Source organism: Lewinellaceae bacterium (genome assembly GCA_020636135.1).
In the GTDB taxonomy this organism is placed as follows: domain Bacteria; phylum Bacteroidota; class Bacteroidia; order Chitinophagales; family Saprospiraceae; genus JAGQXC01.
In genome coordinates this window covers 1-57671 of sequence record JACJYK010000004.1, presented here as the reverse complement: position 1 = coordinate 57671, position 57671 = coordinate 1, and the positions used below count along the sequence as shown (strand labels likewise).

50 protein-coding genes (1 of these 50 running past the window's edge) are annotated in these 57671 nt (G+C 48.8%); 26 read left to right on the top strand and 24 right to left on the bottom strand.

The features are described from left to right. The 7 genes from H6570_22185 to H6570_22155 all read right to left on the bottom strand — a co-directional run. Positions 1–45, bottom strand: the 5' end (the start) of a protein-coding gene (locus H6570_22185; GenBank protein MCB9322007.1) for a hypothetical protein. The gene continues 729 nt to the left of window position 1, outside the view; 45 of the gene's 774 nt are visible here — the first part of the coding sequence; its start codon is at positions 43–45; the stop codon falls past the left edge of the window. 142 nt (positions 46–187) lie between these two features. Next, positions 188–808: a class I SAM-dependent methyltransferase gene (locus tag H6570_22180; protein ID MCB9322006.1), complete on the bottom strand. Its 621-nt coding sequence runs from the start codon at positions 806–808 to the stop codon at positions 188–190. Positions 809–908: 100 nt separating this feature from the next. Then, on the bottom strand, positions 909–1115 hold the full coding sequence (locus H6570_22175; protein ID MCB9322005.1) for a helix-turn-helix transcriptional regulator: 207 nt from the start codon (positions 1113–1115) through the stop codon (positions 909–911). A 1-nt stretch (position 1116) separates the two neighbouring features. Next, positions 1117–1509: a hypothetical protein gene (locus tag H6570_22170; protein MCB9322004.1), complete on the bottom strand. Its 393-nt coding sequence runs from the start codon at positions 1507–1509 to the stop codon at positions 1117–1119. A 103-nt stretch (positions 1510–1612) separates the two neighbouring features. Next, positions 1613–2998, bottom strand: coding sequence for a glycoside hydrolase family 27 protein (locus H6570_22165; protein ID MCB9322003.1), 1386 nt, complete (start codon positions 2996–2998; stop codon positions 1613–1615). A 75-nt stretch (positions 2999–3073) separates the two neighbouring features. Next, positions 3074–3544 (bottom strand): RDD family protein, encoded by a 471-nt coding sequence (locus H6570_22160; protein ID MCB9322002.1) that lies wholly within the window; start codon positions 3542–3544, stop codon positions 3074–3076. A 215-nt stretch (positions 3545–3759) separates the two neighbouring features. After that, entirely contained in the window at positions 3760–8790 is a 5031-nt protein-coding gene (locus H6570_22155; protein ID MCB9322001.1) for an AAA family ATPase, read from the bottom strand. Between the two features lie 403 nt (positions 8791–9193). On the opposite strand from H6570_22155, the gene H6570_22150 reads away from it, so the two are divergent. From H6570_22150 to H6570_22120, 7 genes are all read left to right on the top strand, one after another. Next, entirely contained in the window at positions 9194–9454 is a 261-nt protein-coding gene (locus tag H6570_22150) for a hypothetical protein (GenBank protein MCB9322000.1), read from the top strand. Between the two features lie 20 nt (positions 9455–9474). Then, positions 9475–10506 carry a hypothetical protein gene (locus H6570_22145; protein MCB9321999.1) on the top strand — a complete coding sequence of 344 codons (1032 nt, stop codon included), beginning with the start codon at positions 9475–9477 and terminating at the stop codon, positions 10504–10506. An 11-nt stretch (positions 10507–10517) separates the two neighbouring features. Continuing rightward, positions 10518–11951, top strand: coding sequence for a hypothetical protein (locus H6570_22140; protein ID MCB9321998.1), 1434 nt, complete (start codon positions 10518–10520; stop codon positions 11949–11951). A gap of 67 nt (positions 11952–12018) precedes the next feature. Then, on the top strand, positions 12019–12651 hold the full coding sequence (locus H6570_22135; GenBank protein MCB9321997.1) for a hypothetical protein: 633 nt from the start codon (positions 12019–12021) through the stop codon (positions 12649–12651). An 8-nt stretch (positions 12652–12659) separates the two neighbouring features. Then, the gene (locus tag H6570_22130; GenBank protein ID MCB9321996.1) at positions 12660–13679 is read left to right on the top strand and encodes an alpha/beta hydrolase; all 1020 of its coding nucleotides are present in this window, start codon (positions 12660–12662) and stop codon (positions 13677–13679) included. A 180-nt stretch (positions 13680–13859) separates the two neighbouring features. Next, entirely contained in the window at positions 13860–14258 is a 399-nt protein-coding gene (locus tag H6570_22125) for a hypothetical protein (protein ID MCB9321995.1), read from the top strand. Continuing rightward, positions 14255–15079 carry an MBL fold metallo-hydrolase gene (locus tag H6570_22120; protein ID MCB9321994.1) on the top strand — a complete coding sequence of 275 codons (825 nt, stop codon included), beginning with the start codon at positions 14255–14257 and terminating at the stop codon, positions 15077–15079. The genes H6570_22125 and H6570_22120 overlap by 4 nt, the downstream gene beginning before the upstream one ends. 87 nt (positions 15080–15166) lie before the next feature. Here the strand turns inward: H6570_22120 and H6570_22115 are convergent, their stop codons facing one another. The 9 genes from H6570_22115 to H6570_22075 form a co-directional block, all read right to left on the bottom strand. Further along, positions 15167–17305 (bottom strand): redoxin family protein, encoded by a 2139-nt coding sequence (locus H6570_22115; GenBank protein ID MCB9321993.1) that lies wholly within the window; start codon positions 17303–17305, stop codon positions 15167–15169. Positions 17306–17560: 255 nt separating this feature from the next. Then, positions 17561–18439 carry a pirin family protein gene (locus tag H6570_22110; GenBank protein MCB9321992.1) on the bottom strand — a complete coding sequence of 293 codons (879 nt, stop codon included), beginning with the start codon at positions 18437–18439 and terminating at the stop codon, positions 17561–17563. 56 nt (positions 18440–18495) lie between these two features. Beyond that, a complete protein-coding gene (locus tag H6570_22105) occupies positions 18496–19095 on the bottom strand; it encodes a Crp/Fnr family transcriptional regulator (GenBank protein MCB9321991.1) in 600 nt (199 codons plus the stop codon). 118 nt (positions 19096–19213) lie between these two features. Continuing rightward, positions 19214–20005: a class I SAM-dependent methyltransferase gene (locus tag H6570_22100; protein ID MCB9321990.1), complete on the bottom strand. Its 792-nt coding sequence runs from the start codon at positions 20003–20005 to the stop codon at positions 19214–19216. Beyond that, a complete protein-coding gene (locus H6570_22095) occupies positions 20002–20523 on the bottom strand; it encodes a dihydrofolate reductase (protein MCB9321989.1) in 522 nt (173 codons plus the stop codon). Before H6570_22095 ends, H6570_22100 begins: the two co-directional genes overlap by 4 nt. A 127-nt stretch (positions 20524–20650) precedes the next feature. Continuing rightward, entirely contained in the window at positions 20651–21856 is a 1206-nt protein-coding gene (locus tag H6570_22090; protein MCB9321988.1) for a cytochrome C554 and C-prime, read from the bottom strand. 115 nt (positions 21857–21971) lie between these two features. Then, positions 21972–24392: a polysaccharide deacetylase family protein gene (locus tag H6570_22085; protein MCB9321987.1), complete on the bottom strand. Its 2421-nt coding sequence runs from the start codon at positions 24390–24392 to the stop codon at positions 21972–21974. A 51-nt stretch (positions 24393–24443) separates the two neighbouring features. Beyond that, positions 24444–24758: an L-rhamnose mutarotase gene (gene rhaM, locus H6570_22080; protein MCB9321986.1), complete on the bottom strand. Its 315-nt coding sequence runs from the start codon at positions 24756–24758 to the stop codon at positions 24444–24446. Further along, complete coding sequence (locus tag H6570_22075) at positions 24759–26684, bottom strand: glycoside hydrolase family 28 protein (GenBank protein ID MCB9321985.1); 1926 nt, start codon at positions 26682–26684, stop codon at positions 24759–24761. Between the two features lie 132 nt (positions 26685–26816). Here H6570_22075 and H6570_22070 point away from each other — a divergent pair, with 132 nt between their 5' ends. From H6570_22070 to H6570_22055, 4 genes are all read left to right on the top strand, one after another. Then, on the top strand, positions 26817–27608 hold the full coding sequence (locus H6570_22070; GenBank protein MCB9321984.1) for an SDR family oxidoreductase: 792 nt from the start codon (positions 26817–26819) through the stop codon (positions 27606–27608). After that, positions 27605–28648, top strand: a complete 1044-nt coding sequence (locus tag H6570_22065) for a carbohydrate-binding family 9-like protein (GenBank protein MCB9321983.1) — start codon at positions 27605–27607, stop codon at positions 28646–28648. Before H6570_22070 ends, H6570_22065 begins: the two co-directional genes overlap by 4 nt. A gap of 102 nt (positions 28649–28750) precedes the next feature. Then, positions 28751–29812, top strand: coding sequence for a VOC family protein (locus H6570_22060; GenBank protein ID MCB9321982.1), 1062 nt, complete (start codon positions 28751–28753; stop codon positions 29810–29812). Between the two features lie 103 nt (positions 29813–29915). Continuing rightward, positions 29916–31268 (top strand): alkaline phosphatase family protein, encoded by a 1353-nt coding sequence (locus H6570_22055; protein MCB9321981.1) that lies wholly within the window; start codon positions 29916–29918, stop codon positions 31266–31268. 75 nt (positions 31269–31343) lie between these two features. Here H6570_22055 and H6570_22050 read toward each other — a convergent pair whose 3' ends face one another. Continuing rightward, positions 31344–34001 (bottom strand): glucosidase, encoded by a 2658-nt coding sequence (locus H6570_22050; protein MCB9321980.1) that lies wholly within the window; start codon positions 33999–34001, stop codon positions 31344–31346. A gap of 38 nt (positions 34002–34039) precedes the next feature. Here H6570_22050 and H6570_22045 point away from each other — a divergent pair, with 38 nt between their 5' ends. Both H6570_22045 and H6570_22040 read left to right on the top strand, forming a co-directional pair. Beyond that, a complete protein-coding gene (locus H6570_22045; GenBank protein MCB9321979.1) occupies positions 34040–34666 on the top strand; it encodes a hypothetical protein in 627 nt (208 codons plus the stop codon). Between the two features lie 91 nt (positions 34667–34757). Next, entirely contained in the window at positions 34758–35414 is a 657-nt protein-coding gene (locus H6570_22040; protein MCB9321978.1) for a hypothetical protein, read from the top strand. Positions 35415–35498: 84 nt separating this feature from the next. Here H6570_22040 and H6570_22035 read toward each other — a convergent pair whose 3' ends face one another. Continuing rightward, positions 35499–35822: a Dabb family protein gene (locus H6570_22035; GenBank protein ID MCB9321977.1), complete on the bottom strand. Its 324-nt coding sequence runs from the start codon at positions 35820–35822 to the stop codon at positions 35499–35501. 390 nt (positions 35823–36212) lie between these two features. On the opposite strand from H6570_22035, the gene H6570_22030 reads away from it, so the two are divergent. From H6570_22030 to H6570_22020, 3 genes are all read left to right on the top strand, one after another. Beyond that, entirely contained in the window at positions 36213–39512 is a 3300-nt protein-coding gene (locus H6570_22030) for a SusC/RagA family TonB-linked outer membrane protein (protein MCB9321976.1), read from the top strand. 22 nt (positions 39513–39534) lie between these two features. Next, positions 39535–41121 (top strand): SusD/RagB family nutrient-binding outer membrane lipoprotein, encoded by a 1587-nt coding sequence (locus H6570_22025; GenBank protein MCB9321975.1) that lies wholly within the window; start codon positions 39535–39537, stop codon positions 41119–41121. Between the two features lie 69 nt (positions 41122–41190). Then, positions 41191–42801: a VCBS repeat-containing protein gene (locus H6570_22020; protein ID MCB9321974.1), complete on the top strand. Its 1611-nt coding sequence runs from the start codon at positions 41191–41193 to the stop codon at positions 42799–42801. 6 nt (positions 42802–42807) lie between these two features. Here H6570_22020 and H6570_22015 read toward each other — a convergent pair whose 3' ends face one another. The 6 genes from H6570_22015 to H6570_21990 all read right to left on the bottom strand — a co-directional run bounded on the left by H6570_22015 (position 42808) and on the right by H6570_21990 (position 47237). Beyond that, on the bottom strand, positions 42808–43686 hold the full coding sequence (locus H6570_22015; GenBank protein MCB9321973.1) for an ATP-binding cassette domain-containing protein: 879 nt from the start codon (positions 43684–43686) through the stop codon (positions 42808–42810). Further along, complete coding sequence (modB, locus tag H6570_22010; GenBank protein ID MCB9321972.1) at positions 43683–44354, bottom strand: molybdate ABC transporter permease subunit; 672 nt, start codon at positions 44352–44354, stop codon at positions 43683–43685. The genes H6570_22015 and modB overlap by 4 nt, the downstream gene beginning before the upstream one ends. Beyond that, positions 44354–44752: a TOBE domain-containing protein gene (locus tag H6570_22005; GenBank protein ID MCB9321971.1), complete on the bottom strand. Its 399-nt coding sequence runs from the start codon at positions 44750–44752 to the stop codon at positions 44354–44356. Before H6570_22005 ends, modB begins: the two co-directional genes overlap by 1 nt. Then, positions 44745–45452 (bottom strand): molybdate ABC transporter substrate-binding protein, encoded by a 708-nt coding sequence (gene modA / locus H6570_22000; protein ID MCB9321970.1) that lies wholly within the window; start codon positions 45450–45452, stop codon positions 44745–44747. Before modA ends, H6570_22005 begins: the two co-directional genes overlap by 8 nt. 71 nt (positions 45453–45523) lie before the next feature. Beyond that, positions 45524–45994 carry an effector binding domain-containing protein gene (locus H6570_21995; protein MCB9321969.1) on the bottom strand — a complete coding sequence of 157 codons (471 nt, stop codon included), beginning with the start codon at positions 45992–45994 and terminating at the stop codon, positions 45524–45526. A 466-nt stretch (positions 45995–46460) separates the two neighbouring features. Continuing rightward, entirely contained in the window at positions 46461–47237 is a 777-nt protein-coding gene (locus tag H6570_21990; protein ID MCB9321968.1) for a DUF2490 domain-containing protein, read from the bottom strand. A 290-nt stretch (positions 47238–47527) separates the two neighbouring features. Here H6570_21990 and H6570_21985 point away from each other — a divergent pair, with 290 nt between their 5' ends. The 10 genes from H6570_21985 (at position 47528) to H6570_21940 (ending at position 57205) form a co-directional block, all read left to right on the top strand. Continuing rightward, positions 47528–48154 (top strand): TetR/AcrR family transcriptional regulator, encoded by a 627-nt coding sequence (locus H6570_21985; GenBank protein MCB9321967.1) that lies wholly within the window; start codon positions 47528–47530, stop codon positions 48152–48154. Positions 48155–48169: 15 nt separating this feature from the next. Next, positions 48170–49432: a TolC family protein gene (locus H6570_21980; GenBank protein MCB9321966.1), complete on the top strand. Its 1263-nt coding sequence runs from the start codon at positions 48170–48172 to the stop codon at positions 49430–49432. Positions 49433–49507: 75 nt separating this feature from the next. Further along, positions 49508–50503, top strand: a complete 996-nt coding sequence (locus H6570_21975) for an HlyD family efflux transporter periplasmic adaptor subunit (GenBank protein ID MCB9321965.1) — start codon at positions 49508–49510, stop codon at positions 50501–50503. After that, the gene (locus H6570_21970) at positions 50469–51401 is read left to right on the top strand and encodes an ABC transporter ATP-binding protein (GenBank protein ID MCB9321964.1); all 933 of its coding nucleotides are present in this window, start codon (positions 50469–50471) and stop codon (positions 51399–51401) included. Before H6570_21975 ends, H6570_21970 begins: the two co-directional genes overlap by 35 nt. A gap of 2 nt (positions 51402–51403) precedes the next feature. Further along, positions 51404–52144 carry an ABC transporter ATP-binding protein gene (locus tag H6570_21965; GenBank protein MCB9321963.1) on the top strand — a complete coding sequence of 247 codons (741 nt, stop codon included), beginning with the start codon at positions 51404–51406 and terminating at the stop codon, positions 52142–52144. A gap of 6 nt (positions 52145–52150) precedes the next feature. Continuing rightward, positions 52151–53257: an ABC transporter permease gene (locus H6570_21960; protein ID MCB9321962.1), complete on the top strand. Its 1107-nt coding sequence runs from the start codon at positions 52151–52153 to the stop codon at positions 53255–53257. Between the two features lie 9 nt (positions 53258–53266). Further along, positions 53267–54385, top strand: coding sequence for an ABC transporter permease (locus H6570_21955; protein MCB9321961.1), 1119 nt, complete (start codon positions 53267–53269; stop codon positions 54383–54385). A 190-nt stretch (positions 54386–54575) separates the two neighbouring features. Further along, positions 54576–54854: a hypothetical protein gene (locus H6570_21950; protein MCB9321960.1), complete on the top strand. Its 279-nt coding sequence runs from the start codon at positions 54576–54578 to the stop codon at positions 54852–54854. 110 nt (positions 54855–54964) lie between these two features. Beyond that, the gene (locus tag H6570_21945) at positions 54965–55609 is read left to right on the top strand and encodes a hypothetical protein (protein ID MCB9321959.1); all 645 of its coding nucleotides are present in this window, start codon (positions 54965–54967) and stop codon (positions 55607–55609) included. Between the two features lie 72 nt (positions 55610–55681). Continuing rightward, positions 55682–57205, top strand: a complete 1524-nt coding sequence (locus H6570_21940) for a serine hydrolase (GenBank protein MCB9321958.1) — start codon at positions 55682–55684, stop codon at positions 57203–57205. Positions 57206–57671: the final 466 nt, after the last annotated feature.

Here is a 57671-nt window from a genome sequence, read left to right as displayed (position 1 = left end):
GAATACTGTTGTTGCCAGGGCGGCAACGAAATTGGCGTTTTTCATACGATTGCGTTTATCTATTATGCCCTGGCGTGAAAAAGGTAACCTTACTGGATTTTAAAATTGTGTTACTCCTGGAGTAATTTAAGACTTGCCCTTCCGTAGTTAATAATAATTGATTCCCATGATGTGCCGGAAAATTGAATTATTTCAGGGGTATAGCTTTGCCCCAGAAATTGTAGGTGGCAGGTTTCCAGCCGGGTAAATAATTTGTTTCCAGCTGCACGATGCGGAAACCATTTTGAGTGAGTAATCCGGGAATGTCGCGATTGATCTGGCATCCACCGCTGAAAGTTTGCCACACGGGATTCAGCCGTTGCTGCCATTGGTATACCGGTGGGTCCGGGGATAATCCATGTTCTGAAAAGTAAAAAGCACCGGTTGGCTTTAAGACCCGTACCATTTCCCGGAGTGCCCGGTCGATGTCCGGAATGGAGCATAAGGAGAAGGTAGATACGATGGAATCAAAGGTATCCGATTCGAAGGGGAGGGTTTCTGCACTGCATTGGAGGTATTCCACCGGAAACCCCAGTTGGTCCAGTTCGACTGTACACCTGTTCCAGATTTCGATGGCCGGATCCAGAGCGATCACTTTATGGACTTTATCCGGGTTATAGTGCAGTAGATTCAAACCGGACCCCGCCCCAACTTCAAGCACCTGACCACTGGCATAAGGGACAACCTTCAGGCGCTGGGAGGTCACGATCTGGTGGCGACAGATGGAATCTACCAGATAGGGAAGCAGATATTTGTTGTACAATCCCATCTACAGGCGCTATGTTATTCCAGTTGCATTGAATAAGGATAGTAACGTTTCAGGGTGAAGAAAGGATTTTAATTATTCCGGAAAACAACTTCAGTCGCCATTATTTCCAGTCATCGGTCTCCAGTTTGAAGACAGACTCCACCGGTGTCCCGAAGACGTGGGCCATTTTCAGAGCAAGCAGGGTAGATGGTACAAATTTACCCGATTCAATTGCATTTACAGCCTGCCTGGAAATCCCGATACGCACCGCAAGTTCTGCCTGGGTCCAGTTTTTCCTGGCTCGTTCTACCTTGATACTGTTCTGCATATTAACTGTATTTACGATGGGCTCTCCACCAACCAATGGCATAGAATAATCCCATAAAAGGAACCATATCCAGATAACCCCAATGCTTCTGGTCCAAAGGTATGACCTGGTCCAGCATGCCTAATGTCATCAGGAGCAATAAGCCCAGCAGAAAGGCGACGATCACGGCCTCAGTCTGAATCTTCCGTTGTAATTCATCCATCGAAGCGACTTCACGGATGATGGTGATGAGGAAAATAAAAAAGAAAATGACGGGTACCAGGGATATTCCAATGCCTGCCTTGGTTGGCAGCTCGACCTGTCTGATAACCAGCAAACAAATAAGGTAAATTGCTCCCCAGAGCAGTGCGGTTGCCCTGGTTTGTTTCTTTCGCAATCTGGTTTTGCCATACATACTGGTTTTGTTTTGTTTAGGCAAAGATATCTGATCATGACAAAATGTAAAGAATAATAGACTAAATGATAAGAATATACGACCTTGTTTGATTTAATTGGTATCAGTGATCGGAGGGTGTCAGCTGATAGAGCCCACTCGCATGGGGTGCCAGAGATTCCTCGTATGTGGTTGCCCACATCCCAATGTCCTCGCCGGTCCACAGATTGGTGATGTGGCATGAATCAGCCATTCCTGCAAGGGACAGATCGGCCTGGACCACATTTTCGGTTCCGCTTAAGTTGAAAAGAGCCAGATAGTAAGTGTTATCGTTGGGATTACGTGCGGAGATCACCAGGGTGCTATCCTGCCCGGAGAGTTTACGGACCCCGGTACATTCCCGGTGCATTTTAAGAACGGCTTCGTTGGTCAAAAGGGATATGGTAAACGGGTCGTTGGAGGGAAGGTCTCCTCCAAAGAACAGGGGAGATTTGGATATGGTGAACAATGTCATCAGAGTGTTCTGCTCGTCGGGAGTCAGGCGGGTCTGCCGGTCCGGTCCCCGCTCACCACGGATGGATATCCTGCCTAATGGGATCATATCACAATCCGGCCAGGTCCCTGGCTCGATATACGGGTACCATGGTGGAGCAACGTCCATCAGGTGAAGAATGTGAGGCCAGGTGTCCCAGACGTCGTCGACCATGCGCCACATATTGGCATGATTCCGTACATGTTCTGCTGCTGTGAGCGGTGTTGCACCCGGTGACAGGCTGAGTACGATGGGGCGGCCACACTGATCGATGGCATGACGGATCAGTTCAATTTCCTCCTGGTGGTAAGGTCGGGCAATATCATCCACTTTTACAAAATCGACACCCCACTGGGCGTAAAGGTTAAAAATGGAGTTATAATATTCCTGGGCTCCGGGCTGGCTGGCCACGATGGTATAATTGTCACGGAGCCACTCGCATTGCATTTCCGGTGAATAGATCTGATCGGCAGTGATCCCTTCGGTCCCCAGGATGGGCATTTTCTTTTCAACGTCAATTTTCGGGACACCTCGCATGATGTGGATCCCGAACTTTAATCCCTTATCGTGAATGTATCCAGCCAGATTGGTGAAGCCCTGCCCGTCTGCGGCCGTTGGAAACCGGTTCACGGCAGGAAGGTAGCGTCCATACATATCAATGACATAGCGGGGATCCGTCTGATTGTAGCCACCGGCTTTGGTATTCTCCACAAACCACCGGATATCCACAACGATGTATTGCCACCCAAAGGAGGCTAGATTTGCCGCCATATAATCGGCATTGGCTTTAACCTCCTCTTCACGTACGGTAGGCCCATAGCATTCCCAGCTGTTCCAGCCCATTGGTGGAGTAGGAGCCCAGGATTTGAAAGTCCCGCCAGCAACAGTAATTTGATCCTTATCCGGAGTCGAGCAGCTAACACTCCAAAAGATAAATCCGATCAGTATGGATACCCATGGAAAATAACGCCTTTTCATCCGGTTAAGATAACCAATTGCGCCCAAAAGTGCTTTACAGGCAACCGGAGTCAATATGCGAATGGATCCACCAAATTACCAGGAATCCTCGGACGGGTAACGGTCATCAACCACCAAAATCCGCGGGATGGAATCGTGCCAGCCCCTGGGAAAATCACTGAATAACACTGAAAAGGGCTCGAATGGGATGTAACGGCAAAGTGACCGCCCCAAAATGGTCATTAATTCCGGCCGCTTGCCGGAGGTGGTGACTATTTTAGTCCGGGTCAGCATTTTGCCAACTGATTTTCCCCAGACGGCTTCAGTGATGCTGTAATAAAAAAAAGTAGAGAAGTAAAAACTGATCCACAGTATTCCCAGCAGCATAGAATTGTCCTCCTGGAAAAGATTTTCACGTGCAAATAAAATAGAGAACAGGATAACATAAATGCCAAAAATGACCATGCGGTCGATCAGGAAATTCAGGAATCGTGTTCCTTTATTTGCCACATATCTTTCGGGATTCTCCCAGTCAGTAGCTTGCTGGTCTAAAATAAGGTTGTCCATGTTACGGTATTTAGAAGATAAGTAATAAGTGAAGTAATTGAATGTGACTAAAGTAATCAATCTGATAGAGAGTAAACTGGTTAGGGTTGGTTTACCTATGCCAATGGTGAATATATTCACGAAGTAACGACCAAAGTGAAATGGCTTAGCAGCAAAAAATTATTCCAGTGTACATTCTATTGTAATCGTATGCCGTAAAGGTGATGATGATAGGATCAGGTCGTTTTTTCATCGATCACAAAATACATGGGTATGGCACCTTTGTTTTTTGCTTCTACCATGCCGCGGTATTCGCAATTAAAGTGATCCCTGATCAATGCATGGGTTTCTTCAGATACATTCACCCGCCCAGCCGTTGCGGTTTCCTGTAGGCGGGCAGCCATATTTACCGTATCGCCCCAAATGTCGTACTGGAACTTACTTAGCCCCACCACGCCGGCAACGACAGGTCCGGTATGAACACCAATGCGCATCTCGTAAAAATTCCGCTGTTCCTTCTGCCGCGATTCTTTTAATTGCAGTACCAGTTGCTGCATTTCCAGAGCGGCCCGCACAACTTCGATGGCACCCGCGCGGTTGCTTTCCGGAATGCCGCCGGCAGCCAGGTAAGCATCCCCGATGGTTTTTATCTTTTCCAAACCGTTCCGGAGGCAGATCTCATCAAATTGCTTGAAATAATAATCCAGGTCAGATACCAGCTCTGAAGGACTTAATGTTTCCGAGATCTTGGTGAAATTCATGATATCCGAAAACAGCACAGACACATTTGGAAAGCGTTTCGCTGTCGTTTGACCGAACCGGCGCAATTCGTCAGCGGTTTCCTGGGGGAGTATATTACGCAACAGTTGGTCGGTTTCATCTTTTGCGCTTTGTAATTCACGGTTGACGCGATCCAGGTCTCGTGTGCGCTCCTGCACTTTGTCTTCCAGATGGGTATAAACCAGGATATTGTCCAGGGAAACTTCCAGCTGGGCGCAGATGGTGCTGAAAAATTCTACCCGCTCGTGATTAAAAAGGTTTTCCTGCAGATTATTTTCCAGATACACGACCCCTTCCGGTTGATTATTCACGATCAGAGGGATGCACAAAGTAGACAGTGGCCGGTATTTCCGGATATAGGGATCTGAAGTAAATTGTTGGGCCAGGGATAGGTTCGCTGCCGCATATTTTTTTTTGGTCCGGGCAACATAAAGGATCACTTTTTGGGGTAGTGTTTCCCATTGTGCAGTGGAATTTTCCTTAGGCGAGAGCAAATCCTCGTCGCGTATGGATGCGCGAAGCTCGAATACTCCCGCGTCGTTCCTGAGGCAAATGGCCGCATAGGTGGTACTGGCATTTTCACGTATGATTCGTATCATCACATTCAATAAACCCTCAACCGAATTTTCGGATGCGAGTGCTTTATTGCTGGCAATGATGGTATTCATATCGCGCACATTCTGGTAACTGAATGCGTCATTTTGTTGCACTACACTGGATTCATCCCTCAGGATAGCCGGGTGTTTATGGATCAGGTCATTTAATTTCGCTCGGGCACCCCAGGTTTTATAACATGAAAATGATTTTTTAAGCATCATTTCGCCAAACTCCATTTTACCGGTTTGTATATAATAGAGCGCCAGTTGCTCTCGGAATAAGGCTTCCAGATGAATAAACTGTTCTTTTTTGGCGTGTTCAATCGAGGCCAGATATTGCTTTATGGCTGCATCTTGTTTTCCATGATACTGTAACCGGCAAGCCTGAATGAAATACAACATGCCCTGAAAATTGTTAGGCGCGTTTATGGCAAATAGCTGCATGGTTTTCTCCAGGCTTTTAAGATCCTTCAGTCTTTTATTTACCTCATCAGGTACTTTGGATAATGGTAAGTGTTGGTAACTGGCGAGGGTGTTGACGAGTACAAAGGTCGGATAGGTGATTTGGCGTGAGCTGGCTTCATCACAGTATTTATTTGCCAGGTCAATAAATTTGATGCCTTCCGAATAATTGTTGAATATGCAGGCCAGTAATAATTTGCCGTGGTAATAATCGAACTTACTTGCCTGGTCCTGGATTTCATCCAGTTTCTCAAACATCTTTTCCTGATCAAAACCATTGTATCGGTATGTTAAAGGGTCATCCTGGACCTCGATCAGATTGTGTACCATTTGATTTTCTATGGCACTTATCAGGTAGACCAGATCCTGATTCATTTCCCGGATCTCTTTTAGGATGTTGGATTGATTTTCAAATACCTGAGGTAAATATTGCCCGGTGTAGAACCGCAGTGCAGAATTGTAATAAAGACCAAAACTGGCATAAAGCAAATCACCCATTTTTTTAGCGAACTGATAGGCCTCTAGTAAAGGCTCAAGTGAATTTCTCAGCGGTTCACGCCAATAGGATAAGAAGCCATGGAAAATGACCATGACTCTGGCTCTTACTTCGTCTGCTTTTAATTTATTGACCAGTTCTAAAGCCATTTTCCCAAATTCATACCCTTTTTTAATTTGCTTCATGAATGTGCTGAGGGCAAATCCAAACGAAGTGTAAACGTAGGGTGAATATTTACAGTTACCATATCTTAGGGATAATTGCATTTCCCGGAAAGAAACGACTGGAAGGATGTCCGGAGCAGAGCCAAACACACTGGTTGCAGATTTGACCATGAGTTTTGTGAACGAATAGGCATGAGGGTTTTCCATGGGAGGCAGATCCAGCAAATCAGTAATTTTTTTACCGCGCAATAACCACAATACGCGGGCAAACTCCTTCATAATGGTTGCCTTGCCAGGGTTCCTTTTGATCGGATAGCCCAATTCTTCAACTACTTCAAGCAACAGGTTGATGGTCTCGTCAAATTGATGTTTTTGGGAAAAATAGTCGAGCTTGATATCATAAGCAGGTATTCGGTCAATAACATTCTTGGCTCTGTCGAGCGATGTTTGCAGCCATTCATCTCCCTGCGTATGTTGGTTGGCCACCATGGCAACCTCTCCGCCAGAGTGAAATAATTTCAAGGTTTCTTCGTAATTATTTTGCCAATCATCCTCATCAATCAGGGCAATCACTTTATTAAAGTGATCGCAGGACAAGGTAAAAAATGACGCTTTCCGGGCCAGGTCGGCAGCTTCGTAATTAGCATTTTTTACACTGGATTTATTTTGTTGTAAAACATCCGGAGCAATTTTGTTGTAGTGGTATGCTTTAGCCAGTGATTTTTCCAAAGTAAGATTTTGTGGACCGTTGAGCTCCAGAAAACTGGCAATTTTATGGTGGATTTTTGCTTTATCAGTTGCCGGGATGGACTCCAGTACGTATTTGTAGATATGCGGACTGGTGAAAGAATAATAACCATGTTTATTGGTTTCCAGGATCGCCTCCGCTACAAGTATTTCCAGGTGGGAAGTGACTTCAGCAGGCGACTCTTGAAGGAGGTGTTCAAGAATTGAAACTTCAAAATCACGACCAATGCATGCGGCATAGGAAAGTACCGATTGAAGCTTACTCGTATATCCTTCTATTTTTCGTTGTTGATCTTTATTGACATTTTGACTTACTTCAATCGCTGAAATTTCGTCCCATTTAAATTCCCATTGGTCTTTGCGATAATTGAATGAAACGAGTTTTCTTTTTTGGATGGTTTGCAATAGCTGGAAAATAAAATAGGGATGCCCCAGTGTCTTGCGGTACATCAGATTGGCAAAGTCAGCGGAAGGACGTTGGTGAAACAGACTCGTGGTAAGCTCCTGTACATCATTCGCGGTCCAGGCTTCCAGCGTAATAGCCGCCAGGATCAGGTCTTTCATTTCGGATTCCTGCCAAAACTGTTCCTGGTAAGCAGTTTGCTCATGCCCGGGTTCAAAGGAGACGATAAAAGTCAGATCATGAATTTGAGGGGAAGATGCCAGCGCTCTTAAGGTGTCGCAGGTCGCTTTATCTGTTTCGTGAAAGCCACTAAGATGAATCAGGAGTGGGATGCCGGCGATGGAAATACCCTCGAATATTTTTACCAGGATTTCAGTGCTGTCGAGGTCCAGATTATTTTGATCCGGCGGATTTTCATTGCCTGTAAATATCCATTCGAAAGAAGCAATGTTGGTAAAAAAAGAGGTGCCGATCTTATCGGTGATGGAAAGGAAAATGGCTTTCCAGGATTCCAGATTTTCACGTGATTCCGTTAAAAGGAATTCGCCCAGCTGACTTAATGCCTCAATGAGTCCGGCTTGCGGTTGTCTGAATGTAGAGCGATTACTTGCTCCTTCTATCAGTATGATCTGCTCCTGATTCAGGAACGATTTAAAATGGTTAACAAAGGATTGTTTGCCAATCCCCGCTTCGCCTTTCAGACTGATGATATTGAGATTCGCCCGGTCTGCGTGGAGAAAATCGGTGCAAAGCTGGTCTAATTTTGACTGATGTCCATAGAGACGGTCGGGTATGTGAAAAATGCTTTTTCCGTCCTGCGTGCCCAGGATAATTGAGTGATCAGATCCCGCCTTTCCATTTTTTTGGATCAAATCCAGGTCATACCATAAACTGTAGCAGGATTGATAACGTTTATGGGGATCCCTGTGGAGTAATCGCCCGACCATTTCAATGAGGGGCTGCGAGATATCTGATTTAGGGAAATGGATAGGCTTGGATAGGATTTCATCGATGAGATCAACCGGATTGGTGGCTGAATAAGCATAATCTCCGGTTAACAGGGAGTAGAAGACCATACCAAGTGAATAAAGATCAGCACGATGATCGGGTACCGCGGATAACGCATTCAGACGCTCCGGTGCGATGAATCGGATCTCGTCGCGTTTAGAGGTGACCTCCAGCTCGGATGCCATTGTGGGCGGACCGGCAAAACTAAGGTCGATGAATCGGACCTGCCCTGAGTCCGGGTCGAAGATGAGATTCCCGGGGGCTATGGATTGATGGCAAATGCCCTGCTCATGGAGTCTTTCCAGGAGTGCAACCATCTGCAGGGCCAGGGGGATAAAATCTTCTTCTGCAATTTTACTGACCGCTAATGGCTCACCGTGGAAGTACGTATAACAATACCCATCCCTCCCCTGAAATACACCTTTGCGGATAGGAGTGCGTACACCGCTGAAGTTAATGCGGGAGGCAATATCGTATTCGTTGGCCAGCAGGGCATGCACGCCGGGATCCAGTTGGGGAACTTTCCAAACAAGCGGGTTCGAGTTCGAATGATCGAATTCAAAGAATACCTGTGACCTGGCACTTTGATGTATGAATTCAATCTTGCTCACCGTTCCCATTTTGCAGTTCAATCAGGTTCTGATCCTTTCGGGATAAATCGGTTGTGCACTGTTGGCCTGGAAATGCCAAATTGTTGAGAATGTATAATTTGTATCTGAGTTCCAGATTGTACATGCCGTATATTCCAAGGTCATTCAAACCCGGGCGTTCATCTGTGCCGGTAACAACGGCTTCGGCATTTTCTGGTTTCGCCCGCTTCTAACAAAGCAGGATAGAGGTAAACCAAGATACTATAATTTAACGTAAATCCTGTGCAACATTTCCCCATGCTGGTCCGAAGGATATTTCGGGAAGTTGGCACGGATGATCCTGCCTGCGAATAATTTGGTGTCTCCAGCCTGATTTATGTTAATAAAATTGTATATTGATAGATCATCATTAAACCAAAGAACCATGGCGGATCTATCTAATATGACCATTGGGGATGTAGTCCCTGCGGATCTTAAAGGCCAGTTCAGTGCCAATGTGCTGAACACCACTATAAAAGTGGCCCGGGATATTGTGAAATTCGATATGCCCCCTCCGAGTAATCTTTCAGCTTCTGATGTTGCGGAATTGGAGAAATTATATTCGATGTACCAGGATAACCAAAACAAAGCATACTGGCACAAATCGGAAGCGGAAAATGAGGCATACTGGAATAAGAATTCCTAGGTCAATTTTTATTCCCCACCATGCTCATCATACCCGACAAGCAACTGGGTGTTAACGCCTTTGCTGACGTAATAGACTATTATACGAGGAAATATTGCAGTGAGCTGGTCTCTGATCAAACCATTGAGAATCTGGTGCGTGTGACCAGACACCTGCCTGCTTTGTTCTCCTCCAACTGGGGGTTTGAATTAAGGCCCTTTAATACCATCCACGGGGTTGATTTTTTAGCTTGTGTCCACGAGCCTGAGCAGCTGGTAGCTCGTCCAGGAGTAGAAGGACAGGTCTCCTTCCCGGAGACATTTCGTCCGGTAATCGATGCCTGGCAGGATAAGCGGTCCATTCTTCATGAAGGGGTCAAAAACATCTGGTTTGAGATCGATCAGGAACACCTGAGCTTGCCGGACACTCCGTTTAATTTTTTCATCGGACCGGTGGAGAATGCCTCTCCGCTAGCTTTGGCAGATCTACTGGCCCATCTGGTGTCGCTCACTTCCGATGGGCAGCTATCGAAGTTTAAGCCTGCTTTACAGCAGTTGTTCCGGGCGAAGTATCTCCTTCAGGACCCATCCTGGATAGCCCAGGTGGGTATCATGCAGGCGCGCCAACAATCCGGATTTCGCGTCTTTATTCAGGATATTTCCAGACAGGCAGCGACCGGGTTTTTACAAGGGATGTCGTATCAGGCTCTGGACAGGGAGGATTTGTGGAAATGCTGGGACGCATTGGAGAATGCAGGAGCCAGGATGGCTTTAAATGTCGACCTGGGACGAACGATCGGACCAAAACTGGGCTTGGAAGCGTATTTCAAAACAGTCGATGCCGCCAAGGATTACCTGCAGGAATGGGCTGAGGAGAACCATGCTGAGACCAGCCAGTACGATGCCTTGATGCGCTTTATGTCACAACTGGACGGACAGCAGGATGGTCCGTTACAACCGATATTTTCACACCTTAAATTGGTCTATGTACCGGATGTATTCCCGGAATTGAAAGCTTACTTTGGATTTGCCAAACGTAAAACCCTGCACCTCATCACCTATTCCAAACCATAAAACTATTGACTGTGTTACGATTACCGGATATCCTGTGGATCAGCTTACTGATCCTGCTCATGGGCTGCCAACCAGGGCAAACTCCTAATGGGGATATGGTCACCCCGGACAGTTGTCCCCTTGGCGTACGCCCCTATGCCATTCGGGGTAGTATAGACCTGCCCCAGGTCAGCCAGATCCCACATTCGGACAATCCCGACAGCCTTATCGTTTATCTGCAACGCAGAGCGGATCACTATGCCTGGGAGACATTTATCGCTATGAACTGGCCGGCACTTCCTGATGGTAGTCCAGATAGCCTGCATTGTCTTGGCAATGGAGAGGCTACTACCGTCTGGGAACACTGGATCCCGGGTCCTCATATTTACCGACCAAATGGTGAAGAGCCCTTGCCCTGGCCTGATTCCGTAGATAAGAATGGCGTTCCTGTGCATCTCCGTGACCCGCATTTATTGCATTACAGTGGTAAGGATCCGGATTTTACCCGTGTTGATGCGGATGACATCCCATTAATTGATCAGGATAGTATTTTAACACAATATCAGATCACGTACAACCGGGTAGCCTACGACTATATTCGAAGCTCCGGACTGTATTCAGAAGCGGGCCAGCAGAATTTTGTGAAGAATTATCCGGATTTTACGAAAGGGCTGTATATGGTCATCAAAGGGGATACCGCCAATATTGAGCGCACCTTCGAGCGTGCCTATTTCCCGGTTGGGAATGTCAAAGATTCGATCCAAACTAACAAAACCAGGGATACGGTCTTCTATTTTGAGAAAGGGGAGGGAGCTATTATCATCAAGTCCGCATGGAAGCGTTTGGCAGCATCCGATGATGCATCGACCTTCCATACCCGGGAGTTGACCCTTGAAAACGGGACCATGGTGAAGATTGGCCTGGTAGGGCTGCATTTTATGCATAAAATTGCCGAAGCGACGCAATGGGGATGGGCTACTTTTGAACACATCAACAATGTGCCAGAGCTGGACAGCAACGGGATGGCTATCCTGGACCATGAAGTGGATTATACCTATTTCAATGAGTTGGAACCTGATTCGGCCAGATACAATACACCGAGTCCCTATAATCTGATTACCCATCTATATGAGAAGATTCCTATCCAGGTCGTTCGGTCCAGGCCGATCTATGCGAGTGCTTTGAAAACCAATCAACTCTTTCATGAGCGTATCCGCAAGGCCGATCCTAATTCCGTCTGGCTTAATTACCAGCTGGTCGGTGCCCAATGGCCCCTGGTCACCGATTTTTTTACCCATGGAGCAGACTATCAGCCTGCCAAATTGGGAAATCCGGTGATGGAAACGTATTTCCAAAATACAGCCTCCTGTATGGATTGCCACAAGAGTGCACGTTTTTATCCTTATGGCCGCGACAGTACGGCGTTCAATTCCGACTTTATATTCAGCCTGAGCCGGGCCAGGTAATTCCTGGTACCTTATTTGCAAGGGATAATTCGTTGTATAACGCCCTAAAACGATCAAATGGCAGAAGTTGAAGGGAATCATTCATATCCATAGGGCAAAGAAATATCAACTTGCAGGTTCATTACCTCTGATAGGTGTCTTGTTTGTTATCCTCATGTTGTTCCTACCCGGTATTGGCAAGGCACAGGGCTTCCCGCACCCCTGGTCTCTCCATGCCGGATATTATAGTAATAATTTATGGAATCCGGGTATCCAGGTAGGAGCCGACCGCCAGTGTGTGACCATGGACAAGAGCCGCAATGACCATGATTTTACCGTAGAAAAATGGTTTACCGGTGACCTGGGTTATTATCTGGATCCCGGCAGTCACGGAGCCTCCTTTTTACAGGTAGGGACAACGCGCAGAAAGTATAAAGACAAAATGTTTTATACCCAGACCGGATTTAATCCATTGGGCATTTACCGGTCGATCTTACCGGAGACATATTCGGTCACCGATGCAGGTAACGTGGAGCAGGTGAAATTCCCCGGAAACTGGTATTACGCGCCTTCGGTATCATGGGGGGTGGGACAGTATTACCGCAAGCTACCGGGCAGTGGATGGTATGCCAGACTGGAATTGATGGCTTTATTGCCCTACAATACCTATGTACAGTTTTTATTCAATGTAAATCTGGGGTATCGTTTACCCTTACGCTAATGAATGGTATGATTCACAAACTGGTCTTTTTGTATTTCGTGGTTATTTTCTTTTCGTGTGGAAAGACTGAGGATGGCCGGGTGGATGAAACCATTTATGTGCGCCATCAGGGAGCCGACATGCCGGCGTATGTCCATGGGAATCTGTCAAGTGATGCCGTCCTGGTCATTGTTCACGGTGCTGGCAGTTTCGGGCTTTCATTCCGGGAAGATTTGTTTAAATCTGTGCTCGAAAAACTGTTCACCGTCGTTTATTTTGACCAGCGCGGTCAAAGCATGTCCGAAGGGCATTATCCCAAACCGGACGATGTCATCCGGCTGATGGGTGATGATGTGGCAGCACTGATCCGGGTGTTGAAGCATCAATATGGTACCGATAAATCCTATTTCCTGATGGGCCACAGCCTGGGTGGGATGATAACCCTTTCCAGCATGGTGAATAGTGGATTGCAATCCGAACTGGCAGGCTGGATCTGTGTCGACGGAGCCCTTGATTTTCCATTCATCAAACAGACCAGAAAAGAATCGACGTTACTGATATGCGATGAGCAGATCAATGCCGGAAATGACCCGGGCAGCTGGAATAATCTGATCAACCGGCTGATACCATTGGATCCCGACCAGGATTATGATGAGATCCTCAAGATAGCAGGAGAGGCCATGGATCTGCTGACTTCCACGGGTGTTATCACCGCAGATCGCCCAAAGGACCGGCTTCGCAACGCAATCGTGATCAACAATCCGGTTAACTGGCTGGTATCCAACTACTTCAATCAACCGGTGCGGGCTGCCATAGCGGAGGATCTGTCGTTGTCCAATCGCCTGAATTCCATCACGATTCCAGCTTTATTTATTTATGGAAAATACGATCTGAGTGTGCCAGCCGGGATGGGTGTATGGGCTGCACTTAACATTGGATCATCTTCGAAAGAATTGGAGATATTTAATCGTTCAATGCATCATCCCTTTTATACAGAGCCTGAACATTTCGTTGAGCAGGTGGCACAGTTTATGGAGAACCATAAATAATCAAGTGGTATTCAAGTAACCGGGAAGGTTTTGTTGTCCTGATAATTCCAACTTACATCATATAATTTTAGTATCTTTTCTGATAGTGAGAGCTAACGTCTGGTGATGCGGAGTACCTTTGGACCAGATTGTCATTAGTTTCGGCACCAAGAATAAGTTATCCAACAATACCTCATTGCAATGAATGGATATGGAGTTGAGATCATTTTGAGCAGGCAACTAGCCGATTGTTTGGATACCCCGGTCTTCATTGTAGATCCGAAAGGAACCTTGTTGTTTTACAATCATCCGGCAGAGTCCATCCTGGGCCGACGCTTTGAGGACACCGGAGTTATGCCGGTAGAAGAGTGGTCCACCATCTTCAAACCATGTGATGATCACGGACGGGACCTGCCTCCGGACCAGCTGCCTCTGGTGGAAACACTGACCACCCAAAAGGCAGCCCACGGCTCATTCTGGATCAATGGACTGGATCACAAGCTCCACAATATTTCGGTTACTTCCGTACCGATCATCGGTCGTTCCAATGAATTTTCCGGCGCTCTGGCCATTTTCTGGACCCATCCCCAGGACGTATGAAAGTCCTGGTGCACGGAGCCCGCGGATCCTATCCTACCTCACAGGAGGATACGCTCAAATACGGAGGCCAAACGCCCTGTGTAGAGGTGGCTTATGGTGAGGAACGGATCATTCTCGATGCCGGCACCGGAATCCTGGAGGTTGATGCGGACCGGATAAGTGCAGATAAACGCATCCATATACTGCTTACCCACCTGCACATGGATCACATCCTTGGACTCGGTTTTTTCAGACCGCTCTTCAATGCTGAAAATGAAGTACATATCTGGGGCCCTTACAGCCGCGATGCCCCGCTGCGGGAACGGATTAACCGGTATTTGTCACCACCATTTTTTCCATTGCCGTTGCGGGATATTTCCTGCAAAATGGTGCTCCATGAAATAAAACAGAGCTCATTTACCATTGGTGATTTTTCGATTGATTGCGAATATGTGGTTCATCCGGGACCCACACTTGGCTTTAGGGTTACCGCCGGGGGGAAAGCCCTTACCTATCTGCCGGACCACGAACCGATGCTGGGGCAAGAGAAACTTCCGGACAACAGATGGTTGTCAGGCTACAATCTGTTATTGGATTCTGACCTACTTATCCATGATGCCCAATACACCAGTGAGGAATATGAGCAGCGTATCGGTTGGGGGCATAGCTCCTTCCAGCAGGCATGCGCGGTGGCTCAGATCGGCCGTGTGAAAAAGATGCTCCTCTTTCATCACGATCCGGAACACAGTGATGATTTCCTGGATGCCCAGGTCGAAAAGATGAGCGCATCGGCAGCAATCTCGCTGGACATTGCCCGCGGCGGAATGACTTATCCTGTTTAAGATTGCGTTCAGCGCAGCTTTACGGGATGATTGTAATGGATTTATGTTTTAGTACCAGCTCGTACAGGAATTTGAAGGTCAAAGGACTCAGCGTTTCATTAACTGCTCCAGTTCCGCCAATAAACTTTCTTTTTGGGAGGGCCTGGGTGCATTCCAGTTGACGATCTGTCCGTCCGGGTTGATAATCAGATATGTTGGATAACCTTTTGTATGCAGCAAGTTGGATAAGGTTCTGGATAGAGGTTCTTCCAGAAAATAATGATCCCCGGAGAGTTGGTACTGCTTGATCAGGCTTTCCATGGCTGGTTTATCACCAGACATACAGAGGTAGATGAATGTAAGTGGATAATCCTGCAGGAATTCTTTAGTGTCGGCGGCAAAGGGCATTTCACCCCGACAGGGAGCACACCAGGTAGCCCATACATCGAGGTAGAGATATTGTCCGGGATGTTTCTTCGATAAAGATTGGATGAATGCTTCAGGACTGCCTTCCTTCAGGTCGGTAAGGTGGGCATAGGCAGGTAGTGGTTGTTCCATCTGGGACAACAATTGATCATAGCGGTATTGGTAAAGCTGCAGGATAGCAGGATCAGATATTCGGGAACGCAAAACGTTTAAAAAAACTTGCGCTTGAACGCTATTTGCACCTTCAATAGCATCACTGAATGCGTTGCCGAAAACCATAGTTGCAAGTAATTGACCATCTGTACCCATGCGATCCAGATTTTCAGTTCTTTTTTCATAAAAGCGAAGGTTTGCCAGATAGCTGTATTTTTTTCTGAACGCTCCTGTCTTTATACTTTGTTCTTTTAAATGTTGGATTCCTTGCTCCAGTTGCAGTATATCTTGAGGAGTGAGGCCAGATTCATTGCTCCTGATTAAGGAAAAAGTGGAATCGAAGCGGGTAGTACTATTCTTGATGCCGAAATGTTTTTGAATTTCAGGTGCATACTTTTTCCATAATTCATTCCAGAAAACAACTGAAGCGGGCGGATTCTTAAGATCGGTGATCACTTGATTGATTAATGTCCTATTGTAATCCGCCTGTTCCTGGTCCAAAACCATTCTCCAGAAGCCGATATCCAGGGCATAATCGGTGTATTTGCCGAACTTTTGTGCGTAAAACATACCCATTTCGCGCATACAATTGCCATAGTAACTGGAAATCCGGTATCCGGAATCAGAAAAATGAAAGTCATCGATAAAATGGTCATAAAAAGGATCATCCGTTTCCCAATACAAGGATTTTCCTTGCATTGTACGAGGAATCCAGGAATAACGGATCAGATCTTCGAAATACCAAACTTCTTGATGGATAGGTAGCCAGGTTTGGAAAGCTGCTGAAACAGGATGTTTTACCGCGTAATCATGCAGGCCATTGATAGAATGGTCCATGATGGCCTTTCGTGCCGATTGATGAGCGTTAATATCCAAAGTCAGTTTGTCTTCGTAAGCCGGCCAATAATATCGGTCAGGGACACCATCGCGGTTAAAAAGCTGATAATCCAGGGAAGCATCAGCCGTAGGGCCCATAAAAAACCACTTTGTCGGATCGATATCTGCAATTTGAAGAAACAAGTTTTCTCCCGGAGCTAAGAATAGGGTTGTCGCGCTATCTCCGCAAATCAAATAAACATCCTGAAAGCCAGCCAGGGGAATTTGCAATGAAAACCGCCGTTGTGGGTCAAGGAAAGCCTCCACAGTGATTTGTGTTTGCCATAAATAATTTTGGTAGCGTACACGAATGGAATAGATATCCTCCAATCCATTATTGGTTGTAGCTTTTAATTCGCCTTTAAAAGTAGCCATGCCTGGTTTGCTATCCGGAATGTCCTGCGTCGGTTGATACATTGGTTTATTGTCAGCAGTAAAGAGTTTTCCTGCAGGAATGCCATCCCGGATGCATTGAAAGCCCTGACCGTTGGACCGTAGATCAAGGGATGTGGAGCGAGGTTTTAACTCACAGATGTACTGGCCTTGCGGATTAAAATAACATATAGTATCCGTGCGAGCCAGTGAAATCTTTAAGTGACCCGAAGACGCTTCGATGGATATGTACTTCCAGTAATCGGCTTCCAGAACAGCATAATCCTGATCCAGAGTCAGTGTCCATTGTCCATGCTCATTGAAATAATCCTGGCACCAGGATGCTGGAATATTCGACTGGCTTATCAGCTTTAAGATCAATAGGACAAATGCGAAAGAAATGTAATAGCGTTTATTCATAAGTGGATGAAATTGGGTGGCCAAAAAGAAAACACGGTCTTGCTTATTTCGACAATCCGTGTGAAAGGATATTTATTTAAAATTAATCCTTTAATTATTTAGATGCAATTAAGCTAGAAAATGGTGCCTTTTGGCGTTGTATACGGAGATCGATTTTAGGGGATTAAAAGGTAACTGTGCCCTGAATTTTCTAAATAAATACCCGTTCTGAAAAACATCAGAATGGGTATTTATGCATTACAATCAAGGGATCCGTCAATCTTCCAGATAACCGAATTTACCCTGGTTGAAGTCCTCAAAGGCCTCAATCAGTTCCTGCCTTGTATTCATCACGAATGGTCCGTGTGCTGCGATCGGCTCGTGGATGGGCTCTCCACTCATGACCAGCACGACGGCATCATCGGTCGCTTCCACCGTAAAGGATTCTCCATCATTGGACAGCAATACAAAGTGATCGGTAGGGGCCTGTTCCTTTTCGTTGATCAGGATGCTGCCTTCAATCACGACCAGGGCCGTATTATACGAAGCCGGGAATGAAAATCCGGCAGAACTTCCTTTTTTCAGTCGTGCATTCAGCAAATTAACTGGTGTGAACGTACTGGCCGCTCCCCGGGTGTCCTGATACGATCCGGCAATAACTTCAACCGTACTTCCGGCATCATCCAAATTGACCCTGGGAATCGCCTTATTTTGGAGGGCCTGGTATTTCGGCGTACTCATTTTGTCCCTGGCCGGTAAATTGACCCACAACTGGACCATCTGAAATTCACCACCTTTCTTCGCCCATTCTTTCTCGTGATATTCTTTATGCAATACCCCACTGGCGGCCGTCATCCACTGGACATCGCCCTGTGCAATTACTCCGCCACCGCCACCGCTGTCGTGATGTGCTACCTTCCCCTGGTAAGCAATGGTCACGGTTTCAAAACCCCGGTGAGGGTGTACACCGACTCCGCGTGGTTTATCGGTGCCGGCAAACCGGTATTTCGAATTGTAATCGAGCATGATAAATGGATTCATGCGTTGCATGCTGGCACCCTGATTTCCGGGTATGAAGTTATGGACCCGGAATCCGTCACCCACATAATGGGCCGATCCTGGTCGGATGATTGCTTCTACGCTTCTCGTTGCCATAAATGAACTCCTTTTTGATGCAAATGTAGGGCAGGGCACTGCTGGTGTGCATTGATCTATGATAAGATCGTTCGATTTTGTTGTGCCAGCTCCCGGCGGACCCGGCTAAGACTTTCCGGAGTAATGCCCAGATAAGAAGCGATCTGCACCTGGGGGACACGCAGGAGCAGGTCCGGATAAACCTTGACGAAATGCTGATAACGTTCGCTGGCGGTTGCGCTCTGTAATTGCAGAATACGGCGTTGCAGTTGGCGGATGTGACTGTGGAGCAGCCGGTGGTTGAATTCCAGGAACGAGGCATTGGTTTTCGCTAGCTGCAGGATGAACGCCTCATCGAAAAGCACCACCTGACTGTCTTCTATGGCCTGAATGAAATATTCCGATGGCTGATGAAAATAAGTGCTGGCCCGGTCAGAAACAATCCAGTTTTCCGGAGCGAATTGAAGAATATGTTCTTTGCCCTGGTCATCGATGGCAAATTGCTTCAGTAACCCTTTTTCGACGTAGACCGAATATTCGCAGGTCTCACCCTGGCGTAATAAATAAGTCCCCTTTACCACTGATTTTTTCATGCACTGATTGACCAGTTCACGGATCATCGCTTCATCCAGATCCGTGTTTGTAGTCAGATAGGTGGAGAAGGGAAATCGGTTCATAGTCGATGGTTTGAGCCAACGTTCCGGCAAGATAGTGATGGTAACAGCTTAAAATGTTGGTCGTTTCTTTTTTTTAATATCAAGACCTGTATTCGATTGTAGGGAATCTGATTGAGGGCTACAAGTTGCCCCGGATGGCTATTGCACGTGCTATGAGCTGAATGGAGCCGTCGGATTCCACCGGTAATTTTTCCCGGATTGCCTCCCGCAGACGCGTTTGTTGCACCGGGCTGAGCGAGCCAAGGTAGCTTGGTGCCGGGCCCTGGCCTCCCAGGAATGGATTCCAATAATCATCAAAATGCATAAACCGGGTGGTCATGACCAGATAACCGGATTGGATCTGGTGCAAGGCTGCGGCATGAAAGGCTTCTTCCAGCCGGGTCGGATTGCAGATTGGAAATCGATTGCCTTCATCCAGAGGCGCAGCTGCAGGATCCAGTTCGACGACCGTATCCCAAAAAATGCGCAGAAACTCCATTTCGCCCGCATAGTCCCAAACGTAGGCGGCAATGGTGCCTTCTGGTTTCAGGACCCGCTTCATCTCTTCCAAGGCAGCGGCCAGATCATCAAAAAAATTGAACGCCAGGGCCGATACCACGAGATCGTAACTTTGGTCCTGCACAGGTATTTGTTGAGCGATGCCCACCAGATAATCCGTGTCTGGCCATGCCTTTTTTGCCACCTGATCGATGAACGCCGGTGACGCATCCAGGCAAGTCAGCCAGCTGGGGCGTTGCAGAAGATGGATTGCCTCACTCAGAGCGCCAGTGCCGCAGCCCAGGTCCAACCATGATTCGTCAGGTTGAGCATTCAGCCAATCTAGAAATAGGGGAGCAAGCTGTTTGCTCCACCTCCCCATGAAATATTCATAAGGATCGCCACTGTTCCAATTGTCATTAACGAGGCTCATCTTAACTGAAAACTATAGGTCAATTCCACCATGCCATTGGTATAAGCTCTTACATTTTTTAGATGAAGTGGCTGTTCTTTCTCAATGGATTCAAAAAAAGGCTGTCCATCTCCCAAAATTACAGGAACTATGGTCACAATGAGCTCATCCACCAGCCCGAATTGGATACATTGACGGATCAGGTTTGATCCTCCCACCACCCAGATGTTACGGTGATCGCTTTTCAATTGCGTCTGCATAACCTGATTCAGGTCGCCGGTTAAAAAATGGACATTGGGATATTGTTTCAGCAGGGATCGCTGGGTGAAGACATAAACGGGCGTATCTCCATAGGGCCAGCCCAGCTCCAGGGCGTGTTCATAGGTACGTGAACCCATCACATAACAATCGATGTTTTCGAGAAAAGCCGAGATCTCTTCTTTGGTTAAAGTGACGCCTTGTTCAAAACGATCCTTTGAATTCATCCACTCCACACTGTTGTCTTTTGCTGCGATGAATCCATCGAGGCTGGAGACCATGTGGGCAGTGATTTTTGTTAGATAGCCAGGCTCTGCCATTTCAGGTTTTTGAGACTCAAAATTTAGACTTTTAATACAATTTAATGTATATCCTGGATATACAAGTCAAGTGCTTCGGTCTGATGCTCTAATTCACCGTGACAGCCTGTTCGGCTGTGAAAACAGTAATAAAGGTCGGATAGTCTTCCGTCAGATGATGGTACGCTGCCGTCTCTTCGGTCATCCGGTGCTTGGTGACCTTTGTATGCAGGGTGTAAGTTCCTTCCTCAGAGGGAAGCAAACCAATGGTATAAGTTCTTGACTCCAGTGGGTCGAGGTTGTTGTCACTGATCTTTTTCGCCACCGGGTACCATTCCCATACTTCACCGATGCGGTACCGGCGGTGGGCAATCGTGTCACTCGTTGCGGCATTCAACCAGGTGAGGTCGATCAGATAATAGCGCTCGGGATCACCGGTGGGAAGCCGGTGCCCGGCATGTGCATTCGTCAGTGTAAGGCTGTAATGAATGCTGTCAGCGCCGGAATAAGTTGGTTCCAGGGTGTCCGGTTTAAAATCAAGACCCTCCAGGGCCACCGGTGTTTCTCCCGTCTGCTTCGGAATACCGGATCCGGGAAACCAGTGGCGATGGGATACATGTTCAGGCATGCCACTCATCCAGGACCTGGTAAGCGTATCCATATGACAGCTTATGCAGGTTTGGGTTTGGGCATAAGGTCCTACCTGCCACTCTTCTCCTGTCTGGAATGTACATACCAGTTCCGGGGTGACCACTGCATTGGCGTTGTGGCAGGTGATGCAGAGCTGTTCGCTGAGGAAGGAAGAATCGACCCGCACGGGATGCGGAGCGTTGACCGTCCCCCGGGTGCCTATGATGAAGCCATCGCGGACATGGCAGGTGGCACAACCGATACCTTCCAGTTGCATGGCAGCATCGAAATGTGGGTTTTTTTCCTTCACCGGCTGGTAGATGTCACCATTTTTCAAGCCGGTAATGAGGTATTCCTGCTGATTTTCGAGCGGGATGTGACAATTGATGCAGAGGTAGGGGCTTGATTCCTTCTTAATTTCCGATTGAAATTGCAGATCGGTCCAGGCATGTGCATGGGTAGACTTCAGCCACTCCTGGTAGATTTCCTTGTGACAGACCCCACAGTCGGCGGAACGGATCGAGACCAGGCCTTGCGGTATGGGTTGGAAAGGTACTGCACTTTCCCAGGTGTCTTCCAGGGGCTCAATACGGTTGACGCAAGAGGCGAGGGCCAAACCCAAAACCAAAGTGACAGTAAACCATCGGGTGATACGCTTCAGGATAATTGTTTTTTGACCCTGCAAAATTAGGTATTTGACCAGGGATGTGAAAGCGACCAAAATCACTTAACGAATGTTGAATGTTGAAGGCTTAATGCTGAATGTATGATAAAAGCCATATTTCAGAAAGTGAAGACATTTAATCCCTGGTGAACTTAAGCAGGGAGACCCCCTGTCTGGGTAAGATTATGGTGAGGATAATCCGGCCATCGCTGGTATTGATCCATTCGGGAGATTCCAGTAACTCCAACTGCCCTGATTCTTCCAGTTCGGCATATTGTTTTGCGTTAGGGTATTGGGGCGAGCCCAGCTTTTGCCAGTACGTGTAGGCGTTGCTGTGATCCCGGTCAATCCGGAAGTGCTCCATGAACAACCTTCCGGAAGGCAAACCGGTCAGGGTCAATTTGATGGTCGCATCCGGTGCAGGCAGGTCATCATCGTGATAATTCCACAGCATAACGGCTGCCTGGTGATCATCCACGGTTGCCAGGGCCGAGATGTCTGGCGCAGGTCCCCGGACACTGGAATCCCGGATAGTCATGGCATCATAGGCCAGATTTCCGGTGACCTTCACCCGGGAACCGGATAATTGTCCCATCATCCGAAACACATTCAGGACCGGCTTGTCGACACCGTTGGTCGCCAGATCCCGGAATCCATGAAACCAGGGCTGATCTTCGAACTCAAAAGCCCAGGTGACTGCACCCAGCAAGTTGATGCCATAGTGATCGGCAAGTTCCATTTTGCGGGGAAATGCAGCAGCCGTGTAGCTGGAATACATGGTTCCATTGCGATAACCATTGTGCGGATAGATATCCATAGAACAGGCCGCACATCCCTCCGGATCCGACTCACCGATGATGATCGGCAGATGTTTCAGGCGGGAATGGGAAGCCACGATCTCAAAACCACGAGCAATATCGTTCAATTGAGCTCCCATGTTCATCCGCACATGCCCGTCTACATATTGTGGTGCTCCTTTGGCATGGAAGGCAATGAAATCCAGCGGGCTGCCTTTCTGGCCGGTCGCGTAATTGGTTCCATGTTCAACATGATAGAGGAAACTGTCGAGGAAGGCTGCTGCTTTATCCCAGCCCGGTCCCGTGCTATGAGGGCCACCGATGCGAGCACCTGGTAACGCTCTTTTGACTGCCTCAGCGGAAAAATCATATAATTTTTGATATTCATCGGCAGTGCCTTGCCAATAGCCAATGTTGGGCTCATTCCATACCTCCCAGAGCCAGGATTCCACTTCGGCCTGTCCGTATCTTTCAACACAATGCAATACCCATTGGTGGATGAGTTCGCCCCATTTTTGATAATCTTTCGGCGGATAAGCCCAGCCGGTAAAAATGTTGGCATATTGATTTCCCGGTTGCCAGTCGTGTCGATACGGTATTGGATTGCTGGATAGGGCTTCCGGCATAAATCCTATTTCGACCAGCGGCTTCATTCCCCGCTGCACATAGGTATCAAAAATAGAGTCGGTCACCTTCCAGTTGTACACGGGATTTCCATCTGCATCCTCCGTGTAAGCATTGGTGGAACCCCATTTAAGGGAGGGAATGCCATCACCCGATGTAAGCAGGTTGTGGGTGCGAACATAAACGGGAACCGGGCTCAAGGCAGCTAACTCAGTCAATAATTTTCTCCCGTCTTTCATATAGGTATAGTTCGGCTCATCGTAGCCAAACCAGGCATAGATGGGCTTTACCGGCCCTGAAGGTTGAGAGAAATCTACATCCAGGTGTGTAGTAGGGGAAGGAGCCAGGACAGGAGTACCCTGACTACCAAGGGTCCAAACCGGGTTGATCTTCATCATGGCCACCTCCGGGTCAATGAAGTCAGACAAAGCCTGCAAACCGACGACCTGGTAATGATTCTCCGACAGGTATTTCAGATAGGTTTCAAATATTGCCGGTGGGGTGGTAACCCAGTCGTGGGCATAGTCGGGAACACCATGGACGGTCAGAACTACGATTTTGCCATCCTTAGCCATTCGCAAGGCCTGCATGGTCTGAGTGGTGTCTGTTCCCGAGGTGCTGTAACTGGGGATCAGGTAGGGATGATCCGTGAGAGGATCGTAAGGCCGGCTCCCGCCCACGCGGGCAAACCGGTATCCTTTGCGCTCCAGGATGGGCAACGCCAATGGGTCGGTATCGTAAGCCGGATAAGCAAAGGTTGCCGGTTTGGAAATGCCATAGTGGCTGCATCGATCTTCGATGACTTCCAGTTCGCGGACGATGTGGGTGCTGTCGATGGTATTCAGATGGGTATGGCTGCCGGTGTGGTTACCGATTTCAAAACCCATCTGCTGCAGTTGCCGGATCTGCAGCCAGGACATGTATTTGGTGCTGTCTGCAAAGTCCGGAGGGAATTCACAAACAAAGAAGGTGGCTCCGAAACCATATTTTTTGAGTAAAGGTGCTACATATGTTGCGTGCGTGACAGCGGCATCGTCAAAGGTGAGCACGACCAGGTGATCCGGTATGGGTTGCTTCAGAATTTGTGCTTCCAGGGGTTGCATCGATGACAGGAACAAGCATGTTATCAGGCTCAATAGCCTTATCAGGAAATTTGCAGGTGAACTAATCATCATTTTTTTCAGGTGTTATTCCACGTAAAAGACTTCAGTAAGGGGCTTACTTACTGGTGAATGATCCGGATGTGTAACCATGATATCTGCCATGTATTTCCACCAACGACGGATGATTTCATGGGTTCCCAGGTCTTGTGAACCGGTATCTTCCTTCACTTTCTGGAAAGCAAACAAGGTGTCGGTGTCCGGGTCAAGAAAAATGGAATATTCCCGGATGCCTGCCTCCCTCAAGAGTTTTGTCAATTCCGGCCAGATGGCGTTATGACGCCTTTGATATTCTTCCTGACAGCCGGGTAATAATTGCATTTTGAAAGCAACTCGTTTCATTTATTGAATGGTTATGGTAAAGGGAGCGCTGGTCACTTCAGCAATTATATGCTGATGGTCCTGATCGTAGTTCCATTGGGTGGCTCCATACACTTGTCCGGGCGCGCTTTCCCAGGCCAGATGAATGGTCCAGTTGTGTCTTACTTCACTTTGGATCTGCAATTGACGAGTCGATTGCAGCCAGATGATCGACAGGGGTGAGTAATAAAATCCGTCACCAAGTGGCTCATAGCATTTCAGGGATGCATTGCCCTCCGGGAATACATAGACTTCCTGGTGGACTGCAGAATTCATGGTATCACCTGGGCCAATGATCTCCATTGATACCGGATCAAGGGGAAAGATGGACGACCCGGGATGCTGCTTGCGGTACCGGAACATCCGGGTGTCCAGGTCAACTGCCGTGTCCATGGGTGGCCGGATTTGAGGAACATCGACCGTAATTTCCGGCATTACAATACCCCTGGTATCTTCAAGGATCAGGGTGTCATTGGTATGAATGCGTAAGCGAACATTATCCATGGACCAGTCGCGGGCATGGTGGATTTCACCACATTCCTCTGCTTCAATGGACACATTTTCCCAGGCTAGATCGTGGATTGGTTTTTCCGCATAGCCATTGGCGTAGAATGCCTGTTGGGCGCCGGTCACCGTCACATTCGTAATCCGGATATTTCGAAACTCCGGGATGCCGCGTACTTTTGGTTCCACCGGTCTGGTCATCACTTTCCAGTGGGCTGGCCATTCCGTTTCGGGTATTTCCGCAGGTATTTGGGGGTAACTGTATTCCGGATACCAGTTTAGCTCGAAATGGAAAGGACTGTTGACGTGGTCCATGGTGATGTCATGAAACCAGATGTTATCAATGACTCCTCCGCGGACCTGTGCTGACTTAAAGCGGATACCGGTATTGGTTCCTTCAGCTTTCAGACCGTACACTTCAATATTCCTCATCCCTCCGGAAGTCTCGCTCCCGATGGTGAAAAGCCCGTGGCCCGCCCGGGTGATGCAATTGCGGTAAACGATGTTCTCGCTGGGGCGGTTAACCCGCAATCCATCCGCATCGCGTCCGGCCTTGATGCAGAGATTGTCGTCGTTACAGTCGATGTCACAGTTTTCAACCAGGATATCGTTGGAAGAATCTGAATTGATGCCATCCGAACTGGGTCCATAGCCGCCGATGTTGTTCCGGATAACCAGACCATTGACATGAATCCGGGAGCTATAGGTCAATGAGACCGTCCAGAAGCCGGCACGGAGCACATTGAAATCCTGCAAGAGGACATTTTGTGAACCATATACGGCCACCGGGCGGACCCGTTTGCAATCGTAATCGACCGCCCAGCGGATGTTACGTCGGGTATATTCGGTCCACATGCCACCAGTGCGGGGAGGATCTCCCCAAAATTTATCCCACCAGTATTTCCCGTTGCCATCGATAGTCCCTTTTCCGGTGATCCGTACATCGTGTTGTTCGTAGATGTTGATGAGTGCAGCCGGCCAGAGCATTTCAATGCCGGCAATGCGGGTCCGGATGTCCGGATAGAGCTTGTCATCCTGAATGGCTTGAATGGTAACCAGTGAATCCAGATGCAACTCCACATTGGATTTCAGGAAAAGAGCCCCGGACCGGTATAATCCGGGCTTTAAAATCACCTGTCCTCCTCCGGCTGCTGCTGCGGCATCGATGGCGTCCTGTATGGCCTGGGTATTATCCACCAGTGAATCCGGTTGTGCCCCATAGTCATTTGCCGGAAATGCCTGGTCGGGTACGGGTGCAAATCCCGGGTGGTAAAAGATCGCTTCCAGATGCTGAACCAGCGGGCTTTTGTCATCTGACTGATCCACTTGTTGGGTCGAATGACAACTCAGGAATAACAGGAAGGTGAATCCAAATACAGGAAGACAAAGACGTTTCGGTTGCACGTTTCAGTTGTAAGGTATCCTTAAAGTTAGTGCCCCGGGTTTAAAGACCACAGTCTGCCCGTGATTTTTCAATGTTAAGTTGGTTGGACCAAGGGACAGACGGATCGCTTTCAATTGCCTATTTTCGTTCCTATGCAACAATTGAAAAATAAAGTCGTGTGGATCACCGGTGCTTCTTCAGGTATCGGGGAAGCACTTGCTTATGCCTTTGCACAGGAAGGATCCAGGCTGGTGCTTTCTGCCCGCAATGCAGGCAAGCTGGAATTGGTAGCCGGGAAATGCCGCGAGGCCGGAGTTGATGTTCTTGTTGTTCCAATGGATGTCATGGATCTGGACGCGATGGAGGATGCGGTGCGACAGGTGAAGGAAAGGATGATAAGGGTGGATGTGCTGGTCCTGAATGCCGGACGCAGCCAGCGGTCGCTGGCCATTGAAACTCCGGTGTCGATAGACCGCACTTTTATGGAATTGAATTTTTTCAGTCCGGTCGTGCTAACCAAAGCATTATTGCCAGATATGCTGGAGCATGGGGAAGGCCACCTGGTTGCCATCAGCAGCCTGTCGGGTAAATTTGGCGTTCCAAGACGCACCGCCTATTGTGCCTCCAAGCATGCTTTGCAAGGATTTTTTGAAGCGCTCCGTGCTGAATTGGCAGCTACACCGGTAAAAGTAACCATCGTGTCCCCGGGGCGTATCCAGACCGATATTTCCTTGCATGCACTTACCGAGGATGGAACCGAGCATGGTACCATGGATAAGGGTCAGGCCGAAGGGATGCCGGTAGCCCTTTGTGCGTCTAAAATCCTGACAGCCATCAAGAAAAATAAAAAAGACATATTGGTCGGCCGCAAAGAATTGCTGATGTATTACATCCGCAAATGGCTGCCTGCATTGTATTACCGGCTAATTCCCAGGATTCAATGAGGCGGACAATAACGATCATCGTCTGGCTGACGATGTATTTTCCTGTGGCTGCCCAGGGGTACCATTATGAGACTCCGCGGCACTATCGATGTGAGTTTACCGGTCTTCCGGTCACGATCGACGGTCAGGGCGATGACCTGGCCTGGCAAGGGGTGGCCTGGTCTGAACTATTTGTAGACATCGAAGGTGATAGTCGGCCCTTACCCTACCAGAATACCCGTGTCAAAATGGTCTGGGATTCGACCCAACTCTATATTCTGGCCCGGCTTGATGAGACTAATATATGGGCCACGCTTAAAAACCACGATGATATCATCTACCGGGACAATGATTTTGAAGTGTTCATCGACCCGGACCGGGATAGTCACAACTATTTTGAGATCGAGTTCAACGCCTTCAATACCATTTTCGATCTGTTTTTATCGGCTCCGTACCGGGACGGTGGGCCGGTGATCACCGACTGGGATTTTAAACAGATGCGTTCTGCCGTAAAAGTCTACGGGAGCCTGAATAATCCTTCAGACCGGGACAGCTGCTGGTCGGTGGAGATGGCATTGCCACTGGACGGTCTCACCCGCAAAGGCAGACATCCGGATCCAGGAGCTGTCTGGAAGATCAATTTTTCACGGGTGCATCATGAAACCCAGGTTGTTGATGGCCAATATGTCAAACTCAGAACTCCTGAGGGCAAACCAATGCCGGAGCACAACTGGGTTTGGGCCCCTCAGGGGATTGTCAATATGCATTATCCTGAAAAATGGGGCTATCTGCTGTTCGACCGGGGACCGGACAGGGCCCGGATTCCGGAAGATGATGCTGTGATCCAGCACCTTTATTTCCTTTATCACCAACTGCGGGAATATCGTGCAGAACATGGTGTTTTCCCGGATCAATTAGAGAATCAATATCTGGTGAATGGCATGCACTATGCTTGTTCCTTTCTCACCGCGGATTCAGACTACCTGCTTACACTGCACGGTGAACGGAATCGGACCTGGGCAATCCGGGAAGATGGCCGGGTTACCTTCGCTGCACCCTGAAGTTTTGGTCTTTTTCTGGGGCCTGCGGGCCTTATTGAAAAATTTTAATTTTTGTTATCATTGCAGCGAGCCCGGGATGAATCTTAAATCAGCTAACAAATCATGTCAAAACACATTGTAGGGATACAGCAGATCGGCGTCGGTGTTCGCAATGCCAAAGAAGCCTGGAAATGGTACCGGGAGCAATTTGGTATGGATATCAATGTCTTTGAGGATACCGCGGTGGCGACGCTGATGTTGCCCCATACCGATGGCAAAACCTGTGAGCGCTATGCTGCTTTAGCCGTGAATATGGAAGGTGGCGGAGGTTTTGAGATCTGGCAGCACACGGGGTTTGAGTCCCGTCCGCCACATTTTGATGTTCAGTTGGGTGACAGTGGAATATTCATCTGTAAGCTGAAGTGCCGCAATGTGCCGGCAGCCTTTGCCGAACATCACCGGCGTGGTCTTGATATTCTGGGCACCCTGTATTCGGACCCTCAGGATTTGAAACATTACTACGTGAAAGATCCTTACGGAAACATCTTTGAGGTTGTCCACGAAGATTATCACTACAAAGCTCAAAAATCACTGACGGGAGGCGTGGTAGGAGCCGTCATCGGCGTGTCGGATATCGACAAGGCGCTGGAGGTCTATACCGGTATCCTGGAATACGACCAGGTTGTCTACGACAAAACCGGAGTGTTTGAAGACTTTGCCCATCTCCCGGGTGGTGACCAACGTTACCGCAGGGTACTGCTGTACCATTCGGCGATACGGACCGGACCGTTTGCCCGTTTGCTGGGCCCCACACAGATTGAACTGATCCAGCCTCTGGACCGGAAGCCCAAGAAAATTTTTGAAGGTCGTATCTGGGGCGAACTGGGCTACATTCACTTGTGCTTTGACATCCTGGGTATGGAGCACCTGGAAAAGGACTGTGTTGCCAAAGGCTATCCGTTTACCGTCAATAGCGCCGATAGTTTTGACATGGGCGTTGCGGCAGGCCATTTTGCCTACATTGAGGACCCGGACGGTACACTGATCGAATTTGTAGAAACCCACAAGTTGCCTATCATGGAAAAATGGGGCTGGTACATGAATCTCAAAGGCCGGGATCCCAGGAAATCGTTGCCCAACTGGATGATCAATACGATGGCGTGGAAAAGGGTGAAGGATAAATGAAATGGTGAAGGCTGAGTGTTGAACGTTGAAGGTTGAGTGTTGAATGTCAGTAGGTTCAGGATCTGATATTGCGTAATTTTGCAGATCACCAATTGGCTTCATTATGCAACGCAAATCAAAGCTGCCTAAACCCGCGTTCGTGCTTCTTTTCTGCTTGGGACCGGTATTCATTTCCAATGCACAATCATCCCTGCTGCAATCCGGCCCGATGCTGGGTTACTCGGAGATGCGGGAAGTTCTCTTATGGGTACAAACCACAGAACCTGCCGAAGTATTTGTGACCTACTGGGAAAAGGACATCGAACATCCGGATACCTTGATGACCCGGGTAAATCTAACGGATGAAGAGGAAGCCAACACCGTCAAACTGATTGCCGATCAGGTCATGCCTGGAAAGCATTATCAGTACCAGTTGTACATTAATGGAGAGCCGGTAACCCTGAATTATCCTACCGAATTTCAGTCCCAGCCCATCTGGAAATGGCGGCATGACCCGCCGGATTTTACCATGGTCACCGGTAGCTGTGCCTACATCAACGAGCCGGAATTTGACCGGCCGGGCACCCCTTATGGAAGCCATTATGAGATCTTTCAGGCCATTTATCAGCAACATCCGGACATGATGCTGTGGTTGGGGGACAATACATATCTGCGGGAAGCCGACTGGTTTACGGCTACCGGATACTGGCACCGGTATACCCACACGAGATCCATCCCTGAACTTCAGCCCTTACTGGCTTCCACCCATCATTATGCCATTTGGGACGACCACGATTACGGCCCGAACGACTCGGACCGGAGCTGGGTACACAAAGAGCGTGCTCATCAGGTATTTCAGGCTTTCTGGGGCAACCCGACATACGGAATACCCGGACTGGAAGGCGGCATTACCACCATGTTTCAGTTTCACGATGTAGATTTTTTCCTGCTGGATGATCGCTGGTTCCGCTCTCCGGATAAACGCAAATACGGTGACCGGACCATGCTGGGAAAGAAGCAACTGGAATGGTTGTTAGACGCACTGTCGACCAGTGAAGCGACCTTTAAAATCGTGGCAACAGGCAATATGGTGCTGAGTACGGCAGCTGTGGCAGAAAATTACAGCATCTATCCGGAAGAACAGGCCTACCTGATCGAACAGCTGGAAAAGGAACACATTCCCGGCGTGGTATTCCTAACCGGAGACCGGCATTATACCGAGCTAAGTAAATATTCCGGTAAAAATGGTTATGTCTTGTATGACCTGACCTGCTCGCCCTTTACCTCAGGGGTTAATACGAGCGGAGACAAGGAAAACAATGCCTGGCTCGTGCCCGGGACCGTCGTGATGGAGCATAATTTTGCCCGCATACATTTTTCGGGCCCGGAAAAAGAGCGGGTGATGACCATAGCTGTTTTCAATGCCGCCGGCGAAAAAAAGTGGGAGCGGGAGATCCGGGCCAGTGAATGGAAATGATCCCACATCCTACTCCCGGCCCAGGCAACCAGTAAGGATGAAAAGAATTGCTGTTCGCTCATGAGATCGGACCCGCTAACTATTAATCGCTTCCTGGTTTAACCAGGCTTCCTCTTTTTCCATCTCCAGAATAATATTCACAATAAGCGCCGTCCAACCGGTCTGGTGGGAAGCACCCAGGCCCTGGCCGGTATCCCCGTGAAAGAACTCGTAGAATAAATGCAATCCTTTAAAGTGCGGGTCGGCTGCAAAGTGGTGTTCCTGATCGTCGTTGTGATAGGTGAATTTATTTTCTTCATCGATCTCAAAAAGCCGTAACAACCTTTTGCTGATCTCCAGGGCGATCTGTCTCAGGTTTAGTTTTATGCCAGACCCAGTGGGAAACTCATAAACATAGCTGGGACCATAATAGGTATAATATTCCCGTAAGGACTGGATGATCAGGTAGTTGAGTGGCAACCAGATGGGACCTCTCCAGTTCGAATTACCTCCGAACATATTGGTTGAACTTTCCCCCGGTTCGTAGTGGATGGAATGTTTCCCATGATGTTCAAAAACAAATGGGTGATCCTTGTGATATTTTGAAAGAGATCGGATTCCATAGTCGGAGAGAAACTCCTCCTCATCAAGCAGTCTTTTTAACAAGTGCTCCAGCCGGAAGCCCCGCATGATGGAGAAGAGGTAGAATCCGTCATCGTTATCTTCTTCAATGCGGGATATCAGGGACGCCAGATCCGGCCGGGTGCGGATGATGGTAATGGCCCGGCTATTGAATTCATCCAGGTTCTTAAACAAGTCCTTATGCATGACCTCAACTGCAAAGAGTGGGATAATACCTACCAGGGACCGTACCCGCATGCGTTCATTGGTCCCGTTGTCCAGTTGGACGACATCGTAATAAAAGGCATCTTCATCATCCCACAGGGAAATGTCCTTCTTGCCGATGTGGTGCATGGCCCAGGCGATATTGAGAAAATGGCGAAAGAATTTGGCAGCGGATTCTTCGTAGGAGGCATTGTACTGGGCCAGTTCCAGGGACATACGCAGCATGTTTAAGGCGAAAAGAGCCATCCAGCTGGTGGCATCGGCCTGCTGCAGTTTTTTAATGCCCGGAGGCATGTGATTGCGGTCAAAGACCCCGATGTTGTCCAGGCCCAGGAAGCCTCCTTCAAAGAGATCGATGCCATTGACATCCTTTTGATTAACCCACCAGGTAAAGTTGATCAGTAATTTCTGAAAGGCACGCTCCAGGTAATCCAGGTCGGGATGATTGTTGAGTTGTTTGTCCCTGATGTAAACCTGCCATACCGCCCAGGAATGGACAGGTGGATTCACATCGCTGAAATTCCATTCGTAGGCCGGTATCTGACCGTTAGGGTGCATGTAGTACTCGCGCAGGATGAGGAGGAGCTGTTCTTTGGCGAAGTCGATATCGATGGTCGAAAAGGCCACGGTGTGAAAGGCAAGGTCCCAGGCCGCATACCACGGATATTCCCATTTGTCGGGCATTGATATGACGTTGCGGTTGGTCAGGTGCTGCCAGTCAAAATTGCGCAGGTGATTCCGTTCGGGTAGTTTCTTGGAACCGGGTTCTCCGAACAGCCACTGGAAGACATCCAGGTAGTAAAATTGTTTCGACCAGAGCAGGCCGGCATAAGCCTGCCGGATCAATTCAGTCCGCTGCAAAGACAGTGTGGATGGCAAAAGGTTATGGTAAAAATTTTCAGCTTCTGACAGTCGGGTGGCAAAGATGGATTCGAAATGTTGCCAGGGTTCTTCCAGCGGTTTCTTACTTAGCCGGATCCGCACCGTGTAGGATTTATTACCCGGAATTTGAGCTTTGATCCATACCGCTGCTTTGGTGCCTCGCAGGTCCGGATTGACGGTGTCCAGTCCGTACACGACATGATCGTGAATCCCGTCTTTGGAGTAGGTATGGTCGGCCGGAGTCTGGAAAAGTCGTTCGGTATTGGTTTCGTTATCGCAGAACAACTGGGTTCCCTCTTCATGATATAGCCAATACCCTCCATCACGGATGGACTGGGCCTGAATATGTTTTGGGCCAGCCGATCGTATCTTGGGTGGATTGTATTTGGCATTGTGTTTCCAGTAGTTACGGAACCAGAGGTGGGGCAGGATGTGAAGCAGTGCTGAGCGGCGCGACCGGTTATGCACGGTGATTTTTAACAGGATGTCTTCGGGACCGCCTTTGGCATATTCGATGAAGCAATCATAATAACGCTGATGGTTGAAGACTCCCGTGTCCAATACTTCAAATTCAGGTTGGGCCCGGCTGCGCTGGTTTTTCTCGATCAAATCCTGGTAGGGATAAGTTTGAATAGGGTATTTATACAAAAACCTGCAGTAGGAATACGTGGGAGTCGCGGCCAGGTGGAAATACAATTCCTTGACGTCCTCACCGTGGTTGCCCTGCCAATTGGTAAGTCCAAAAAGCCTTTCTTTCAGGATGGGATCCCTGCCATTCCAGAATACCGGTGCCAGACATAGTATCTGGCGGTCGTTACTGAAACCGGCAATACCATCTTCGCCCCACCGGTAGGCATAGCTGCGGGCCCGGTCGTGATTGATGTACTCCCAGACGGATCCGTTTTCACTGTAATCCTCCCTTACGGTGGCCCATTGCCGGTCGGCCACATAAGGCCCCCATTTCTTCCATTCTTCTCCGTGCCGCGCTGCGAATAAACGCTGCTGTTCCGCATGGATGTGCTCCATAGCTTACGATTGTACTCTGGTAAGGACTTTTTTAGCTGATGAAGATCAAAGGTACGTATCCGAATGTATTTTTTGGGGAGGACTACCATTTGAACTTTTTTAATCCGCTCAATAATCTGATGGACGCCAGAGCCCTCAGGTCTCCGGTGGTGGTGATGTATGTCATTGGTATCGTGATGATTATTCAGGAAAATAGCCTTGTTTGTCTCTTTAAAGTGAAAGTCATGAAACGAATGTCAGTGGTCTACCTGCTTTTCTTTATTGTGACCTGGCTGGCATGTTCCGGATCACGTGAGTTGGTACCGACCAGAGCGCGCCAGGTTAAGACCACTCAGGTCATTGGCTACCATGCGCCGGTGGAGATGACCATTGCCTGGTACCCTTATCAGGAGCTTGAGTTCAAGCAGAAGAAGGATCGCAACTGGGTCATTTTCAGCGATACGACCCAGTACCGGGGCGGGCTGATCCCGATGATCCTGGTGACCTACCCGGAGTCCCGGGACTCCCTATGGTTGGATATGCATATTGACACCCGCTTATTGGGTAATCTGATCAAGCATACCCTGATGACGCAGGAACCCATCCAGCGGCCTTTCGGGCAATATTTGGACCAGGCATCCTGTACCAAGTGCCATCCTGAGGATGTCAAAGTCAACTTCAACTGATCGGGTAAGGATACATCATAGTTGACTCATTTTCGATCCGGCAGCATGTGTATTTCACACATAAATTCTAATTTAGGTGAAACGAATGCACATGCGCCTCCTGTTGATTCTCCCTTTTTTTCTGGCAATTACCGGCTTTACCTTTGGGCAGGAGCCGCTCATTTTTCAAAATGCCACGCCGGTGGAACCCAGCCGGTATGAAAAGATTGATGGGGATCCCATGCTTTTCAAAGACTGGCAGAACGGCAGGATCATTGGCAAGGGAGGCACCATATTCCTGGACCTTACCCTGAATTACAACGGATACTCCCATGGCTTTGAAGTGAAGCAGGGTGATCATTACATCGAACTCGACGAAAGCCAGTGTCTGATGGTGGAGGTTTTTCAGGGTAAGGATACGATGCGTTTTGTCACAGAATTGCTTCCGCCGGTTCAGGGCCAATGGGTTGAGCAGATTTACGTGGGCAACGGCATCTATTGCGTGAAACACTTTAAAGTGGAGGTCAGTACACAGGTAGTACAGAATGTGGGTAACAAAGTGGAGTTTAAGCGATTTAACCCCATTTCCCACTATTTCTTCCTGGTGGATGGAGAAATGAAAGAATTCAGGCCCAGGCGCAAAGTTGTGCTGAAGATGCTGGGTGACTCAAAAGATATTGAGAAGTACGTCGATGACCATGCCATCGATGTCGAGACAGATGCAGGACTGAAGCAAGCGCTTGCCTACTATGGTCAGACCAAACAATAAGAAAGCGTTCCGGTAGCTGGCAATACTGTCAAATTGAGGTTGATAGCCTGCCGGCCAGGGCGGCATTTCAATTCCCCGGTAACCTTAACCCTTACCTTCGATATCGAATACCAGCACTTTGCTCCACAGGTGCCCGCATTCAGCAATGAATTTTTTATGCAAGGGATCCACCTGGTATTCATTCTGATCTTCGACCGAATCAAAATACATGAGCTCGGAGGCAGACCAGCTGCTGTCTATGACATCCCGCTCTTCGGTTGCAGCGGGCACCCCTACATGCAACTCCCGGACGGTCGAGATGGCAGCCAGTGCTTTGATGCCCTTGAGGAGCTGATCCAGGTCAGACTGGGAGTCAGGATTCTTTAACCAGAAAAATACGTGATGGATAATGGTAGGCTTTGCGCTCATGTTTAAGGATTTATCGGTCGCGAAAGTTAACCATTGTGAACGGATTAGCCGCCGGTGGGCGGTGAAAAAGTAGTTTACAAAGCTGAAAAGTGGAGGGAAAGCTGGTTGGAAACGGCTGGCTTGTTTCTTCCAACGCGTGGATACCTTCCGCAGGAGGGGTGAAATATGTAAAAGTTCCCGCCTAATAGCAAAGTTTAGCTCAATAATGCTCCCAAAGTTTAAAATTTACGCCCGTTAACATAATATTATTAAGAAGATATTAAATAATTAAAAAAGATTGATAAATTTCCCGTGGATTTGCAATAACATAATAAACAGGCCTTGGTTTACACCTTCTTATTAAGCCAGCTGCCTAAAACACTTCTTTATTTCACCTAAATCTCATTGGAAATGAAAAAATCTTGTCTACTCTTTTTTGCTACCCTCCTGGTGGCAACTTTGATGGGGCAGAACATCCAGGGGGTGGTTACATCGGACACCGGTGAACCGCTCATTGGGGTTTCTATCCTCGAGAAGGGGACTTCTAACGGTACCATTACCGATATCGACGGGTCCTACCAACTCAAACTGAATGATGCCGGGGCTACCCTGGTCTTCTCGTACACCGGCTTCCAGACGCAGGAAATCGCCGTCAATGGTCAGACCCAGATCGACGTGGTCCTGATCACCGGAGCCATGCTGGATGAAGTGGTGGTCACCGGACTGGGTATTACCCGTGAGCGTAAAGCGTTGGGGTATGCTGCCAGTACGATTGATGCCAGGGAATTGGAAATGACACCCATCACCAATTTTGCGACCGCTCTGTACGGCAAGGCGCCGGGAGTATCGATACGTACCACCCCCGGTGGTGCCACCAGTGGTTCGAACATCAACGTAAGGGGCTTCTCGTCAATCACCGGAAACACCCAGCCACTCATCGTGCTGGATGGCGTTCCGATCCGTAACGGTGAATACAACAACACCAATTACTGGGGTGATCAGCGCATCCGGGGAAATGGTCTTACCGACATCAACATGGATGACATCGAAAACATATCCGTGCTGAAAGGTGCTTCTGCTGCTGCCCTCTACGGTTCAGAAGCTGTCAACGGTGTGATCCTGCTGACCTCCAAGAAAGGAAAGGGATTTGGTGTTGAATTCAATGCCAGTTACAGCGCCGATCGCATCGCCTACCTGCCGCGTTACCAGAACATCCGCGGTCCGGGTTATTTTACGAATCTCGCCGATGCCGGCCAGGATGAAGAAGGCTTCATTTATTACGACGTCAATAAGGATGGGACTCCGGACACCCGGGGTTTGGTTAATACCAGTGTCAATTTCGGTCCATTATTTGACGGCCAGCCGATCATGGCCTGGGATGGGGTGATCCGGCCATATGTAGCATCCAATGCCAGTTATGCCGATCTTTTCCAGAATGCCCACAGTTCGGATATCAACCTGGCTGTCACCAATGCCAACGACCGGTCCTCGATTCGTTTCTCCTTTACCCGCCAGGATAATCAGATGATTTCATTCGGATCGAAAAACCAGCGGAACATTGCAAACCTGACAACCAGCTTTAATACCAGTAAGCGACTGAACACCATTCTGAACGTCAAGTACATCAACCAGTATACGAAGGACCGCCCCTACAAGGTGGACCGGCTGATCAACAATTTTACCGGCATGATGAACACCTTTGAAGCGGCAGACTGGTACTTCAATAAGTACAAGACCAGTCTGGGATACAAATTCCGTACCGGCACCCAGGCCAGCCTTACGCCGGATGAAAACATCATCTACAACGGATTTAAAGGTGACATTGCCGATTACGTCTGGCGTGTCAATGAGCAGCATTCGGACGAATACAGCAACCGGGTGATCGCCAACATCCAGCAAAGCTGGGAAATCATGGATGGATTGAAACTGCGCGGTATTATTGGTACCGACCTCACTACCCTGGATATCCAGAACCGTAACTCTACGGAACAGCCCAGCGCTTTGTATGCGAATCCGGGTGGCGGATTTTCCCTGAGCAATGAGGTGAATACCCTGGTTTACGGTGATGTGTTGTTGTCTTATGACATCAGCCTGACCCCGGACCTGGATCTGGGTTTGAAAGCCGGCTACAATGCACGCAAGGAAGATTATACGCTGGTCAACCGCAGTACTGCAGGCGGACTGAGCCCGGAGAATTTCTTTGACATCTCTGCTTCGATCAATACTCCGGGTGGATCCAATTACCGGACATCCCGGGTGTTGGACGCCATGCTCGGTATTGCCAGTCTGAGTTACAAGGACTTCATTTACCTGGAAGGTACCATACGTCGTGACCGGACCTCTACGATCTCACCCAATAACAACTCCTTTATATATCCATCGGTCAATGCCAGTTTCCTGCTGGATGAGGCTTTTGAATTGCCGGAAGCAATCCGGTTGGCAAAATTACGTGCATCTTATGGAATCGTAGGTAATTATCCAGATATCTACCGGGCAAACATCGCCTACAATCAGAACACCCTGGGTGTTCAATACGAAGGTGGACGCCCCATCCTGTATTCTTACATCAGCAATGCTTTTGGTAACGACCTGATCCGTCCGGAGCAGAAGCGTGAGTTTGAGATCGGCCTGGAAGGCAATATCTGGGGACGTTTGCGTGCCGATTTCAGTTTTTACAATGGCCGCATCGTGGATCAGATCCTGCCGGTCGACCTGCCCAGATCATCGGGGGCGCGGACCGTACTGACCAACATCGGAACCTTGCGTAACAAGGGTGTTGAGATCCAGCTGGGCGGAGACGTGGTCATTAATAAAGATTTCTACTGGAATGCAACTGTTAATTATGCACGGAACGTGAACGTTGTGGAAAAACTGGCCAATGGAGCCACGGAGTTATTGCACGCTGACTTTGATGGTAATGCCGCTCAGATCCGTTCTGTGGTCGGACAACCGATGGGTGACATCTATGCACACCCAATCGCCACCAACGACAAAGGTGAAAAGATCGTTGCGCCCAACGGTCTGTATCAACTGGACGGGAATACCTGGGAAAAATATGGCAATGCATTACCTGATTTCGAAGGCGGTATCATCAACTCACTGGGGTATCGCGGATTCACCCTGGATATCGTTGCCGACTTTAGCGTGGGTGGTTCGATCATGCCGACCGGCATCTACTGGCTGACCAGCCGGGGTTTGACGCAAGAGAGTTTGAATTACATGGACGCTGAGCACGGCGGTCTCCGTTACTATGTGGATGCCAATGGTCAGGGTATCCAGACGACAGCCGATCGCGGACCCAATGGTGAGCAGGTATTTAACGACGGTATTCTCCTGGAGGGCGTTGCCCTTTCGGGTGAAACCAATACCAATGTGATCTCACAGGCTGTTTATTACAACGGTACCTACAACTGGGGAGGGCCTCAGTACGGCAATTCGCGTTATGAGTTGTATATCAATAAAAACAATTGGTTTAAAGTTCGCGAACTCGCACTTGGATACAATATTCCCGAAGCAATATCGGCAAAAGCCGGTATGAGAAATGCCAGAATCTCCGTATTTGGACGTAACCTGTTCTTCATTTACCGCAGCATCAAAGATCTGGATCCGGAACAAACTACTGCCGGTTCACGCTGGTATCAGAATGTAAACAACGCAGGTAATAACCCATCATTCCGCACCTTCGGCGTGGAGTTACGTACAAAATTTTAATCACGACTATAAAAGACCAAAAATGAAATCCATCATAATAAATAGCATCCTGGTCGTTTTGGTGTTGCTCTCGGCCTGCCAGAAAGCGGATTTTGCCGATGCCTATCCGGATCCCTCCAAAGTGGCTACAACATCGATCGAACGGCAATTTACCGGGATATTAAATGCCGGCGTGGACTACGTCGTGCCCAACTACCGCAATTACTTTGTGACCCTTCGGATCACCCTGAATCCGTGGACCCAGTCGATCGGCTGGATCAATACCCCTAATCAGTATGTGCCGGGATCTTCCGGTGTAGAGGACGTTTGGTTCAATTATTATGACGTTCTGGCTCAATACCGCGAGTTCCAGAAAGTTTGGAACGCCACGGATGCCACCAAGCAGGAAGATCTGAAGATCTTCAACATGGCTGCCGCCATATTCCTTTACGGGGAGACCGAACGCATGGTTGACCTTTTCGGAGAAATACCATTCTTTGATGCCGGTCTGCTGAGTACCAACAATGGTGATTACAACAATTCGTATGCACCATTTGATCAGGGTGATGCGATCTATGCTTTCATGCTGGATGAACTGAAATCCATTGCCGATCAGATGAAGACGCTTTCCGTTGGAACCGGATTCCAGGCATCCTTCAAAGCACAGGACATCATCAATAATGGCAACCTGGATTTGTGGAGACGGTATGCCAATTCACTGCGCTTGCGGATGCTGACCCGTGTATCGGCCAGCTCGGAATTCAGTTCACGCGCCGGTTCGGAAATCGCAGAGATCATCGGTAACCCAACCGATTATCCGGTCGTTGAGAATAATGGCCAAAACATCATGATCGATGTGTATGACATCAATACCCCCATCAATTCCAAGGGTTTCCAGCAAGGGATCAATTCCAGCGGATGGGATGGCGACGACGCTCCTCAGAAAATGATCAACTTCCTCAAAGACTCTCAGGATCCGCGGTTGCGCATTCTTTTTGAGCCGGGTACGGAAGCAGGTGGCGAGTACGTGGGCCTGGATCCGCTATTGACTGGTAACGAACAGCAAGCCCTGGTCAATGGAGGTCAGATCGCCTACTACAACCGGACGACCACCAGCCAAAACCAGTATTTCCCCGGTGTGATCATCAATGCCGCTGAGGTCAGCTTCCTGAAAGCGGAATATTATGTAAAGGGTGGTAATGATGCCTTGGCGCAGGCTGCCTACGAAACCGGAATTCGTCAGTCCATCGAATTCTATATGTCGGTGAATGCAGGCAGTGACGATCAGGTAGCAGCAGCAGCACCTCCGACGGAGGAGGAGATTACAGCTACACTGGCTTCCGATCCGGTCAACTGGAGCAATGCAACAACCAGCGATGCCAGGATGGCCCTGATCGCTTACCAGAAATGGGTCCATTTCAACATCATCCAGCCTTACCAGAACTGGGCTGAACTCAGACGTCTTGACGTGCCCCAGCTGCAGTTTTGGGTAGATAATTCCAGCACCCAGACCAATCCACCGGTGCGTTGGAGCATCCCTGGCAATGAGATAACCTACAATGCGGCTAATTATCAGGCCATCTCAGGTACTGATAAACTGGACCGCAAGCTGTTTTGGGATGTGAAATAAGTTACCTGAAGGAGTAACAAAATTGGAGTCGGGTGCTTATTTTGGATAAATGGGCACCCGACTTTATTTATGAGAAGCAGTCCTGAACACGTCAAATTTAAGGCTGGGAAGATCCGGGTAGCGGATCGCCATTTGGCAGTGGTGATCCCCGGAATCCTGCTGCTGGTGTTTTTACAATGTGGTCACGACCCTTCGGTGCAAAACCAGGCTGAAAATGATCCATCCGTTTTACCGGTGACCTTGCCTGAGAATGGTGAGGCTTTGGCCCACAAATATTGTCAGACCTGCCATTTATTTCCTGAACCAGCCCTCCTGGATCGCAAAACCTGGGTGGAAAATGTACTTCCCAATATGGGATCCCGCCTGGGAATCCGCACCGCGGGGTATGATCCGGTGAAGGAGGCGGACCCGGACGAAAGATCATTTCTCAGGCAGCTCAATGTCTACCCGGATAAGCCTCTGATCACTAAAGCGGAATGGCTGTCCATGGTCGAATATTACCACCAGGAAGCGCCTCAGAAACTTCCTGTCCCGGGCACAACTACAACTATTTCCAGCGTGCCGGCCCCTTTCGCAGCCAGTGAAATAAAGATCGGAGAGAAGGAAGTTCCACAGGTCACTTTGCTGAAATACGATCCGGATGGAAGACGATTGTATGTCGGGGACCATCTGGAATTATATGCATTGGATCAGAAGCTAAACATCAAATCTTCCTGGCAATTGCAGACACCTGCAGTGGACATGGCACATGCATTAGAGTCCCTTTTTGTGCTGGGCATTGGAACTTTCAGTCCCTCGGATAAACAGGAAGGTGTCTTTTTTCCGCTGCTGTCGGCAGATCCTGTTTTGGCCCGGAACATGATCATCGAACACTTGCCCAGGCCGGTCCAGTTTGCCATTGGCGATGTGAACGGAGATGGGCGATCCGATGTGGTTGTTTGCGGATTTGGCAATCATCAGGGCAAGCTGGCCTGGTATGACGGGGGATCAGCTTCCGCAGAACATGTATTAACCACATTGCCCGGCGCCCGGAAAGCGGTCATCCAGGATCTGGATGGTGATGGGAAACCCGAGATCATAGCGCTCATGGCCCAGGCCTGGGAGAAATTGTCCATTTATCACCATCAGGGTGGGGGCGTATTTAAAGAAGAAACGGCTTTGAGTTTTCCACCGGTGTACGGTGTAAGTTACTTTGAATTGGCTGACTTTAACCGCGACGGGCATCCTGACGTACTGCTGACGAACGGTGACAATTGGGATTATTCTCCGATTGACAAGCCCTACCATGGCATCCGGATTTTTATGAATGACGGTCAAAATCGCTTTAAAGAATCCTATTTCTTTCCCATGTATGGATGCAGTGAGGCGCGTGCCTTGGATTTTGACCAGGACGGGGACCTGGATCTGGTAGCCATAGCATTTTACAACAATTTAACGACGGTGAGTGCGCGGAGCTTTGTGTATTTGGAGAATACCGGAAATCAACATTTTGTAGGTCATTACATGCCGGAAGCGGCAGACGGGCGATGGCTGACCATGGATGTCGGGGACTTCAACCAGGATGGCTATACCGATGTGTTTTTAGGCTCCTATTTTCACAATCTGGCCGAATTGACGAAGTCTCTGCAAACCGGAATCACAAGTTTTCCCCAAATCATGATGCTGACATTCCGGAAATAGCAACCATCACACATTCATGCCTACGATGAATGGATTAAATGCCTTGGAAATGATCAGCACCGGGCTGCCCACCTGCAAATTCTGCAGGTCGCCGGAGGTGGCCAAAACGTTCACAACCTCGGAACCCACCAGCACATCTACGAGAAATAAAACCCCGGAAGGCCGGATCTGGACAATGGTGCCCTGCGCCCGGTAGCGTCCGCTGACAGTTTCGGAAGAAAAGAGCTCCGCCGGACTGCCTTGACGGATCAATCTTCCCTCTTCGATCACACATACCTGCTGCGCCAGTTTGAACAGCTCCGGCAGGTCGTGTGAAACCAGAAAAATGGTCAGGTTATAGGTGTCCTTAAGACGGATCAGGTAATCCTGCAATGTCTGCCGCATGGAGGCATCCAGCGCAGCCAGTGGCTCATCAAGCAGCAGGATGCGGGGTTTGCGAACGATCGCTCTGGCGAGGGCGACCCGCTGTTGCTGTCCCCCGGACAATTGTCTGGGAAAACGACCGGCCAGAGAATGCAGATCCATCATCTGCATCAGTTCATCGATGATGCGGGGTGAGTCCTCCTTAGGTAAGCCAAAGAGCAGGTTCTCCTTTACCCTGAGGTGAGGGAAGAGTGCATAATCCTGAAATACAAATCCTACCGACCGGTGCTGAGGAGAGGTGTTTTGCCCGTTATTGCTGTCAAACCACACTCTGTCATCGACTTGCAGGTGGCCTTCATCCGGAGTCATCAGGCCGGCGATCATCCGCAGGATGGAAGTCTTGCCGGATCCGGATGGACCGAAAAGTCCGGTGATGGTGCCCGGAAGGGCCAGGCACTGAACGTCAAGCTCCATGATGCCCTGGGCTGAATGCAGTTTTTTCCTGAAATGCCAACGGATCATCGGTTCCAGGTATTAAAGCTCCGGCCGTTTATCCAGGATACCAGCCAGACGATCAGGAATGTTATGATGAGCAGGACCAGGGCATATCCATTGGCTGCCCGGTAGTTCAGGGTTTCCACTGCCTCAAAGATGGCTACGGATGCGACGCGGGTACGGCCGGGTATATTGCCGCCGATCATCAGGATCACTCCAAATTCGCCGATGGTGTGGGCGAAACTGAGAACGGTACCGGTAAGGATGGCCGGCCGTATGTTGGGAATAAGGATCCTGCGCAGGATCACCCACCGGGACTTCCCCAGCGTAAGCCCTGCTTCGGTCAGCGAGTGGGGCAATGATTGCAGAGCTGCCTGGATGGGCTGGACCATAAAGGGGAGGCTGTAGATCATCGAGGCGATGACCAGGCCCCCAAAGGAGAAGACCAGCCGGATAGCCAGCCATTTCTCCATCCAGGCCCCAAAAAAGTAATTTGGGCTGAAGGCAACCAGCATGTAAAAACCCAGTACCGTGGGTGGCAAAACCAGGGGCATGCTGATCAGGGTCTCCAGAAAAGGCTTCCATCGACTGCGCAGGTTAGCCAGCAGGTACGCCAAAGGTATTCCGGCTAATAGCAGGATCACCGTAGTGATTCCAGCCAGTTCAAGCGATAATACGATCGGTTGCCAGTCCATCAGGATTCCAGTATAAGTTCATTTGCTCGTATCCAGGCCGTCAGTTCATCGCCCGGTGTAACTCCAAAGTCATCCATCACAGCAGTCGGCACAATGGCGGTTAGATCGTGACTTTGGTGTTGCAGGGTAACCTGGCTCAGCAACTCACCTCGTCGCACCTGCTTTACCTTGCATGACAATTTATTTTGGATGCCAATTTCTACCTTTTCGTCCCTGCTCAGGGTAACCGCCGATTCTTTAAACAGGACATGGACTTCGCGGCCGGGGTCCAGTAATCTTCTGGCGGATGCACTATCAATCAAGAGGACATGCCATGCGGTATCGGCAAGCGACACCCGCACCTGTAGCAGGTGATCTTCTTGCAGGTAATCGACAATGGTGGCATTCAATTTATTCATCTCCGACCGGTAAATATCCGTATTTCCGGAATATTTCCTGTACCGGTTGCGAAGTTAGGTAGGACAGAAACCGCGCCGCATCCGGGTGGGGAGCGCCATTATGGAGTACTATGACCGCACCCTGGTCAATGGGTTGGTACAGGGAATCCGGTATCGTATACCAGCTTGCGGACGACGGCAAAGCATTCGAGAAGCGGTAGGATCCGGCGGTGAAACCCAGTTCAGCGGCGCCACTTTGGATGAACTGGGTCGCCTGACCTACGCTTTCACCATAGACCAATTTGCTGCCGGCCTGTTCGAGGAGGTGACTATTCCGGAGGCATTCCAGGGCCGCTCTGCCGTAGGGGGCCACTTCCGGATTGGCCAGGGCTACATGACGAATATCCTGATCCAATACCCGGGACAGACCCGGCACGGGGTTCCCGGAAACACTGCAAAGAACCAACTGCCCTCTGGTATAAATCACGGGAAGAGCAGTGGTAACACCTGCAGTCGCCAGTTGCTGCGGGTAACTCATATCTGCCGATAAAAAGACATCGTACGGAGCGCCATGCAAAATCTGAGCGGTGATCTTACCGGATGCATTCAGAATGAGCTGGGATTCATTGCCATTGACCGAATCAAACTGGTTGATCAGGAATTCCATGACCGGCTGCAGATTTGCCGCGGCAGCTATGGTTAACGGTTTTTCAGAAGGCATTTGGCACGATTGCATCCAGCATATTACTCCCGTGAGCAGGATGGCAATCCAGGTTTTACGTAAGAATCCGGTCATTGTTCTTTGCCGCGATGTACTGACAGGTAGATCCAGCAAGCCAGATCCTCGGCCGGGACGGTGGTATGGATCTCTACATCATGTCCGTAGGCACGATTTAGATTTGGTTCATTATTCCAGATTAGTTCCCATTCGGCCAGCAGCGCTTGTGGCATGTGACCCTGTACTGCACGGGGCAGGTACGCGCCGGCAGGAACCTCGAGGCTCAACAGGTTTTCCGGCAGGCCCGATGGGTCCTTTACCGGACACCCAATGAATGCGGTATAAAAATCGCGGTGGTCGGAAGCATAATCGTGGTAAACCACCCAGATCTCATCATTGATCCGCTGGGGTACCTGTTGCTGGATCTGTTGTTCGTAAAAAGCCTTCCACAGTACACCCAGATCCTTCAAGGATTGTCCATTCCGGTTGATGGTGCGCACCTGAATGCCTGCAAGCAATGCCTTGGGTCTTTCAATTGATTTCATGACGACAAGATACGAATATTGGCGGGGAGGACCAGCAGTTGCGGGTATTGGTGGAAAAGATTGGCCACCTCTAAATGCTCGCTTGGCCAGGAAGGTTTATTCAGTCATGAACACCGAATGATTCATTGTAAAACAAATCTCATCCGCCGTTCCACGGTTAGGGTATCAGAGGTGACCTTTCAAGTTAAAACGCAAACCGGACAGGATTCACCTTTCCTGCCATCCGCAGGAGCCGTTGTGAGGATCCCTGTCCTGAAAGTAAGACTGGCTGATGCGGAGAGGTCACCTGTATCCATGGTGTTTTTCCAGCGAGACTGCTTTCCGTAAAAAAACGGCCTGAGCAGAGGCTCCACTCAGGCCAAAATAGACTGTATTCACGATGTTCTATGGTAGATGACGAATGGCATCATTATCCATCCAATCAACCTGCTTTCTGTAGAAAGGACAAGGACATCTGAACAGGTCACTAGGAGCGGGATATTTTTTTTAATGCCGGCAGGGTGTAGATGAGGGTGATGCGGCCGATACCATATTGCGTGTGGTCGCCTTTCCAGTAAATGTCACGGAATTCACCGGCGAGCTCGGCTTTGAATCCGGCTTTGAATTTGTAACCTAAACCTGCATAGTACCGGTATTCCTGTCCGTAAAACCGGTCAAAGTGTGGCGCGATGGACCAGAGCCCCTCCACATAGGTATTCAGATACAATGGCTTTTGTTCTTTACCGATTGCCAAAGGAAAGACCGGATTGATACGATAACGCGGACGATAAGAGTAGTCGTAGTCTTCCCGGTAGGCATTCTGGATCCACCGTTCTTCCCACCACATCCGGTGTGTCACTTTCCATTTCCACACTGGTTGGCTGGCAACGGCAAAAACGTAAGTTCGCCATTCATGACGGGCAGTCAATTCGAAGGGATTGTAGGTTCTCAGGGTCGCACCAATTCCAGCTTTAAGCCAGGTGTTCACACTCCGGCCACCTTCCAGATGGCCTTCCCAAAGCAGGATATCGGTGTAGGCATGGAGGTGCTCCAGGTTTTCCGGAATGGTCAGGTGGCGGGAAGCGCCAAATGTCATGCCGGTGACAAACCAATGGTCATCGATGGGTAGTGTCACGATGGCTCCGGGGAGGCTGGCTCCATAACGACTGATTTGTCCGGAAAGCGGTTGCGCAAAAAAGGTTATTCCGATGATCAGCAGGGTCCACAGGGTGCTGCGGGGTGATGTATTTTCAGGCAGGATCATGATTCCAAAAAATTTATCCGGAGACGAAAATACCCTGATGTGAGGGAGAGGCAGAGAACCTGGATAAGGCAATTTTATGATTTAAGTCATAAAATTTTGGGCCCATCAAAAGTTGCCTGTCTGAGCGCAAAAGCCAATTTATTGTTGGCATGATCAGCACGGGGCAAGCAATAATATGTTTGATATTAATGATTTAATCATTGCGATTATTTATCATGTGAAAAATACCCAAAATGGATATTGATCAAGTGGCGTATTATTGTGTTGTCTTAACCAAATGGTTAAACTAAATGGATAAACCAAATAGTCAAGAACAGGTAGATACTGAAGCCCGTATCCTTGAAGCAGCCAGAAAGGTCTTTTTCAAGCAAGGTATGGCCGGTGCGCGCATGCAGGACATCGCTAACCAGGCGGGGGTTAACAAGGCTCTCCTGCACTATTACTTCCGCAGCAAGGACAAACTATTCCAGACCATCTTTATCCAGGCCTTCCAAACCATGCTCGCTTCTTTTAAAGAGATACTCGCATCTCCTCTGACAATCACGGAGAAACTGGAGTCTTTCATCCACATTTACATCTCCAACATGCGTCAAAATCCCTACCTGCCACTGTTTATCATCAATGAAATCAATAAAGACCCGGAGAGCTTCCCCAGTCAGCTGATACCCCAGCAGCACCGGGTTGACCTCCGTCAATTATTCAATCAGGCACAGAAGGAGATTGAAGAAGGCAGGATCGCTCCATTCAAGCCTTTGCACCTGATCATGAATGTGCTGAGTATGAGCATTTTTACGTTTGTAGCCAAGCCGATGATGATCCATATGCTTGGCATCAATGAATCACAGTATGAATCATTTCTCAATGAGCGCGAAGAACAGATCATTGCATTTGTACGGAGTGCTCTTAAACCATCATAAAACGAAACCGATCGTATGAGAAATTTTTGGATCCGACTCACTTGCATCCTTTCATTGCCTCTGGCAGGCTGGAGTCAGAACATCACCCTGGAGTCCTGCCTGGAGCAGGCCGTAGCAACGAATCCGTTGTTCAGAATGCAGGAGCGGCTGCCTTCTATCCAGGAGGCACAGGCTAAACAGGTCACGGCGATGTGGTTACCTACCGTTAAGCTGGGAGGCCAGGCCACCTGGCAATCACAGGTTACTTCCGTGCCCCTGGAATTCCCGGGGATAGACATCCCCACACCTACCAAAGATCAGTACCGGGTCACGGCGGAAATCCAGCAGACCATCTGGGACGGGGGAATGATCCGGGCGCAGGAGAATCTTCTGGAGGCGCAGACCGCAGTACAGAAACAAAGCCTGGAGACGCAATTGTACAGCATCAAGGAGCAAGTCATCCAGACCTACTTCAACATCCGGCTCGCCCAGGATCAGCTGAATCTGTTGCGGACTCAGCAACAGTCCATCCAGGGCCGCTTAAAACAGGTGCATGATCTGGTAAATGCCCAGATCACCAGTATATCGGATGAGCGTCAGCTGCAGATGAAGGCCGAGGAACTGGCATTAAATATCCTGGATGCCAGAGCCCAGAAACAGGTCGCTCTGGATGCTCTGAAGACACTCACCGGTCAGCTTTACGATACTACGGCCGTTTTTGGTGACTTTGCCCCGGCTGCATCACCGGATGTACAGCATCCTATGGTCGAGCTCTATGCCCGTCAGACCGAGGCTACCAAAGCACAGGAATCCATCATCCTTCGTCAGAACCGGCCACAAATCGGTGCATTTGCCACGGCAGGTTATGGCCGGCCCGGATTGAACATGCTGAGCGATCAGTTCGATACTTATGCTATCGTGGGAGCACGGCTGACCTTGGATCTGTCCAAATTTTACAATGGCACCCAGAAACATGCTTTGGCGGTTCAGCGCCTCCAGCGTGATCAGATCCAGGATCAGCAGGACGCCTGGAAACAAAGTCAGGATGTACAACTGGAAAAAGAAGAAAATGCCCTGGCATCTGCACAGCGGTCACGCGATTCCTGGGACCGCAGACTGGTTTTGGCACAAGCCAATCGCAAGGATTACGAAGGCCGTTATGAGGCAGGGCTGGTGGCCTACAGCGAACTGCTCGACCGGATCACCGAAGAACAAACCGCAGAACAAATGGTGACGCAGGCAAGGGTCAGAGCCCAGTGGCAGGAAGCCCGGATAGCATGGCTGCAAGGCAAATTATAAGCGAATAATAATCGACAATTATCCCGAATGGGATGGTTAATATATCCTAATGTACTTAAATCAAGCTTTTTACGCATGAAAAAAGGAATAATATTTGGCATGATGGCCGGCCTGTGGCTATGGTCGGCATGTTCTTCCCAAAAGCTGGGATACGATGCCAGCGGTGTATTTGAAACCGAAGAAGTCATCGTGGCCGCCCAGGTATCCGGGTTGGTGAAATCATTGGATCTGGAAGAGGGCATGCACCTCGCCGCCGGGGACACACTGGGACAGGTGGACTGCGCCGGTCTGGAGCTCCAGAAAGAACAACTGGAAGCGAGCATCAATGCCCTTCAGATCAAGACCATGAGCGCGCAACCTCAAGTTGCCGTTCTCCAGCAACAGATCCAGGCCCAGGAAAAACAGGTGTCCGTTCTCGAGGCTCAGCGGGCCATCTGGATCAAGGAGAAAAACCGCGTGGAACCGTTGGTCGCCAGTAAATCGATTCCGGCTAAACAATTGGATGATATCACCGGACAACTGGATGTATTGCAGCAGCAAGTGGATCTGGCTACCCAACAGATCCAGGTGCTTAAACAGCAGATCAATGCACAGCAGTCGGTCACCCATGAACAAAATGAATCCATCCTCAGTGAAGGGGAACCACTGGTCAAAAGGGTGGCACAGATCCAGGATCAGATTGACCGGTGCAACATTGTCAATCCGATCGATGGTGTCGTCCTGACCCAGTATGTGGAGCAGGATGAAATGGTCAACCCGGGCAAACCCCTCTACCGGTTGGGTAACCTGAAGCAAATGATCCTCCGCGCGTATGTGACTGCTGATCAATTGCAGCAGGTCAAAGTCGGGGACGGTATCAACGTACGTATCGATGATGGTAACGGGGGCTTTAAATCCTACGCCGGTACCATCGAGTGGATCGCTGACGAAGCGGAATTTACTCCCAAAACCATCCAGACGAAAAATGAACGCAGTAGTCAGGTATACGCCATGAAAATTCGCGTGCAGAACGATGGACAAATAAAAATAGGGATGTATGGAGAAGTCGATTTCCAGTCAACCGGCAGTTGAGATCCGGCAACTTCGCAAAACCTACGACAAAGGTACCGTCGTGGCTATTAAAGGCCTGGACCTTTCTGTGGGTAGAGGAGAATTGCTGGCGCTGATCGGTCCGGATGGAGCGGGTAAAACTTCCCTGTTCCGCATATTGGCAACACTTATCCTGCCGGATGCAGGCCAGGTCGAAGTGCTGGGTTATGATGTGGTGAAAGACTTTCAGTCCTTGCGGCTGATCACCGGGTATATGCCGGGTCGCTTTGCCCTATACCAGGATCTCACCGTACTGGAAAACCTTAGCTTTTTTGCCACCGTCTTCAATACCACGATTGAAGCCAATTACGACCTCATCAAAGATATTTATGTTCAGCTGGAACCCTTCAAGCACCGGCGCGCCAGCCAGCTGAGCGGTGGGATGAAACAGAAACTGGCTTTGTGCTGTACGCTGGTTCACAAGCCTTCCATCCTGCTTCTGGACGAACCGACTACCGGGGTGGATCCGGTCAGCCGGCAGGAATTTTGGGACATCCTGTCCAAACTGAAAGACGATGGAATGACCATGATCGTAAGTACTCCCTATATGGACGAAGCGCGGCGTTGTGACCGCATTGCGATGATGGACCGGGGCGAACTGCTGGATATTTCCACTCCGGAAGCCCTGATCCATGGATTTGGCAAGCCGCTGTACGCAATCCAGAGCGACCGTATGTTTGCTTTATTACAGGATTTGCGAAAGTATCCGGTTACCGACACCTGTTTCGCTTTTGGGGAAGCACACCATGTCACCTTCAGGAAACCCATCCAGGTGGATGATCTGAGGGGCTACCTGCAAATGCAGGGGCACCATCACGTCGACATTGCACAGATTCAACCTACGGTAGAAGATTGTTTTATGGACCAATTAGCTTCCTGACCATGCATACACCCGTCATTCAGGTACGAGAATTAACCAAAAAATTCGGGCATTTCACCGCCGTTGATCACATTTCCTTTGATGTAAACCAGGGAGAGATATTTGGTTTTCTGGGAGCCAATGGGGCCGGTAAAACCACCGCGATGCGGATGATTTGTGGCCTGCTGACACCCACCTCGGGAAAAATCGACGTGCTGGGCCTGGATATCGAGACGCAAACCGATGCGGTCAAGCGGCAGATCGGTTATATGAGCCAGAAATTTTCCCTGTATGACGGTCTTACCCTAAGGGAAAACGTCCGCTTTTACGGCGGTATCTATGGAATGAACAAAGATCAGCTTAAACTCAAGATCAATGAGCTCGCGGAGAAACTGGGCCTGCAGGACAAGATCGACCATCAGGTGAGCTCCTTGCCTCTGGGCTGGAAACAGAAACTGGCCTTTCTGGTGGCCATCCAGCATGATCCCAAGATTGTCTTTCTCGATGAACCGACAGGAGGGGTGGACCCCATCACCCGCCGCCAGTTCTGGGAACTGATCTACGAGGCGGCTGAACGCGGCATCACGGTATTTGTAACGACGCATTATATGGATGAAGCGGAATATTGTGACCGGGTATGCATCATGGTTGACGGACGGGTAGCCGCCCTGGACCGCCCGGAAAACCTGCGCCATAAGATGGGTAAGGAGACCATGCATGACGTTTTTTATCAACTGGCCCGTGCGGCACAAAGACAGGAATAAGCATCAATGAAAACATTTTTGGCATTTATTCGGAAAGAATTCTGGCACATCCTGCGGGATCGCCGGTCGCTGATCATCCTTTTTGGCATGCCGGTGATGCAAATTGTCCTGTTTGGATTTGCATTATCCAATGAGTTGAAAAACAGCAAGATAGCCATTTTGGATGCCTCCCATGACCAGTACACCCAGCGCATCATTCAGCAATTGAATGCCAGTGAATATTTTACGGTCACGACCAGCATCCAGGATGAAAAAGAAATCGAACCGTTATTTCATAAGAATAAGGTAAAAATGGTGGTGGTATTTCCTGCCGGGTTTGCTGATTTGCTTTCCCACCAGCACCAGGCCACCGTACAGCTTATTGCTGACGCCACCGACACCAACACAGCTAATACGATGGTAAGCTATGCCAGTGCTATCCTTGGCAACTTTCAGAACTGGCTGCTGGCAGAGCAATCTCTGCCCTATACGATTCAGACAGAAACCCATATGCTATACAATCCTCAGCTGCGGAGTGCCTACAACTTTGTTCCAGGTTTGATGGCGATGATCATTATGATCCTGTCCGCTATGATGACGTCGGTTGCTATTGTCCGGGAAAGGGAGAACGGCAACATGGAGGTATTGCTGGTTAGTCCCCTGAAACCCATGTGGATTGTCGTCGCCAAAGCAGTACCTTATTTCCTGTTATCATTTATCAATGTTCTGATTATCCTATTGCTCAGTTATACGTTATTAAGTCTACCTGTCCACGGTAGTTTGATTTTATTCCTTTTTGCTTGTTTGATCTTTATCCTGACTTCTCTGGCATTGGGGTTATTAATATCCACAGTTGCCGGATCCCAGCAGGTTGCCATGTTCATGTCTTTAATTGGACTGATGATGCCAACGATTATCCTGAGCGGGTTTATGTTTCCGATAGAGAATATGCCCTGGGTTTTACGGGCGATATCACATGCAGTTCCGGCGCGATGGTTTTATACCATTGCTCAAAGCATCCTCCTGAAAGGGGTATCTATTTTTACGTTATGGAAGGAGTTACTTATCCTGCTGGGCATGGCCTTATTTTTCTTAGTGGTTAGCATCCGTCGCTTCCGGTTGCGATTAAATTGACAGTTGAATATGGGTACGTTCAAATATGTTCTCGAAAAAGAATTTCAGCAGATCCGGCGGAATCCGACCATTGTGCGAATGATGCTGGCAGTACCGATCATCCAGTTGATCGTATTGCCATTTGCTGCCGACTATGAGATCAAACAGCTTAATCTGGCAGTGGTTGACCAGGATCATTCCAGTTATAGCAGGGAGCTGATGGGAGAAATGACAGCATCCGGGTACTTTCAACTGGCTAATTATTCCTCCAGTTTTAATGAGGCTTTAGGAGCTGTGGAGCGTAATGAAGCCGATCTGATCCTGGAGATACCGGCTCATTTCGAGCGTGACCTGGTTCGTGAGGATGGAGCTACCCTTGCTTTGTATGCCAATGCCATCAACCAGGTCAAAGGCGGGCTGAGTCAGCTCTACGCGGGGCAGATCATCAGGCGTTTTAATAATCACATCCGGGCTGAGTGGGTCCAATGGCCGCGATACAGTCCGGTGGAAATGGTGCAGATCGAACCACAACTCTGGTTTAACCCGCACATCGATTACCATCTTTTTATGGTGCCGGGAATCCTGGCGGTACTTATCACCATGGTGGGCAGCTTTCTGGCATCCATGAACATCGTTCAGGAAAAGGAAGCAGGTACCATCGAACAGATCAATGTGACGCCAATAAAAAAATACCAGTTTTTGTTGGGTAAGATGATCCCATTTTGGGTCATGGGTATGTTTTCGCTTACTCTGGGTCTGGTGATCGCCTATGTGGTTTATGGTATTGTTTCAGTCGGTCCGCTGTGGGTAATCTATGCGTTCTCCGCTTTCTACCTGGCGGCTATCCTGGGAATAGGTCTGCTCATCTCTACTTTTGCGGATAACCAGCAACAGGCCACCTTCGTGTCTTTCTTTTTTGTGATGATATTCATTTTAATGAGCGGACTGTACACTCCGGTCGAAAGCATGCCTGGCTGGGCCAAGGTCATTGCTTACTCAAATCCGGTAACCTACATGATCGAAGTAGTCCGCGGGGTGATGATCAAGGGTGCCGGATTTATGGATATCCTGCCCTACGTTGGTATCATCGGGGCCTTTGGCATCTTATTTAATAGCCTGGCAGTATGGCGGTACCGGAAGACGGTGTAGCGGTTGGTCAGTATTCAGTAATCAGCAGTTCGTATTCAGTAGGGGGGCACACGAATCGAATTCGGGGAACTGGTTATTTTATGGTGTTCTGCTTATTATTCCTTCCGGGTGAAATTCAGCCTTATGCATCCTTGTTTTTTGCATCCCATTTTATGGATTAATTGCTACATTTAATGCAATACTTTAATAAATGCGTCCACTTATCTACATACCATCGATTGTTTTTGTTGTCGTACTGACCCTGCAATTACCATTTGTTTTCTGGCAAATAGAAGGCTTATACCGCCCCTCTGCCTTCATTTCTTCGGATGGTCAATTTGAATTCATCGGGTTGGCATGGAAAGGAAGAGGAATCCAGATGATGGAAACGAATTTTCCGGCTAAGAAAGAAAAAGTGAATGATGCCCGCATGCAGTTATTTCTGAAGTCAAAAATAAATCCATTTAAAATTGGGTTGTGGCGGGAGTAACTGTTTCACGCCAGATGGAAATATCCATACGAAGCATTTAAATGGGAAGTGAAGTAAATATAAAATGTCATAGATAGCATTGAATTTAATCTGTTGATAATTAGTCGATTATGGTGGATTCACTCGTTTTATTATTAATAACTGTTGGACTTTCTGCTAATCAAGATACGACGAAATTTTATTTATTTAATGATACGGCATTTCAGGAGACCAAATATGGATATTCAGTGGAAGATTATCGTTTTGGTCAAAATTTCCTTTTTAACAAAGAGAAACAAATCGGAACGCAAATACCATTGAGCGACTCGGGTGGAAAATGGGTCGTTGGAGATCTGGTTGATGAAGTTTGGGAATGCACCGGTGACGAAGTGACTACATCTTTAGGAACTTCCGGTGTGATCTATCAAAAAAAAGAAATTTCTCTTCAAGCCGTTGGAGGCGGATTGGACACATCCATTACGTATTATGTTTTAGGCAAGGTGCCTGATTACATCTATAATTACAACCCGCACATCTATTTCTTTTTAAACAGACATCTTAATCCGCATGAATTCCTTGATCCGGATTATTTGGATTTTCCGTTTGTTCTGGAAGTATACCGGTATATAGGAAGTGAAAAGATGGTTTTTAGGGAGGTAGATTCCATTGAAAGGATCCCGCAGGCGGGCTTCAGGATGCCCGACCTTTCGACATTCAGGATGCTATCCTATCCGGAATTCAGAAAAGAGCTGGATAGGGATCCGGAGAAAGAATAGTCCAGCTTGTAAACCTGGGATAAGTCTTTACCGCGGAAAAAACCCCATTATTTGTAGCTTTAACCATAACCAATGATTATGCGAAAGAATGTGTTGATACTCCTGGGATTCGTGGCCCTCGGATTAGTAGCGGTGGCTTGTGGCCATCAGGATTCCACGTTAGGTAGTGCTTCGGATATTGCGACCAAGGAAGAGCTGATCGCGCGCGCCGATTCCTTTGAGATGAATACGCCTTATGAACAGGTACCGGGAAATGCACTGTCCCACCACATCTCCGGCTTTGCCAAGATCCTGTGTTCTGCTGTATTCATTACCGGTTTGGATGCCGACTTTGCAGCAGAAAACATCGGATACTTCAGTGCACCTTACAAATACCGGAAAGAGATCATCAAGCGGGTTATCGACGAAGAAAAGAAAGAAGTGCGGCTTACGCTCCCCGACGGCACCGTACGGGTTGCGCGGTACTATGGGGATCAGGGTTGTGTAACTTTGCCGGAAGGGGTGGATTCCGTGTATTTCCGGCCGGTCGCTATCCAGAAGAATTTGCCCGATGCTGCGACCACACCCTGGCCGATGGGTGACCTGGTGCCTGGCGATCCCTGGCCAACGGAAGTGAATTTAGAAAAAGTAGAAGCCGCTCTGGACGCTGCCTTTGCAGACCCGAAGGGGATGACTGCGGCATTTGTGGTGACCTGGAAAGGCCGCCTGTTGGGTGAACGGTACCGAGATGGCATCACCATGCATACACCGCTGGAGAGCTGGTCAATGGGCAAGAGTCTGACGGCCACCTTGTTGGGGACGCTGATGCAGAAAGGAGTTTACACCCTGGACCAGTCAGCACCGGTGCCGGAATGGCAGGAGCCCGGAGATCCTCGTCAGGAAATTCGCATTAAAGATATTTTGCATATGTCTTCCGGGTTGCGCTTTCGGGCGCCTCAGGACCCGGATTACGATGAGTCATTGGGCTATCCGGACCATCTGTATGTCTATACCGATGCCGGTAACTCCTTTCATTGGGCAGCAACCCGCCCGCAGGAGTGGCCACCAAACACCATCGGCCGTTACCGGAACTCCGATCCGGTTTTGATCAATTACCTGGTACGGCTGGGTGTGGAGAACAACCTGCATGAGGACTACCTGAGTTATCCGCAGCGGGCATTGTTCGATAAAGTTGGCGTGCGTGATATGATCATGGAGACGGATCCAACCGGCAATTTCCTCTTGCAGGGCTATGAATTTGCCAGTGGCCGCGATTGGGCCCGTCTGGGTAATCTTTATCTCCAGGACGGCGTCTGGAATGGCGAGCGCATCCTCCCCGAGGGTTATGCTGCCTTTGTCAGTACACTGGCTCCTGCCTGGAAAGCTGACCGGAGGCCCATCTACGGAGGTTTCTTCTGGATCAATGGCGATGGAGGGTTTCCAATACCAAAGGATGCTTATTTTATGGCTGGCGCCGGCGGGCAATATACCATCATCATCCCTTCACACGACCTGGTGGTCGTACGCCTCGGACATTACAAAGGTGCCCCGGAAGGAGGAGAGGATCTGAATAAAGCATTAGCCTTGCTGATGGAGGCAGTGCCGGGAAAATCGTGATATCGCTGTATGCCGTTCGCTTTTCGCATGTGAACACGTAATACGTAAACACTACATAACTTAACCTAATCAAAGATTTGCATTTATATTGGGTACCAGATTTACTAAGTAGGAACTAATGCATGAATAGGAGCATTACTTTCAGAACAGATGAGGAATTGATCAAAGCCATAAAGGGCCCGGATGAAATGCGGAATCAAGCTTTGTATTTTGCATATTTCAAACTAGGGTGGCGAGATTCTGCTATTAATTTAGTGGCGAAATATGGAGGAGATATTCATGACGGTGATGAAATAAGTAACGATGCATTGGTAGCCGTAGATCGAAATATTAGAAATGACAAATTCAACCAGGAGTCATCCTTACTGACTTATTACCTTGCCATCGCGAAAAGGATTTGGTGGAAAAGAACCAGGAGAGATCCTAAATTCAAATCATTAGAATTCGAATTGGATCAGGAAAGTAG

Excerpts from the sequence above, each read along its gene's own strand:
- H6570_22115 (MCB9321993.1), bottom strand. The coding sequence starts at position 17,305 with ATGAATAAACGCTATTACATTTCTTTCGCATTTGTCCTATTGATCTTA.
- H6570_22055 (MCB9321981.1), top strand. The coding sequence starts at position 29,916 with ATGCAACGCAAATCAAAGCTGCCTAAACCCGCGTTCGTGCTTCTTTTC.
- H6570_22100 (MCB9321990.1), bottom strand. The coding sequence starts at position 20,005 with ATGAGCCTCGTTAATGACAATTGGAACAGTGGCGATCCTTATGAATAT.
- H6570_22125 (MCB9321995.1), top strand. The coding sequence starts at position 13,860 with ATGAATGGATATGGAGTTGAGATCATTTTGAGCAGGCAACTAGCCGAT.
- H6570_21970 (MCB9321964.1), top strand. The coding sequence starts at position 50,469 with ATGGAGAAGTCGATTTCCAGTCAACCGGCAGTTGAGATCCGGCAACTT.
- H6570_21965 (MCB9321963.1), top strand. The coding sequence starts at position 51,404 with ATGCATACACCCGTCATTCAGGTACGAGAATTAACCAAAAAATTCGGG.
- H6570_22110 (MCB9321992.1), bottom strand. The coding sequence starts at position 18,439 with ATGGCAACGAGAAGCGTAGAAGCAATCATCCGACCAGGATCGGCCCAT.
- H6570_21985 (MCB9321967.1), top strand. The coding sequence starts at position 47,528 with ATGGATAAACCAAATAGTCAAGAACAGGTAGATACTGAAGCCCGTATC.
- H6570_22120 (MCB9321994.1), top strand. The coding sequence starts at position 14,255 with ATGAAAGTCCTGGTGCACGGAGCCCGCGGATCCTATCCTACCTCACAG.
- H6570_22045 (MCB9321979.1), top strand. The coding sequence starts at position 34,040 with ATGAAGATCAAAGGTACGTATCCGAATGTATTTTTTGGGGAGGACTAC.
- H6570_21950 (MCB9321960.1), top strand. The coding sequence starts at position 54,576 with ATGCGTCCACTTATCTACATACCATCGATTGTTTTTGTTGTCGTACTG.
- H6570_22130 (MCB9321996.1), top strand. The coding sequence starts at position 12,660 with ATGATTCACAAACTGGTCTTTTTGTATTTCGTGGTTATTTTCTTTTCG.
- H6570_21945 (MCB9321959.1), top strand. The coding sequence starts at position 54,965 with ATGGTGGATTCACTCGTTTTATTATTAATAACTGTTGGACTTTCTGCT.
- H6570_22035 (MCB9321977.1), bottom strand. The coding sequence starts at position 35,822 with ATGAGCGCAAAGCCTACCATTATCCATCACGTATTTTTCTGGTTAAAG.
- H6570_22105 (MCB9321991.1), bottom strand. The coding sequence starts at position 19,095 with ATGAACCGATTTCCCTTCTCCACCTATCTGACTACAAACACGGATCTG.
- H6570_22025 (MCB9321975.1), top strand. The coding sequence starts at position 39,535 with ATGAAATCCATCATAATAAATAGCATCCTGGTCGTTTTGGTGTTGCTC.
- H6570_22175 (MCB9322005.1), bottom strand. The coding sequence starts at position 1,115 with ATGCAGAACAGTATCAAGGTAGAACGAGCCAGGAAAAACTGGACCCAG.
- H6570_21975 (MCB9321965.1), top strand. The coding sequence starts at position 49,508 with ATGAAAAAAGGAATAATATTTGGCATGATGGCCGGCCTGTGGCTATGG.
- H6570_21980 (MCB9321966.1), top strand. The coding sequence starts at position 48,170 with ATGAGAAATTTTTGGATCCGACTCACTTGCATCCTTTCATTGCCTCTG.
- H6570_21995 (MCB9321969.1), bottom strand. The coding sequence starts at position 45,994 with ATGAAATCAATTGAAAGACCCAAGGCATTGCTTGCAGGCATTCAGGTG.
- H6570_22050 (MCB9321980.1), bottom strand. The coding sequence starts at position 34,001 with ATGGAGCACATCCATGCGGAACAGCAGCGTTTATTCGCAGCGCGGCAC.
- H6570_22040 (MCB9321978.1), top strand. The coding sequence starts at position 34,758 with ATGCGCCTCCTGTTGATTCTCCCTTTTTTTCTGGCAATTACCGGCTTT.
- H6570_22095 (MCB9321989.1), bottom strand. The coding sequence starts at position 20,523 with ATGGTCTCCAGCCTCGATGGATTCATCGCAGCAAAAGACAACAGTGTG.
- H6570_22005 (MCB9321971.1), bottom strand. The coding sequence starts at position 44,752 with ATGAATAAATTGAATGCCACCATTGTCGATTACCTGCAAGAAGATCAC.
- H6570_22020 (MCB9321974.1), top strand. The coding sequence starts at position 41,191 with ATGAGAAGCAGTCCTGAACACGTCAAATTTAAGGCTGGGAAGATCCGG.
- modA (MCB9321970.1), bottom strand. The coding sequence starts at position 45,452 with ATGCCTTCTGAAAAACCGTTAACCATAGCTGCCGCGGCAAATCTGCAG.
- H6570_22170 (MCB9322004.1), bottom strand. The coding sequence starts at position 1,509 with ATGTATGGCAAAACCAGATTGCGAAAGAAACAAACCAGGGCAACCGCA.
- H6570_22180 (MCB9322006.1), bottom strand. The coding sequence starts at position 808 with ATGGGATTGTACAACAAATATCTGCTTCCCTATCTGGTAGATTCCATC.
- H6570_22030 (MCB9321976.1), top strand. The coding sequence starts at position 36,213 with ATGAAAAAATCTTGTCTACTCTTTTTTGCTACCCTCCTGGTGGCAACT.
- H6570_22150 (MCB9322000.1), top strand. The coding sequence starts at position 9,194 with ATGGCGGATCTATCTAATATGACCATTGGGGATGTAGTCCCTGCGGAT.
- H6570_21960 (MCB9321962.1), top strand. The coding sequence starts at position 52,151 with ATGAAAACATTTTTGGCATTTATTCGGAAAGAATTCTGGCACATCCTG.
- H6570_22060 (MCB9321982.1), top strand. The coding sequence starts at position 28,751 with ATGTCAAAACACATTGTAGGGATACAGCAGATCGGCGTCGGTGTTCGC.
- H6570_21990 (MCB9321968.1), bottom strand. The coding sequence starts at position 47,237 with ATGATCCTGCCTGAAAATACATCACCCCGCAGCACCCTGTGGACCCTG.
- H6570_22145 (MCB9321999.1), top strand. The coding sequence starts at position 9,475 with ATGCTCATCATACCCGACAAGCAACTGGGTGTTAACGCCTTTGCTGAC.
- H6570_22165 (MCB9322003.1), bottom strand. The coding sequence starts at position 2,998 with ATGAAAAGGCGTTATTTTCCATGGGTATCCATACTGATCGGATTTATC.
- rhaM (MCB9321986.1), bottom strand. The coding sequence starts at position 24,758 with ATGAAACGAGTTGCTTTCAAAATGCAATTATTACCCGGCTGTCAGGAA.
- H6570_22015 (MCB9321973.1), bottom strand. The coding sequence starts at position 43,686 with ATGATCCGTTGGCATTTCAGGAAAAAACTGCATTCAGCCCAGGGCATC.
- H6570_22160 (MCB9322002.1), bottom strand. The coding sequence starts at position 3,544 with ATGGACAACCTTATTTTAGACCAGCAAGCTACTGACTGGGAGAATCCC.
- H6570_21955 (MCB9321961.1), top strand. The coding sequence starts at position 53,267 with ATGGGTACGTTCAAATATGTTCTCGAAAAAGAATTTCAGCAGATCCGG.
- H6570_22070 (MCB9321984.1), top strand. The coding sequence starts at position 26,817 with ATGCAACAATTGAAAAATAAAGTCGTGTGGATCACCGGTGCTTCTTCA.
- modB (MCB9321972.1), bottom strand. The coding sequence starts at position 44,354 with ATGGACTGGCAACCGATCGTATTATCGCTTGAACTGGCTGGAATCACT.
- H6570_21940 (MCB9321958.1), top strand. The coding sequence starts at position 55,682 with ATGATTATGCGAAAGAATGTGTTGATACTCCTGGGATTCGTGGCCCTC.
- H6570_22065 (MCB9321983.1), top strand. The coding sequence starts at position 27,605 with ATGAGGCGGACAATAACGATCATCGTCTGGCTGACGATGTATTTTCCT.